This is a genomic window from Desulfocastanea catecholica (assembly GCF_054657295.1).
On sequence record NZ_BAAHYZ010000027.1, the window covers coordinates 1 to 50,903 of the forward strand.

48 protein-coding genes and 1 pseudogene are annotated in these 50,903 nt (G+C 48.9%); 18 read left to right on the plus strand and 31 right to left on the minus strand.

Features of this window, described 5'->3' with window-relative positions; all coding sequences use genetic code 11:
- Positions 1 to 229: 229 nt before the first annotated feature.
- From ACYQ8U_RS18930 to ACYQ8U_RS18955, 6 genes are all read right to left on the minus strand, one after another.
- Positions 230 to 1,663: a two-component system sensor histidine kinase NtrB gene (locus ACYQ8U_RS18930; protein WP_459947128.1), complete on the minus strand. Its 1,434-nt coding sequence runs from the start codon at positions 1,661 to 1,663 to the stop codon at positions 230 to 232.
- Positions 1,664 to 1,665: 2 nt separating this feature from the next.
- Positions 1,666 to 3,759 (minus strand): putative bifunctional diguanylate cyclase/phosphodiesterase, encoded by a 2,094-nt coding sequence (locus tag ACYQ8U_RS18935; RefSeq protein WP_459947129.1) that lies wholly within the window; start codon positions 3,757 to 3,759, stop codon positions 1,666 to 1,668.
- A 76-nt stretch (positions 3,760 to 3,835) separates the two neighbouring features.
- Positions 3,836 to 3,994, minus strand: coding sequence for a DUF3309 family protein (locus ACYQ8U_RS18940; protein ID WP_459947130.1), 159 nt, complete (start codon positions 3,992 to 3,994; stop codon positions 3,836 to 3,838).
- A gap of 18 nt (positions 3,995 to 4,012) precedes the next feature.
- Positions 4,013 to 4,330, minus strand: a complete 318-nt coding sequence (locus ACYQ8U_RS18945; RefSeq protein ID WP_459947131.1) for a BON domain-containing protein — start codon at positions 4,328 to 4,330, stop codon at positions 4,013 to 4,015.
- A gap of 109 nt (positions 4,331 to 4,439) precedes the next feature.
- Positions 4,440 to 4,781 carry a hypothetical protein gene (locus ACYQ8U_RS18950; RefSeq protein WP_459947132.1) on the minus strand — a complete coding sequence of 114 codons (342 nt, stop codon included), beginning with the start codon at positions 4,779 to 4,781 and terminating at the stop codon, positions 4,440 to 4,442.
- A gap of 34 nt (positions 4,782 to 4,815) precedes the next feature.
- Positions 4,816 to 5,184: a YtxH domain-containing protein gene (locus ACYQ8U_RS18955; protein ID WP_459947133.1), complete on the minus strand. Its 369-nt coding sequence runs from the start codon at positions 5,182 to 5,184 to the stop codon at positions 4,816 to 4,818.
- 315 nt (positions 5,185 to 5,499) lie between these two features.
- Here ACYQ8U_RS18955 and ACYQ8U_RS18960 point away from each other — a divergent pair, with 315 nt between their 5' ends.
- The 11 genes from ACYQ8U_RS18960 (at position 5,500) to ACYQ8U_RS19010 (ending at position 17,880) form a co-directional block, all read left to right on the plus strand.
- Positions 5,500 to 7,233, plus strand: a complete 1,734-nt coding sequence (locus ACYQ8U_RS18960; protein ID WP_459947134.1) for a PAS domain-containing sensor histidine kinase — start codon at positions 5,500 to 5,502, stop codon at positions 7,231 to 7,233.
- Entirely contained in the window at positions 7,230 to 8,939 is a 1,710-nt protein-coding gene (locus tag ACYQ8U_RS18965) for a sigma-54 dependent transcriptional regulator (RefSeq protein ID WP_459947135.1), read from the plus strand. Before ACYQ8U_RS18960 ends, ACYQ8U_RS18965 begins: the two co-directional genes overlap by 4 nt.
- Positions 8,940 to 9,244: 305 nt before the next feature.
- Positions 9,245 to 9,658: a response regulator gene (locus tag ACYQ8U_RS18970; RefSeq protein WP_459947136.1), complete on the plus strand. Its 414-nt coding sequence runs from the start codon at positions 9,245 to 9,247 to the stop codon at positions 9,656 to 9,658.
- On the plus strand, positions 9,655 to 12,297 hold the full coding sequence (locus ACYQ8U_RS18975; protein ID WP_459947137.1) for a chemotaxis protein CheB: 2,643 nt from the start codon (positions 9,655 to 9,657) through the stop codon (positions 12,295 to 12,297). The genes ACYQ8U_RS18970 and ACYQ8U_RS18975 overlap by 4 nt, the downstream gene beginning before the upstream one ends.
- Before the next feature lie 270 nt (positions 12,298 to 12,567).
- Positions 12,568 to 14,178 carry a sigma 54-interacting transcriptional regulator gene (locus tag ACYQ8U_RS18980; RefSeq protein ID WP_459947138.1) on the plus strand — a complete coding sequence of 537 codons (1,611 nt, stop codon included), beginning with the start codon at positions 12,568 to 12,570 and terminating at the stop codon, positions 14,176 to 14,178.
- Positions 14,179 to 14,344: 166 nt separating this feature from the next.
- A complete protein-coding gene (locus tag ACYQ8U_RS18985; protein WP_459947175.1) occupies positions 14,345 to 14,635 on the plus strand; it encodes a hypothetical protein in 291 nt (96 codons plus the stop codon).
- Between the two features lie 112 nt (positions 14,636 to 14,747).
- Positions 14,748 to 15,035 (plus strand): YhjD/YihY/BrkB family envelope integrity protein, encoded by a 288-nt coding sequence (locus tag ACYQ8U_RS18990; protein ID WP_459947139.1) that lies wholly within the window; start codon positions 14,748 to 14,750, stop codon positions 15,033 to 15,035.
- Complete coding sequence (locus ACYQ8U_RS18995) at positions 15,032 to 15,751, plus strand: superoxide dismutase (protein WP_459947140.1); 720 nt, start codon at positions 15,032 to 15,034, stop codon at positions 15,749 to 15,751. Before ACYQ8U_RS18990 ends, ACYQ8U_RS18995 begins: the two co-directional genes overlap by 4 nt.
- 334 nt (positions 15,752 to 16,085) lie before the next feature.
- A complete protein-coding gene (locus ACYQ8U_RS19000; RefSeq protein ID WP_459947141.1) occupies positions 16,086 to 16,340 on the plus strand; it encodes a hypothetical protein in 255 nt (84 codons plus the stop codon).
- Positions 16,341 to 16,621: 281 nt separating this feature from the next.
- Positions 16,622 to 17,053, plus strand: coding sequence for a hypothetical protein (locus ACYQ8U_RS19005; RefSeq protein WP_459947142.1), 432 nt, complete (start codon positions 16,622 to 16,624; stop codon positions 17,051 to 17,053).
- Positions 17,054 to 17,259: 206 nt separating this feature from the next.
- Complete coding sequence (locus tag ACYQ8U_RS19010; RefSeq protein ID WP_459947172.1) at positions 17,260 to 17,880, plus strand: superoxide dismutase; 621 nt, start codon at positions 17,260 to 17,262, stop codon at positions 17,878 to 17,880.
- A gap of 231 nt (positions 17,881 to 18,111) precedes the next feature.
- On the opposite strand, the gene ACYQ8U_RS19015 is transcribed toward ACYQ8U_RS19010, so the two are convergent.
- From ACYQ8U_RS19015 to ACYQ8U_RS19045, 7 genes are all read right to left on the minus strand, one after another.
- The gene (locus ACYQ8U_RS19015; RefSeq protein WP_459947143.1) at positions 18,112 to 18,648 is read right to left on the minus strand and encodes a DUF72 domain-containing protein; all 537 of its coding nucleotides are present in this window, start codon (positions 18,646 to 18,648) and stop codon (positions 18,112 to 18,114) included.
- The gene (locus tag ACYQ8U_RS19020) at positions 18,648 to 18,977 is read right to left on the minus strand and encodes a DUF72 domain-containing protein (protein WP_459947144.1); all 330 of its coding nucleotides are present in this window, start codon (positions 18,975 to 18,977) and stop codon (positions 18,648 to 18,650) included. Before ACYQ8U_RS19020 ends, ACYQ8U_RS19015 begins: the two co-directional genes overlap by 1 nt.
- Positions 18,978 to 19,860: 883 nt before the next feature.
- Positions 19,861 to 21,339, minus strand: a complete 1,479-nt coding sequence (locus ACYQ8U_RS19025; RefSeq protein WP_459947145.1) for a DUF1254 domain-containing protein — start codon at positions 21,337 to 21,339, stop codon at positions 19,861 to 19,863.
- Positions 21,340 to 21,349: 10 nt separating this feature from the next.
- Complete coding sequence (locus ACYQ8U_RS19030) at positions 21,350 to 22,720, minus strand: DUF1254 domain-containing protein (RefSeq protein ID WP_459947173.1); 1,371 nt, start codon at positions 22,718 to 22,720, stop codon at positions 21,350 to 21,352.
- Between the two features lie 51 nt (positions 22,721 to 22,771).
- A complete protein-coding gene (locus tag ACYQ8U_RS19035; protein WP_459947146.1) occupies positions 22,772 to 23,047 on the minus strand; it encodes a hypothetical protein in 276 nt (91 codons plus the stop codon).
- A 177-nt stretch (positions 23,048 to 23,224) separates the two neighbouring features.
- Positions 23,225 to 25,231 (minus strand): mechanosensitive ion channel family protein, encoded by a 2,007-nt coding sequence (locus ACYQ8U_RS19040; protein WP_459947147.1) that lies wholly within the window; start codon positions 25,229 to 25,231, stop codon positions 23,225 to 23,227.
- Between the two features lie 185 nt (positions 25,232 to 25,416).
- Complete coding sequence (locus ACYQ8U_RS19045) at positions 25,417 to 27,753, minus strand: mechanosensitive ion channel domain-containing protein (RefSeq protein ID WP_459947148.1); 2,337 nt, start codon at positions 27,751 to 27,753, stop codon at positions 25,417 to 25,419.
- A gap of 319 nt (positions 27,754 to 28,072) precedes the next feature.
- On the opposite strand from ACYQ8U_RS19045, the gene ACYQ8U_RS19050 reads away from it, so the two are divergent.
- A complete protein-coding gene (locus tag ACYQ8U_RS19050) occupies positions 28,073 to 28,243 on the plus strand; it encodes a hypothetical protein (RefSeq protein ID WP_459947149.1) in 171 nt (56 codons plus the stop codon).
- A gap of 292 nt (positions 28,244 to 28,535) precedes the next feature.
- On the opposite strand, the gene ACYQ8U_RS19055 is transcribed toward ACYQ8U_RS19050, so the two are convergent.
- The 17 genes from ACYQ8U_RS19055 to ACYQ8U_RS19135 all read right to left on the minus strand — a co-directional run bounded on the left by ACYQ8U_RS19055 (position 28,536) and on the right by ACYQ8U_RS19135 (position 43,673).
- Positions 28,536 to 29,237, minus strand: coding sequence for an META domain-containing protein (locus tag ACYQ8U_RS19055; RefSeq protein ID WP_459947150.1), 702 nt, complete (start codon positions 29,235 to 29,237; stop codon positions 28,536 to 28,538).
- Positions 29,238 to 29,876: 639 nt separating this feature from the next.
- On the minus strand, positions 29,877 to 31,757 hold the full coding sequence (locus ACYQ8U_RS19060) for an esterase/lipase family protein (protein WP_459947151.1): 1,881 nt from the start codon (positions 31,755 to 31,757) through the stop codon (positions 29,877 to 29,879).
- An 85-nt stretch (positions 31,758 to 31,842) separates the two neighbouring features.
- The gene (locus ACYQ8U_RS19065; protein ID WP_459947152.1) at positions 31,843 to 32,772 is read right to left on the minus strand and encodes an Lnb N-terminal periplasmic domain-containing protein; all 930 of its coding nucleotides are present in this window, start codon (positions 32,770 to 32,772) and stop codon (positions 31,843 to 31,845) included.
- A 66-nt stretch (positions 32,773 to 32,838) separates the two neighbouring features.
- Positions 32,839 to 33,510 carry a DUF3313 domain-containing protein gene (locus tag ACYQ8U_RS19070; protein WP_459947153.1) on the minus strand — a complete coding sequence of 224 codons (672 nt, stop codon included), beginning with the start codon at positions 33,508 to 33,510 and terminating at the stop codon, positions 32,839 to 32,841.
- Between the two features lie 36 nt (positions 33,511 to 33,546).
- Positions 33,547 to 34,131 (minus strand): lipid-binding SYLF domain-containing protein, encoded by a 585-nt coding sequence (locus ACYQ8U_RS19075; protein ID WP_459947154.1) that lies wholly within the window; start codon positions 34,129 to 34,131, stop codon positions 33,547 to 33,549.
- 143 nt (positions 34,132 to 34,274) lie between these two features.
- Positions 34,275 to 35,069, minus strand: a complete 795-nt coding sequence (locus tag ACYQ8U_RS19080; protein ID WP_459947155.1) for a hypothetical protein — start codon at positions 35,067 to 35,069, stop codon at positions 34,275 to 34,277.
- Between the two features lie 64 nt (positions 35,070 to 35,133).
- Positions 35,134 to 35,562: a cysteine rich repeat-containing protein gene (locus tag ACYQ8U_RS19085; RefSeq protein ID WP_459947156.1), complete on the minus strand. Its 429-nt coding sequence runs from the start codon at positions 35,560 to 35,562 to the stop codon at positions 35,134 to 35,136.
- Between the two features lie 40 nt (positions 35,563 to 35,602).
- Complete coding sequence (locus ACYQ8U_RS19090; protein ID WP_459947157.1) at positions 35,603 to 36,490, minus strand: transporter; 888 nt, start codon at positions 36,488 to 36,490, stop codon at positions 35,603 to 35,605.
- A 15-nt stretch (positions 36,491 to 36,505) separates the two neighbouring features.
- Entirely contained in the window at positions 36,506 to 36,877 is a 372-nt protein-coding gene (locus tag ACYQ8U_RS19095; protein ID WP_459947158.1) for a response regulator, read from the minus strand.
- A 353-nt stretch (positions 36,878 to 37,230) separates the two neighbouring features.
- Positions 37,231 to 37,872 carry a response regulator gene (locus tag ACYQ8U_RS19100; RefSeq protein WP_459947159.1) on the minus strand — a complete coding sequence of 214 codons (642 nt, stop codon included), beginning with the start codon at positions 37,870 to 37,872 and terminating at the stop codon, positions 37,231 to 37,233.
- Positions 37,869 to 39,914 (minus strand): PAS domain-containing protein, encoded by a 2,046-nt coding sequence (locus ACYQ8U_RS19105; RefSeq protein ID WP_459947160.1) that lies wholly within the window; start codon positions 39,912 to 39,914, stop codon positions 37,869 to 37,871. The genes ACYQ8U_RS19100 and ACYQ8U_RS19105 overlap by 4 nt, the downstream gene beginning before the upstream one ends.
- 850 nt (positions 39,915 to 40,764) lie before the next feature.
- The gene (locus ACYQ8U_RS19110; protein WP_459947161.1) at positions 40,765 to 41,601 is read right to left on the minus strand and encodes a tyrosine-type recombinase/integrase; all 837 of its coding nucleotides are present in this window, start codon (positions 41,599 to 41,601) and stop codon (positions 40,765 to 40,767) included.
- 343 nt (positions 41,602 to 41,944) lie between these two features.
- Positions 41,945 to 42,592: a histidine phosphatase family protein gene (locus ACYQ8U_RS19115; protein WP_459947162.1), complete on the minus strand. Its 648-nt coding sequence runs from the start codon at positions 42,590 to 42,592 to the stop codon at positions 41,945 to 41,947.
- Positions 42,593 to 42,599: 7 nt separating this feature from the next.
- Positions 42,600 to 42,875 (minus strand): hypothetical protein, encoded by a 276-nt coding sequence (locus ACYQ8U_RS19120; RefSeq protein WP_459947163.1) that lies wholly within the window; start codon positions 42,873 to 42,875, stop codon positions 42,600 to 42,602.
- Positions 42,876 to 43,070, minus strand: coding sequence for a hypothetical protein (locus tag ACYQ8U_RS19125; RefSeq protein ID WP_459947164.1), 195 nt, complete (start codon positions 43,068 to 43,070; stop codon positions 42,876 to 42,878).
- Between the two features lie 15 nt (positions 43,071 to 43,085).
- The gene (locus ACYQ8U_RS19130) at positions 43,086 to 43,262 is read right to left on the minus strand and encodes a hypothetical protein (RefSeq protein WP_459947165.1); all 177 of its coding nucleotides are present in this window, start codon (positions 43,260 to 43,262) and stop codon (positions 43,086 to 43,088) included.
- A 201-nt stretch (positions 43,263 to 43,463) separates the two neighbouring features.
- A complete protein-coding gene (locus tag ACYQ8U_RS19135) occupies positions 43,464 to 43,673 on the minus strand; it encodes a hypothetical protein (protein WP_459947166.1) in 210 nt (69 codons plus the stop codon).
- A 508-nt stretch (positions 43,674 to 44,181) separates the two neighbouring features.
- Here ACYQ8U_RS19135 and ACYQ8U_RS19140 point away from each other — a divergent pair.
- Complete coding sequence (locus ACYQ8U_RS19140) at positions 44,182 to 45,201, plus strand: SGNH/GDSL hydrolase family protein (RefSeq protein ID WP_459947167.1); 1,020 nt, start codon at positions 44,182 to 44,184, stop codon at positions 45,199 to 45,201.
- Positions 45,202 to 45,387: 186 nt separating this feature from the next.
- Positions 45,388 to 46,050: a hypothetical protein gene (locus ACYQ8U_RS19145; protein ID WP_459947168.1), complete on the plus strand. Its 663-nt coding sequence runs from the start codon at positions 45,388 to 45,390 to the stop codon at positions 46,048 to 46,050.
- 526 nt (positions 46,051 to 46,576) lie between these two features.
- Here the strand turns inward: ACYQ8U_RS19145 and ACYQ8U_RS19155 are convergent.
- A pseudogene (locus tag ACYQ8U_RS19155) lies at positions 46,577 to 46,885 on the minus strand (transposase); the annotation flags it as partial.
- A 109-nt stretch (positions 46,886 to 46,994) separates the two neighbouring features.
- Here ACYQ8U_RS19155 and ACYQ8U_RS19160 point away from each other — a divergent pair.
- The 4 genes from ACYQ8U_RS19160 (at position 46,995) to ACYQ8U_RS19175 (ending at position 50,655) form a co-directional block, all read left to right on the plus strand.
- Positions 46,995 to 47,270 carry a hypothetical protein gene (locus ACYQ8U_RS19160; RefSeq protein ID WP_459947176.1) on the plus strand — a complete coding sequence of 92 codons (276 nt, stop codon included), beginning with the start codon at positions 46,995 to 46,997 and terminating at the stop codon, positions 47,268 to 47,270.
- Between the two features lie 146 nt (positions 47,271 to 47,416).
- The gene (locus ACYQ8U_RS19165; protein ID WP_459947169.1) at positions 47,417 to 48,673 is read left to right on the plus strand and encodes a tyrosine-type recombinase/integrase; all 1,257 of its coding nucleotides are present in this window, start codon (positions 47,417 to 47,419) and stop codon (positions 48,671 to 48,673) included.
- Positions 48,657 to 49,640: a tyrosine-type recombinase/integrase gene (locus tag ACYQ8U_RS19170; RefSeq protein ID WP_459947170.1), complete on the plus strand. Its 984-nt coding sequence runs from the start codon at positions 48,657 to 48,659 to the stop codon at positions 49,638 to 49,640. Before ACYQ8U_RS19165 ends, ACYQ8U_RS19170 begins: the two co-directional genes overlap by 17 nt.
- Entirely contained in the window at positions 49,627 to 50,655 is a 1,029-nt protein-coding gene (locus ACYQ8U_RS19175) for a tyrosine-type recombinase/integrase (RefSeq protein ID WP_459947171.1), read from the plus strand. Before ACYQ8U_RS19170 ends, ACYQ8U_RS19175 begins: the two co-directional genes overlap by 14 nt.
- Positions 50,656 to 50,903: the final 248 nt, after the last annotated feature.

Below are 50,903 nucleotides of genomic sequence, written 5' to 3' on the forward strand. Positions count from 1 at the left end.
CCTAGATGCCCTGCTGAATGGTTTTGCCAAAAAGTAATATACATTATATTTCAACATGTTACATCATTATTCGGCATCCGTCGCTATCTAAGCTCTCATTTTCTTCGTTTGTGGGTTATGACGGCATCGCTATGATTTGTCGGCGTTTTTTGGTTTTCTTCCAGGCACTAACTATAATAATTTTTTGATCTTCGGATAGTGCGTTAATTGCCTAGCACGCATTTTTGGCTCATCGTCGACTACCTGAACCTCCGCCTCCTCCGGTAATCTCGCGTTCCTCGAGCACCGTGCCGCCTGCGGGGACGATTTCCCTCCTCTCACAGACCGGCAAAAAGATGCTGAACAAACTGCCCCTGGCTATTTTACTGGTCACCGTGAGGAACCCGCCGTGCGCTCGGACAATTCCCAGAACTATGGAAAGACCTAAGCCGCGACCGACAAACTTGCTGGTGTAAAAGGGATCGAAAAGCTTGTCGATATCCGGCTCGGCAATACCGCACCCGGTATCCCGTACCGTAAGGCAGGCATAAAGGTTGTGCTCAGTTTGACCATCCAGGGGAAAGCGATAAGTTGCTGCCGGGATATCCTCAGGCTTGATGGTTTTCATGCCCAAATGGATGGTGCTCCGGTGCTGTCTGTGACCTTCCCAGGCATTGGTCACCAGGTTTTTCAGGACTAGGTGAAACTGATAGGCATTGGCATTGACGGTCGGTCCGTCGGTGGGAAAATCGACCACCATGTCGACTTCTTTCGGCATAATCGCCCGCAGTCCGGCAAGACCGGTGCGGCAGGTTGCCGCAAAATCCAGCGGTTCTCGTTGCGCGAGAGATTGGCCGAGATAGGTCAGCATCGAACTGCTTACTTCCGCTGCCCGTCGAGCCGCTTGCATGGCCAAGGTGATGTATCTGCTCGAATCCGTCTCTTTGGCAATGGTGTACTCGGCGAGTTCCAGGTTGCCCAGCACCACAGCCAACAGGTTGTTGAAGTTATGGGCAACGGCTCCGGCCATCCGGCCAAGGCTTTCCGCCTTCTCGAGTTGCCGGCATTTGGCTTCCAGCTGTTTTTTCTCTTCAGCCAGCCGCATGCCGTCATTTATGTCGGTGAACATGATCCGGCACCTCGCCTGGTCCTGCTCAGCCTCACCGACCGGAGCAGTCGCCAGGCGCGCCCAGAAAGGTGGCAGCTCCGTTGGCAACAGGCGTAATTTGCATGTTTGCGGCTCAGCCGTCTCGAAGATAGCCGCTCGATGCTGGTAGTAGATGTCCTGATCAACGGAAAGGATGAACCGAAAAAACGGTTGCCCCACCAGCGTTTCCGCTGCCACGTTCAGCATAGTAGCGGCGGTGCGGTTGGCTTCGACGATCACTCCCTTATTATTGACCGTAATATAACCCGCCGGGGCCCAGTCGTAGAGGTCTTTAAAACGGCTTTTCGACGCCTCCAGTTCCTGCTGAAGTCCTCGCAGCTCCTCGTTTTGTATTTCCAATTCAATCTGGTGCACCCGGAGATCATAGACAAGACGGCGAACGGTCTTCGGATCGAGCAGGTCCGACTGCAGTTCTTCCATCATACGGATTTTCTTTTCGGCCTGCCGGCGTTGGGGTGACTCCGAGATCGAATCAGTTCGGGCATTCGGGTTATGGCTGTAATTGGCGTTATTCATTTTTAATAACCATTTGGTTGATCATATTCTATGCCTGTCGTCAGAAGCCTGGTAAATTTCTCGGCTGTCAACGGCTGACTGAAAAGGAACCCTTGCCCCTCTTCACAGTTGAGCGCCTTGAGAAATTCGAGTTGCTCCTTATTCTCAACACCTTCAGCGACCACTCGTTTGCCCAGACTGGCACCCATGGCGATTACTGCGCCGGCGACGACGCCTTTGCCGTTAGTCGAACCAATGTCCTGCACCAATGACCGATCGATTTTCAAAACATCGATTGGAAATTGAATCAGATAACTCAGACTCGAATACCCGGTGCCGAAATCGTCCACGGCCAGCTGCACGCCCAGTTTCTTGAGCCGCTGAAGTATTTCTGAGCTTGACTCGTCATCGTACATCAACACGCTTTCGGTGATTTCCAGATGCAGGCAGCTAGGGGAAAGCCCGGTTTCCTGCAGGACTGCCTGCACTCCTTCGACAAATCCCTTGTACCGCAATTCAAGAACGGAGATGTTGATTGCCACCGATACCGGTTTCAGCCCGGCGACTTGCCAGCGTTTTGTCTGGGCGCATGCTTCCCGCAGCACCCACTGGCCGATCGGTATGATCAAACCGCTCTCTTCGGCAATGGAGATGAATCGGTCGGGCAGCATCTCACCCGAATTCGGATGATTCCAGCGCAGCAGGGCCTCCGAACCGGTTATCTCGCCGCTAGCCAGAGCAACCTTGGGCTGGTAATGCAAAACGAATTCCCGCCGCATTATCGCCCGTCGCAGATACGTTTCTATTTTTTGCCGCTCGACCGCACGGACGTTCATGGCTTTGGTGAAAAATTGATAATTGTTGCGGCCGGTTCCCTTGGCGTGATACATCGCCGTATCAGCATTCTTGATCAGCGTTTCAGCATCCGGGCCATCTTCGGGATAAATGCTGATGCCGATACTGCTAGTTACATTCAGCTCATGACCGGCGATGGAATGCGGGCTGGTCAACGCCGTGAGTACCTTCATGGCGGTAAGGGCGGCGTTTTCCCCATACTTTCCGGTCGACAGCAGGATAACAAATTCGTCGCCCCCCTGTCGGCTCACCGTATCGGATCCGCGCACGCAGGCACACAAGGTTTTGGCAACCGATTGTAAAAGTCTGTCGCCGATTGCATGTCCGAGAGAGTCGTTGATGTTCTTGAAATTGTCCAGGTCCAGGAAGAGCAGTGCCAGATGTGTGCCGTTCCGTTTCGCCATGATGATCGCCTGCTCGATACGGTCATTGAGCAAAATGCGGTTTGGCAGATTAGTCAGGAAATCGTGCTGCGCCAGATGCGACATTTTTACAGCCATGGCCTCCTCGGCCGTGACATCATGAAATACAATGACCGCGCCGGCAATTCTTCCGTCCCAATCATGAATCGGCGCTGCAGAATCTGCAATGGCGGATTCCCGCCCATCACGCCGGATCAGAATTGTCCCCGCAGTCAAAGTCATCGGCCTGTTATGCTGGAGTGCCAGTTCAATCGGATTACGTTCGGGTTGTCGGGTTGCGCCACTGACGATCCGCATCACCTCGGCGATAGGATGGCCGCGCGCCTCCTCTCTTAACCATCCGGTCATGGTTTCTGCGGCTCTGTTCAGGTAGTCGACATTGCCGGCTATATCGGTGCTGATCACCGCATCGCTGATCGAGTTGAGGGTGATGCTGGCCCGGGTTTTTTCGATAAAATAATTTTCTTCGATGGTCTTGTACTGGATCATGTCGCGCATCGACTGCGGTACAAGGTAACTGTCGAAGTGTGCCTTCGACAGGTAGCCTCGGGCACCGCGCTGCAACGCTTCGGTTGTGAGCATTTCGTCCTCCACAGAAAAAAGCATCATGATCGGTGTATGCAGCGCAACGGCATGCAGGGCATCGAATGTGTCCATGCCCTGGCTGTCGGGAAGCGACAGATCCGCCATGACTGCGTCAACACCGCCGGCCTCGAGCCGTTTGATCCCCTCGGCCAGATACCTCACTAACTGGATGGAAAAAAGGCCGGCGGTGTCGAGCGCATTCCCGAGAGTCCTGGCGTCACCGGCATCGCCGGTAATAATCAGAATTCTATACATTGTTCTTCTCTTCGCCCTCGTCATTCGGGAAACCCTCAAGATGGACCACGATGCCAGTAGCTCTTAACTCCGGCAGTTAAAATTTACCCAATAATAACAAAATGACCACGATCACCAATATCGTCCCGAGTACGCCACTTGGGGCATAGCCCCAGGATCGGCTGTGCGACCAGGTCGGGATAACGCCCACAAGCATCAGGACGAGAAGTATGAGTATAATTGTTCCAAGTGACATAATATTTCCCCTGCTCGGTTATTTTATAACCAGACTGTTTTTAACGGAGACAACTCCTTTCACCGATGATGCAAGGTTGCCCGCTTTGGCGACCGCCATTGATGAATTGACAAACCCGCTCAACTGCACAACTCCCTTATACGTCTCAACGCTGATCTGGCCGATCTTCAGGTCAGGATCGTCGTAGATAAGGGCCTTGACATTGGCGGTGATGACACTGTCATCAATGTATTCCCCGGTGCTTTCCTTGGTAGCGGTAGATGCACAGCCGGCAATCATTACCGCAAACAGCAGACATATGCATAAACGTGTCGTCCAACTTCTGTAATCTTTCATGGCCCATCTCCTTTGTTAAATTTTTCTGTTCTTACTGTGGCGATACTATTGCTTATTTTCTATCTCCTCCAGACCAGGTTCACCGGTCTCGAAGAACACTTGTGGTCGGTCAAGTTTTCTTGCCGGAAGCAAAGAGGCCGGCGAGGGCTTTGGCCGTTTCGCCGATGACCACGGCAAATGAGGCGATCTGGTCGGCGGTTGCGATGGCTTTACTCGTTTCACTGAAGCCGGTCCGCAGGTCATGGGTAATCACCGCGACATTTTCCGAGGCTATGGCGATATTGGGAATAGCCCGCCCCAGTGCTTCCTTGCTGTCTTTGAGAATTATGCCAATATCTTTCACTGCCGCATTGATATTTCTCATCGTCAGAACCGCATAGCCGCCGACCGCGACCACTATCAGAAACATGAGCAGCAGTCCTAATTGACTGTAGGTGATATATCCTTCCATGAAACTCCTTTACACTGCGGTATCAGCTCGTGTATCAGCTCTTCTTGGCATCCGCCTTTACAGCCTTAGCCGAGAGATCCAAAAGAGACTCTTCGACCGCCTCACTTTCCTTTTCTACAGCGGCGCCGACGCTCGCTCCATTCTCCTTGAGGACATGGACCAGGCGATGGCCATTGGTAGAGACATTGTCTTTAATTTTTTCCCAGGCCTCACTGCCACGCAGGGTGACATCGTCACGTGTTTCTTTACCGGACCGGGGTGCCAGAAGTATTCCTGCCACCGCTCCGACTGTACAGCCGATGGAAACACCGAGGGCGAGCATTCCGGCTTTACTGCGTCGTGCGGCATTCTCGCGCTCGCTTTTCGCATGGCGCACATGATCGATAAAATCCTTGATAATCATCTCTCTTCCTCCTGATTGTATTTAACATCTTCTTCAGCCTGAAGCCCATCGCTGTCGGCAGAGATTCTCTGTTCCTTGAGCTGTTATAACAGCAAGTCTTGTGCCTGAAATGGTGAGAAGACAATCTTCAGAGTAAATATTGTTTGTTTACAATATCTTACGATACAATATCCGATCCAGGATACCCTCCGCCGCAATAAAAAGAGTGTTGCATGCAACAGAAACGTTACATTTACTTCCGTTGCATGTTACACTCCAAAAAAAGTTGGCGAGTGTCACGGTAAGAAACAGGAAAAAATCTGGAGAGGCATACAGATGACCAATCGAATATCATCGGAGGAGCGCATGGTCGAGCTGCGCCGCCAGGCCGAAGCACGAAACAAAAAAATCGCCGCCGGCATGAGTAGCCGCTCCCCAGCTGAGCAGGATGCTTTAGTCCACGACCTCCGGGTGCATCAGATCGAACTCGAGATGCAGAACGAACAGCTCTTCAATACCCAGGAAATGCTCCATGAATCCCTGGAAAAATATGCCAACCTCTATGATTTTGCGCCAGTCGGCTACATTACCCTGGGTAGAGATGGCCTCATCCGGGAAACAAACCTCACCTTTTCCGAGCAGATTGATCGGCAAAGAGCCTACCTGATCAATACGCCCCTCGGAACTTACGTTGCAGGAGAGGATCGCACCAGATTTCAATCCCACCTCGATACGGTTTTTACCACGCATGAACGCCAGACCTGCGAGCTTCGTCTGGAGAAACAAAAAGGGTCGATTTTATATATTCAACTCGTCAGCATCGCGGTAAAAAATGGCGATGGCACCGAGTTATGCAGGACCTCGGTAACCGATATTTCGGACAGGCGAGATGTGGAAAAAGAACTCGTCAAGATCCATGAGGAACTGGAAATAAGGGTTAACGAGCGCACCGCTGAGATCCTTGCCGGCGAAAGAAAATTCAGAAAACTCTCTCAGGAATTCTATGCACTGCTCCATGCCATTACTGACTCCTTAATCCTGTTTTCTCCCGAGATGGAGGTGATGTGGACAAACAGTGAAAGTGCCATGCGCTTATGTCCGAAAGATTCCAATCCTGCCGGTCAATACTGTTATGCGCTGATTCATGAGCGGGCCACTCTTTCGCTTGACTGTCCGATATCGCAATGTTTCGCCTCGGGGCAAAGGGAAGTTGCCGTGGCAACCCACCAGGGGGCGGTGCTTGACCTGCGGGCTTTCCCGGTGAAAGAAGCCAGAACGGTAACGAGCGTGCTCCTTTTGATCAGCGATATAACTGAAAAAATGGCGCTGCAGGCGGAGGCGATGCAGGCGGGACATATGGCGTCTCTTGGTGAGTTGGCCTCCGGTGTGGCGCATGAGATCAACAACCCCATCACCGGCATTATCAACTATGGCCAGATACTGATAAATGAATGCCTTGCCGGGAGTATGGAAAAAGATATCGGGGAGCGGATTGTCAAGGAAGGGGATCGTGTCGGCCGCATCGTCAAGACGCTGCTCTCCTATGCCCGTGACGGGCGGGATGAGAAAACACCTACCACCATTCCGGCCATTCTGGAGGAATCGATTATTCTCACCCAGGCACAAATCCGCAAGGAGGGCATCGATCTGCAGATAGACCTGGCCAACGACCTGCCGGATATCAATGCCAACCTGCAGCAGATTCAGCAGTGCTTTATCAATATCATCAATAATGCGCGCTATGCCTTAAACGAGAAGTATCCGGGAAGACATGAAGAAAAACGATTGGAGATCAGCGCCCGGCAATGCTCCGTCGATGACCGCCCCTACGTCCGCATCATCTTTTGTGATCACGGGGTCGGCATTGCCGACCATCAGCTGTCCATGCTGACCAAACAGTTTTTTTCCACCAAGCCCTTCGGCAAGGGAACCGGACTTGGCTTGAATATCACCGAAAAAATAGTCAAGGATCATGGCGGACGGTTGTTTTTTGAGAGTACCGCAGGTGAATTCACCCGGGTCATTATTGAGTTTCCGGTCGACCGCAGTATGGCGGGAGGTGCACAATGAGTGCGAGAATCCTGGTTATCGACGATGAAGAGGCGATCCGGTTCACCTTCGAGAGATTTTTGCGGGCAGCCGGCCATCTCGTCACCACGGCGGGGAGCTGCCGCGAGGCTTTGGAACGGATAAGCGAAACAGCCTTTGACGTCATTTTTGCCGACATTATTCTCGAGGACGGCACCGGAATCGAGATCCTGCGCGAAATCAAGGCCAAAGGTTTGATCTGCCCGGTGATCATGGTCACCGGTGATCCCGGGGTCGAGACCGCTGCCGATTCCATTCGTCTGGGTGCCTTCGATTATATCTCCAAGCCGATCAACCAGGAGTCGTTGCTGCATATTGCCAGGACTGCTGTAAAATACAAGGCGGTTCATGAAGAAAAAGAAAAATACCGCACCAATCTCGAGGCCATCTTCCGCAGTGTCAAGGATGCCATAATCACCGTCGACAAGGATCTGACCCTGCTTGAGTTCAATGAGGCGGCCATGACCATGTGCGGGTTTACCGAGGAAGACCAGGACAAGCCTTTTGCCTCCCTGCCGCACATGGGCGATGGTAAATTCACGGAGATTCTTACCGATGCCCTGGCCGGCGGCCGACCCATCGAGGTCGACCGGATCGAATGGTTTTTCAAAAACCGCCTCCGCCGGGTGATCAGCGTCAGGACCTATCCCCTGCTCAGCCTGCAGAGCTCACCCTCGGGCGTCGTCATGGTGTTGCACGACGATACCCATGTCGCCGATCTCGAAATGGAGCTGCTGGAACATCGACAGTTTCATCGTATTATCGGCAGAAGCAAACCGATGCAGAAGGTGTACAACCTGATAAAATCCCTGGCCAATGTGCAGACGACGGTGCTCATTACCGGCGAAAGCGGGACCGGCAAAGAACTGGTGGCCGAAGCGCTGCATCTGTCCGGGGATCGCAGTCATAAGCCGCTGGTCAAGGTCAACTGCTCGGCCTTGCCGGAGAGTCTCTTGGAGAGCGAACTCTTTGGTCATGTCAAAGGGGCGTTTACCGGAGCAATCAGGGACAATATCGGGCGATTTCACCGCGCCGACGGCGGCACCATTTTCTTCGATGAGATCGGCGATGTCTCGCCCAAGGTACAGTTGAAGCTTCTGCGCGTTTTGGAAGAACGGGAGTTCGAGCGGGTCGGAAGCTCTGCGCCAACCAAGGTGGATGTGCGGCTGATAGCGGCAACGAACAGAAATCTGAGGGAAAAAGTGAGCAACGGCGAACTGCGGGAAGATCTCTACTACCGGCTGAAGGTGATCGAGATCATGCTCCCTCCGCTGCGGGATCGGCGCGAGGATATCCCGCTGCTGGTCGAACATTTCCGCAACGGCTTCAACATCAAGTTCAAAAAAGACATCGATGGTATCTCCTCGGAGGTGTTGCAGGCCTTTCTCAAATATCCCTGGCGGGGCAACATCAGGGAACTCGAGCACACCATGGAGCACGCCTTCGTGCTGTGCAATTCGAACATTATCACTTTCGATAATCTGCCCGACGACTTCATGGCTGCGCCGGAGGCCGTGCGCAATTCCGCCACTGTCGATGCGAAAGCTGATACGCAAGGGATTCTCGAAGCTCTGGAAAAAACCTCCTGGAATAAAGCCAAGGCCGCCCGGTTACTGGGGATTGACCGCGTCACCCTGTATCGAAAAATCAAACGGTACAATATAACTGAAGATTCTTCGCAAAATTAAAGTGTGACATGTTGCAGCAAACAGTAGAACTCTGCTGTTGCATGCAACATTATAAAACCATGGGCTTTTCCCTCTTCCAGTGCGGGCGCAGCAGGCAAGCTTTTGTTTTTGTGTATGAAAAGACAAAAGAGTCATTATCTTGACAACAGGCATACATATTGCTTGTTAAAACATCAGTAATGTGCCGGTAAATGAACCTCCCCCGACAATTCCCTTTGAGGGGATAAGGAAGAAAAAATTTCTATGTACCCATTCAGTCGCCCCCCCTCATGCAAGAGAGAAACCTGTTGCCAGGAGCCTAAAAAATGAAGGCGAATATACTTATCCTCGATGATGAAGAATCGATCAGATTCAGCTTTCATCGGTTTCTCACCGCCGAAGGACACCATGTGACCACGGCGGCAAGTTATAGTGAAGCTCTGGAAAAAATGGATGAGGGGAAATTTGACCTGATACTTGCCGATATCATTCTCGGCGATGGCTTCGGTATAAATATCCTGCGGGAGGTTGTGCACAGGATTCTCAAAACCCGGGTGATCATCATGACTGCCTACCCCAGCACGGAAACAGTGCAACTCAGTTCTCGCCTGCATGCCGCCGATTACCTCATCAAACCCCTGCGTCAGAAAGGGCTGCTCGATGCGGTACAAAGGACTCTGGACCTGATGGAAAGCAGTATGGATGGAAATTTCGACCCCCGTCAGCGGAGACCCTCATGACAGCAAAGAAGAAAAAACCAGCGCCGACAGCGGCAAAACCAGCTGAAGTCGAGACACTTGAAGGCCCTTTGCCGGTGGAAAGCACCGCCACCTCATTCCCCATTGTCGGCATCGGTGCTTCAGCCGGAGGCCTTGCCGCCTTCGAGGCTTTTTTCTCCGGGATGCCTGCCGAAGGTGATCCCGGCATGGCCTTCGTCCTCGTGCAACACCTCGCTCCGGACCATAAAAGCATCCTTTCCGATCTGGTTAAACGCTACACCCGCATGCAGGTATTCGAAGTCACCGACGGCATGGTCGTGCAGCCGAACTGCACCTACATCATTCCGCCCAACTACGACATGGCCTTTCTGAAAGGTTCCCTGCAGCTGTTGGAACACGTCGTGTCCCGCGGGTCGCGGATGACCATCGATTTCTTTTTCCGTTCCCTGGCCCAGGACCAGCACGAGCGGGCCATCTGTATTGTTCTTTCCGGAACCGGCAGCGACGGCTCCCTCGGCGTACGCGCGGTTAAAGGCGAAGGCGGCATGGTCATGGCCCAGAATCCCGAATCCACTGAATTTTCAGGAATGCCGAGCAGCGCCATCGCCACCGGCCTGGTTGATTATATCCTGCCGCCGGCCGAGATGCCGGCCCGGCTCATCGCCTATGCGGCCCATGCCTTCGGCAACAAAATCCGCCGGACAAGTCCGCCGAGCGCCAGTGCCGAGGACATCCTCAACAAGGTCTGCATCCTGCTGCGGGATGCAACCGGCCACGATTTCTCCCAGTATAAACACAACACGCTCAGCCGTCGGATCCGACGGCGCATGGCCGTGCACCAGATTGGCCGGGCGGAGGATTATCTCCGCCATTTGCGGCAGTCCCCGACCGAAGCCCAGGCCCTGTTTTGTGATCTGCTGATCGGGGTCACCAATTTTTTCCGCGATCCGGAGGCCTTCGCCGTCCTCGAATCCCAGGTTATCCCGCAGCTCTTCGTCGGCAAACCTGCCGGGGCACCGGTCCGGGTGTGGGTCTGCGGCTGTGCTTCAGGCGAGGAGGCCTATTCCCTCGCGATCTTGCTCCAGGAGCATCTGGAAACCTTGAAACAAACCTTCAAGGTCCAGGTCTTCGCCACCGATATCGATCCGCGGGCCATCGAACAGGCCCGGTCAGGGGTTTATCCGGCCAGCATCGCCGCAGACATCACCCCGGAAAGGTTGTCACGGTTTTTTTCGCTGGACACGGAGAACGGCGTCTATCGCATCCAGAAAATTATTCGCGACCTGCTGGTCTTTTCCGAACAGGACGTGATCAAAGATCCGCCTTTCTCCAAGATTGACCTGATCAGCTGCCGCAACCTGCTTATCTACCTCAACCGAGACCTGCAGAAAAAGCTAATCCCGCTTTTCCATTACGCCCTGAATCCAAACGGCAGGCTCTTTCTCGGCACCTCCGAGTCGATAGGTGAGTTCGGCTCACTGTTCGCCGCACTTGACCGCAAGCAGAAAATTTATCGGCGGCAGACCGATATACCCGGCTCGGTTTCCCCAAACCTGGGCCATTTTGTCCCGCCACTGGCAACACCAATCGTTCGTGACCGCCTGGCTCGGGTGGAACCGGGAGTCGTTTCCCGCACCAATCTGCGGGAAATTACCGAACATAGCCTGGTCGCCCATTACGCTCAGGTCGGAGTGCTTGTCAACAACCGCGGCGAGATCCTGCATATCTACGGCCGAACCGGCAGATATCTTGAACCGGCCAGCGGCGACGCCGGCATGAACATCCTCACCATGGCCCGTGAAGGGCTCCGTCCTACCCTGACCGCCGCTTTTTACCGGGTCATTACCCAGCTGCAGCCGGTGAGCCATCCGGGGCTGCAGGTGAAGACCAACGGCGATTTCAGCACCGTCAATCTTTATCTGCGTCCGGCAACGGACCAGGATGGATCAATCCTGCCGGGGTTAATTCTCGTGGTCATCGAGGAGTGTCCGGTCCAGCTTGCCCCCCCGGCCGCCACTGACAAGGACCCAGGTGGTCCGAACACCGGGGAGAGAGCACGTATCACCGCCCTCGAACAGGAACTCAGGACCAAGGAAGAATACCTGCAGAGCACCCTGGAAGAAATGGAAACCGCCAATGAAGAGCTCAAATCGACCAATGAGGAAATGCAGTCGGTGAACGAGGAACTGCAATCGACCAACGAAGAACTGGAAACCTCGAAGGAAGAACTGCAATCGGTCAACGAAGAGCTGGCGACAGTCAACGCCGAACTGCAAAACAAGGTGGCCGACCTGTCGCGGGTCAACAACGACATGAACAACCTCCTTGCCGGCACTGGGGTGGCTACTCTTTTTGTCGATCACCAGCTGCACATTGTCCGCTTCACCCCAGGCACCACCGAGCTTATCAACCTGATCCACAGCGATATCGGCCGACCCGTCGGCCACATCGTCTCCAATCTGGTTGGCGATGATCATCTGGTGAAGGATATCCAGGCGGTGCTGCGCGATCTAGTCCCCCGGCACGCCGAAGTACAGACCCATGATGGAACGTGGTTCCAGATGCACATCCGGCCCTACCGAACCCTGGAGAACGTCATTGAAGGAGCGGTGATCACCTTCATCGACATCACCGACATCTGCGGTGAAAAGGCCCACTGATTTCTCCGTGTGATAATGGCCGGCTTTTTGCGTTTCCTGTAGTTGTTACTCATCAAAAAAGTAGCCCCGAATCGTCTACACGATTCGGGGCTACTTTTTTCATCTCCCCACTGAACGATTTTCAGGCCGTGCTTTTTCATACGAAGTGCAGATCGAACAGACTCCTGCAAGACAAATTGCCACCAATGGAACGGTTATTGCTATAATGAAAGTGTCCCCGCTTCAAAGAATGAAGCCAAATCGATAAAAGCCGGAGATACCCACTATCATATGAAAAATAGAGCCAAAAAAATTGCACAAGACACATCGAAAGACCAGCCCGTTGCCGGAATTTTCTTCAATGTCATGGGGTCGATTCGGCAACCTTTGCTTGTGCTCGACAGCAATCTGAAGGTCTTGAAAGCCAATCATTCCTTTTACCAGACGTTTGATCTCAGACCGGAAGAGACCGAAGGGCAATTGATAGACGATCTCGACAACCAAAAATGGGATATTCCCAGACTCAGTTCATTGCTTCACGGAGTTGTTACCGGAAATTCCGAGATCAATAACTTTGAAGTCGAACATGATTTTGCATCAATTGGACGGAAGATCATGCACTTTAGTGCCAGACGAATTACCAGGGATCCAGGCCAGGTCGATCTGCTCCTGCTTTCCATTAAGGATGTGACTGAACGGGAAGAGCAAAAAAGTGTTCTCGAAGCGCTGGTTCATAAACGTACGGCGGAACTGGACTCACGTACGGTCGAACTGGACTTGGCCAGGGCGGAAGCTGAAGAAAGGAAAACAACCGCTGAAGCGGCCGTTGCTGAGATTTCAGAGTTAAAAGAGCAGCTTCTATCGGAAAAGGCCTATCTGCAGGAAGAGATTAAACTGGAGAACAACCACGAGAAAATTATCGGTCAAAGCGATGCGCTCAAAGATGTGCTGTACAAAGTGGAGCAAATTGCCAGCAGCAATACCACCGTCCTGGTCCTCGGTGAGACGGGTACAGGCAAAGAGCTGATTGCCCGGGCTGTTCATAATCTGAGTTTACGGAAAAACCGGGCCTTGATAAAAGTTAACTGCGCGACCTTGCCGGCAAACCTTATCGAGAGTGAATTGTTTGGTCATGAGAAGGGCTCTTTCACCGGTTCGCAGTCACGGCACCTTGGCCGGTTTGAAATCGCCAATGGCGCTACTCTTTTTCTCGATGAAATCGGAGAATTGCCACTGGAACTCCAGGCGAAGCTGTTGAGAGTCCTTCAGGATGGCGAGTTTGAACGTCTGGGGAGTTCGCACACCATCAAAGTCGATGTACGGATTATTGCCGCCACTAACCGAAATTTGGAAGAAGAAGTCCGTAAAGGCACCTTCCGTGAGGACCTCTGGTATCGCTTGAATATCTTTCCGATTACCATGCCGCCACTTCGGGATCGCCTGGATGACGTACCGCTTCTGGTGGCTTTTTATATCAACAGAATAGCCAAACGGATGGGCAAACACATTGATTTCATTCCCGAGAACATAATGGATACCTTAAAAGGATACTACTGGCCCGGAAATATCCGAGAGCTGGCAAACGTTCTTGAACGGGCGGTGATCAATTCGTCGGGACCTAAGCTGCGTCTCGTTGATGATCTCAGGAAACCGGCGAAGGCGGTATCAACGAGGTTCAAAACCATGGAAGAGGTGGAAAGAGACCATATCCTCGAGGTGCTTGCCTTGACAAAATGGAAGGTGAGCGGCAAAGGCAGTGCATCGGAAATTCTTGACCTTGATCGCAGCACTTTGCGGGCTCGCATGTCCAAGCTCCATATCGAAAACCCTGATTCACGCTCGACCAGTGCTCGCAACAGTACAGTTACCACAATTACCACAAAAAATGGTCTGGTAACCTAGGGAGGCATGGCCAAGGGGACAAAAAAAAGGTGTATCCGTTGATAGTGTTGCATGCAACACAAGGGTGACACAACAGTTCCGTTGCGTGCAACACTTCAGGACTCGATGATATTTTCAGCGAGGTTATATTTTACAAAATATCCATTTCCAGAGAGGGGAATACCATATGACTACAGGAAAAACCGCCGATCGCAGGATCGTCTCGAACTCAAATCCCGCCGCAGCAACCATATCCGATGACCTCCGCCTTGATGAGAGTACCGGGCCAGTATGTTCTGGTCGTCCGAGGTTTCCACTTGCGGTTTGGACACCCCCTCTCGCCCCGGTGGTCATGGGCGCCGGCGGGATATGGGCGAGATCCTTGATCGAAATGATGTTTGCCGCCGGCCAACCGACAACCTCAGTTTGCCTTGCATTGGAGGGCGTGGATTGTCCCGCGCTTCACCGAGATGCCTGAGAGCGCAATAGCAAGCGGCTGTATCGATTTTATTCTTTCACTTGAGGGTATCGCACGAGAAATTGTCCGAATTGCGCAGGCTGTGGCAAAGGCTGCGTGAAGGAGGTACCGCATGATTACCGGTGACCAATCACACACCACGCGGATTGCCGAAGCCTGGGCGGCCGCCCTGTATGCCACGGTACTTTTGCGAATCGGCGAAAGTCTGTTCGTTATCTATCTACACGACTTCGCCACATTGAACGTGGTCTACGGAGCGTTTGGCGGAGTCATGGCCTTGCTGCTGTGGATCTATGTTTCCGGAAGCGTTTTCATTTATGGTGCCTGCCTGTGTGCAGGCCAGGCCGAAATATGTTCCAAATCTTTCATCCACCCACCAACCATAAGGAGGTCTACATGAACAGAAACACTACAAGCAGTTCCTCTCCCGTGCTCGAGCGTCGCAGTTTTCTCATGGCGTCGGCCGGCACCATTGCCTGGCTCGCGATGGGCGGTCTTTCCAGTACTGCCCAGGCCGCAGCGGTGCCCCATGTTTTGCCCGCTCTCCCTTATGCCGAGAACGCATTGGAACCGATCATCACCGCCCGGACGATAGGGTTTCATTACGGTAAGCATCACAAAGCCTATGTAGACAACCTCAATAAGGTTGTCATGGGGACGGAATTTGCCGACCTGCCGTTGGAAAAGATTATCACCGGTACCGCAGGAAAGCCAGAAAACGCTGCGATTTTCAACAATGCCGCGCAAATCTGGAATCACACATTTTACTGGCAGAGCCTCAGGCCAAATGGCGGTGGAGAACCGCCCGCCGCCCTGAAGCAGAAATTGGAGGGATCTTTCGGCAGCGTTGACGCCTGTAGGAAAGAACTCGCTGCCGCCGCCGTTTCCCAGTTTGGCAGTGGTTGGGCTTGGCTGGTTCTCGATGGCGATAAACTCAAGGTAATAAAGACCGCCAATGCCGATGTCCCTTTGACCACAGGCATGAAGCCACTGCTTACCATTGACGTGTGGGAGCATGCTTATTACCTGGATTATCAGAATCGCCGGGCCGATTATGTGAACGCCGTGCTCGACAAGCTGATAAATTGGGAATTCGCCTTGCAGAACCTCGGCTAAGCCGTAGTCAACGAAAAGCCTGGCCGATGAAATCTTGGGGAAAGGTATAAGGAGCTGTAACGAAATTGAGAAAATGAACCGGTTGTTTCGTTACGGTTCCTCTTCTGTTCCCTCTCGCTCATCGGCTCACCTCCCGACGCACCAACCACCGGAACCTGCATGTGCGCGGTTATGAAGATGGATCCAGGCAAAGACAACCGCGTTATGCAGAAGTGAAATCACCATGATGGGTGCATCAGAACGTCTACGCCGGCGAAATTGAACAATACCGCATCATGTATATATTATGACAAACGGGCAACCTGCCCATCCTTTGCAACAGGAGGAAATGGCTATGTACGATGAAAAAAAATTGTGTGAAAAGATAACTGCTCTCTATCCGGAAATTGGTCAGTGTGGGATTGACGTCAATGTTTCCTTTAACGATTTGGAAAAAACCTGGGTTGTCGGTTTAAAAAAGGACACCCATAATCTGCAACACTTTCTCAATATGATGGATGCAGACCGATGTATGGAGGGCAAGCAATGTGTCGCTCTCGGGCTTGAAATAGCCCAGTTAAAGAAGAATATTGAGGGAAAACAGTTCTAGCTGCGAGGATACTCTTCTTCGTGTCTTTCCAGAAATGAGAAAATTTGTTTTGTGCTGAGAAAAACATGATCGAAGATCCTGGTAGTATTCTTTTACCATTTTCACTGGCGCGGTTCGCATGTGCCAGAGCGGTCACCGCCAAAAAAGCTGCTATTTGTTCCGCCTCAGACACGGGAAGTAAGCAAGGTGGCGAGTAGAAAACCGCCCGCTCCTCGAAAAATCACCAGCCCGTTGAGAACGGCTGCAGCGAAGATAAACAGCAAACAGATAAGGTGAACAACATGAAAAAACAAACGAACACCAACCTCCTCGTCCGATCCACCCTCGCGTTGGCATGGGCCTTGGCGCTGATTGTCTGGTCTCCTCTCCAATCGCAAGCGGCCGAGCCGGTGACGGGAACAAATATGACAGAGACGAAAATGATGGAACGCTGTCAGGAGATGAAGGACCAGAAACAGAAAATGATGGCAGAAATGAAGACACAGGACGCCGAACTCACCGCGCAGGTCGCTGAAATGAACAGCGCGCCGGCGGATAAAAAGGTCGACCTGATCGCCGCCGTCGTCACCCGCTTGGTGGAGCAACGGACTGGCATGCATGCGCGAATGGAAAAAATGCAGGAGCAGATGATGCCGCACATGATGCAGCATATGCAGATGGGCAAGGAGTCCATGGCGAATTGTCCGATGATGAAGGGTATGGACCACAACTAAAGGATGTTAAACAGCCTCGCTTAAAAACAACGGAGGAAATCCTGCCATGAGCACGATCACTCTGAAAGACGGCACAGAAAGCATGCTGTCGCCGGGGCCCCAGGGTAATGGTCGGCCATCCGGCAGCCCCTTGCAGTGAAAGGGCCCTGAACGAGGCGCTGACCAAAATCAGCATCTTTTTTAAACAACACAATGGAGGAATAATGATGAGCAATGACCAGACTGCAGCTGTATCTCCCCACGCCCTGCCTGCCCTACCCTACGCCGATGACGCACTGTCCCCGGTAATCTCGGCAAATACCATTGGCTTTCACTATGGCAAGCATCACAAGACATATGTCGACAACCTGAACAAGCTGATTGCAGGAACGGAGTTTGCGGACCTGCCGCTGCTGAAGGTCATTACCAAGACGGCCGGTGCGGCCGATAAGACGGCGATATTCAACAATGCCGCCCAAACCTGGAACCACACATTTTACTGGCAGAGTCTCAAGCCAAATGGCGGTGGGGAACCGCCCGCCGGCCTGAAACAGAAGATCGAGGCTTCCTTCGGCACCGTCGATGCATGCAGGAAGGAGTTGGCGACCGCGGCGATGGCCCAGTTCGGCAGCGGCTGGACCTGGCTCGTGCTCGATGGTGACAAGCTCAAGGTGGTCAAGACCGGGAATGCGGATGTGCCGCTGACCACCGGCAAGAAACCGTTATTGACCATCGATGTGTGGGAACACGCCTACTACCTGGATTACCAGAACCGCCGCCTGGACTATGTCAATGCGGTACTGGATAAACTGATCAACTGGAATTTTGCGGCGGAGAATCTGGGCTGATGGCGTCCTGAAATCGCTTTACACCAAAACCAGCTCAATCAGGCGTCTCACTCGACGCGTTCCGCAGTGCAGCCCCCGTCGAGTGAGACCTGCCGATTCTTTTAGACTATCAACCGTATAAACCGTAATGGAAACGAAATTGGCCTCAAACGGCATCAAAGCTGCGGCAGTGGTATGACCATACATAGTCCTGAAACGTGATTCCAAATTTGAGGAGGGCCAGGTCTTTGCTCAGATTAGCTGCAGAAGTGCTCTGATCTTCTCTATGGTTCGAGGTGCAGAACCCTCGTAATGATTATTGACGTTGATGAAGATCTGATGTCGTCGTTGGCGCAGATCGTTCACCATGTTTCTCAGTTGTAAAAGTTCCTTATCCCTTGGCTCGACGATCTTATTCCAAATATTTCTTGTTCGTTTCTCCATTCCCTGTCGATCCGGACCTTGAAGCCTGAGCACCACCGGGTCACCCAGGTAATCCTTGTACTTCTCATACAGATCAACGATCGGCGGCATATAGTATCCCTGCAGAAAAACAGGACCCAGGCGATACTTGGCCAGAAAATCAAAATATTCGTTTTTCAGAAAATTTGTATTCCGGATCTCGATACAATACTGATATCCCGATGGCAGACTCTGAAGAAAACCTGCAAACATTTCCATGAAATGACCTAGACCGGCCATTTTGTTCTTGTTTAAATACTCAAACTCGAACATGAGCGGGCCTATATGGTCACCAAGAGGTTGCAAAATCTGCAGAAATTTCCCCATCAGATCGGTGGAAAGAAAGTGTGGATTGGCAACGAGGGGATCACCTTGCTTTTTTTGTAGTGGTGAGTCAGGGTGTTGCTGTTCGGGACTTTAATGGTGAATATAAATCCCGGCGGTACGGATTGCGCGTATTCCCTTACTACTTCCACCTTCGGGAGAACCACGCTTCCTTTGAACAGGGACCAGAACCACTGATCAATCTCAACAGTGGAAAATTGTTTACTGTACTCCTGGAGATAATTAATTTCCTTCCCTTCAGGGTACACCAGTCCCCGCCAGGAATCGTATTTCCAACTGCACGTGCCTATATGGAGTTGTTTTTCGTCCATGACCATAAAGTAAGAAAGGCGAGTAAGATTTCAAATCAAATACCTAGCTTTGCTTCAATTTTCCGGAAAAAACTCCTATCTGGTTTCCCCTCGCTCTGTTATGATCTATTGGAAATATGTTGACGTCGGCAACAACGACAACACGGGCATTTTTAGGCAATAAGAGTCAAGCTAAGACATGCCCCATTCCGAAGTATAATTTTCTATTTCTTTACATCTGAAAAGGAGAAATTTATGGGAGACAAAGGCGGAAAGAAAGATAAGGAAAAAAGCCAGAAACAAACCAACCAAAAGCAGAGTCAAAAAGACAAGAAAAAAGTCGATAAACAGCCTATTAAGAAGTCTTGATGACCAAAAAATGAGCGTCATAGAGGTTAACTGAAATCCCAGATATAGGACCAGTGTACAAAACTTTCTACTCGATACAGAGTTTAGTATACTGTCTTCGGAATTTCTCTCCGGTTATGATGTGTTTGAAATCAATAACTGAAACCGCTCCATTTGAGACCATTTTTCTGGAAATATTCTTGATTTTTCAGAAGTGCCGGAATGCTCCATTTCGATGGTGATATTTGATCATGATCAAGGTCAAAATTCAGGAAACACATCTCGTTGCTGTTCTGTTGCATTTATGAGAGGTGTTCTTTGGATATCTCTTCTTTGTGTTTGCTCCATTTCAGATCAATTCTGAGGGTTTAGCCGGCTCTACCCTCACAGGAAGAAGGTACTGATTCAGGAATTTATGAAATTACAAATATTTGAGTTGGCAATTATAACGCCGCTAATCAGCGGGCGCAGCTTTTTGCGCTCCGCTGATTAGCGGCGTTGGGCGGTCATATGTTGTACCAATATTGGTTTGCAATCGCGGCGGCCAGACCGGCATTCACTTCGCCTGCACGATTCCCGGTGGATTCCAGCTTCCTGCGCCGGCTGGAAGGATGGAAGGTGCTTCCATCTTCGGCCAATAGAGACGCATCACAAGGTAAATCGTGTCATCTGGTGCCGGCAGCCAGTTAGCTTCCTTATCCTTACCTGGCGAGTCCTTCTGTATGTAGAGCATAATTGATCCGTCCGCATTCTTCTTCAAGTCAGGCAACATGGGCGAGTTGATGAGATAGCGATTGATCGGATTCTTGGTCAGGAGCTGCGTCTTGCCATCGTATAATGTCACTGACCAGAAAGAGTTCACGGGCGGCAGTTTTCCGGCCGGGAAGGTAATTGTGTAGTTGTGCTTGCTGGTATCGAGTGTCTTGCCGGCCGCATCGGTGCGAGTCATGGGATACATGGCTTCGGCGCTATCATTGCCGTAAATACCACCCATGGCCGCAGCGGCTCGCTTGAGCCAATCGCCGTTGTAGAAAGCGCTGTCACCGAACAGGGCACCTACCTTCCAGCCGTTGATGTTTTTCATTCCGGAGTCGAGATACTTCGTTACTTTGTCGTCGCCTTCCTTCATCGCCACCAAAACGACGGCCTTGTGTTCCAGTGACAGCTCCTTGAAGTCAAAGGTTTTGCCCGGGCCTATGCCGATACTGGCAAGCCTGCCACGAAGCTCCTTGGTCTCAGGGGTGATGGGAACGAACTCGAGGGCGGCGTCCAGGTAGGCGTAAAAGTTCGCCTTGATTCCCGACGTTGTAGCCGGGAGGAAGTCGATCTTCGGTGCTGCGGCGGGCGCGGGCTGATTGAGGAAGGCAGAGAGCGGCTCGACTTTATAACCGGCCTGAATTTTAACCACGTTCGGCATGTCATCGGCGTTGAAGAGCTGAGTGCGAAAAAGAGTCAGCGCGAAAGGCGTCGTTGATTTAAATACCCCCCTGATACCCGCGGGCTTCTCGCCTTTCCAGTCAGGGCCGACCACGAGATAGTGACCGGCATCCGGACCCGTCGCACGGCTGCCGATATAGCCATAGTTGTAGGTATTGCCGTCGATCAGTTGCACAGAGTAGTAGCGCTCTTTTGGCACTGCCGGAACCGAGATCACCATCGGCTCCGCCCGCAGGTCGAGCCAGACCATCGAATATGGCGTGTCGGCATTGGGTGTGACGACGGCCGTGTCTTTGTAAGTGAGCGTAGCGGCATCGTTAAACATTGTGTTGAACGGCGCCTTGAACTGCCCTGAGTTTTTGTCAACCGAGAACTCCTGCATCACCGCGTAGTTCATTACGATCGGCAGGCCATAGATGAACGCCTCCTCAGCAATAGCCTTGGTTTCGGCGATGCCAGGCGCCGCGATGCCCGCCTTTTTATCGGCTTGTCCTGCAGCAGTAATAGGGTCGCCTTTCGTAGCGCAGCCTGTAAACAGCGCAACAGTGAAGGCGCAACATAAAGCACAGAACAAAAATATGGGTTTTGATTTGTTCATTTGTCTCTCCTTATTTCACCATCTCCAGTTTCGGAGCCGTCCAGGAGCCGTCCAGGGCTGCTTCTGCCGGCCAATAGATGCGCAGGTAAGATGAGAATGGTCCCTTGGGTGCAGGGAGCCAATTCGATTCCATGTCCTTGCCGGGTGACTCGTGCTGGATGTAGAGCGTGAGGCCGCCATCGGCATCCATTTTCATGTCCGGCAACATCGGCGAATTGATGAGGTAGCGGTCGATGGGATTGGCCACCAGCAAGCTCTCCGGCAGCTGATACATGGTGAGCGACCAGAACGCATGCGCGGGTGGCAGTTTTCCCTTGGGGAAATGCAGAGTATAGCGGTTAGCGCCGTTGAGCTTTTGGCCGCTAGCGTCAGCCCAATAAATAGGGTACATCGCCTCCTGTTTTGAATTTCCCCAGATGCCCATGGTTGCGAGCCAGCGATAGAGGGAATTGTTTTTCATGAATGCGCGCGTGCCGAAGACATCGCCGGCGGTAATTTTACCTTCCGCCAATAACTTCGCGCCGCCCGCAAATTCTTTCCAGGCGTCGCCGATGCCTTCCTCGAAGGCTTTCTTCATTTCAGGGGAAAGCTTCGTGGGATCAAAGGTCTTTCCGGCGCCGATGCCAATCTTGGCGAACCTCTCCATGAGTTTCTTCTCGGACGGAACGGTCGGGCTGAATTGCAGGACGAAATTCAGGATATTGAACACCTCGAGAGAGCTTTTCTGCTCTTCCTGGCTGAGCGGCTTGATGTAGTCGATAGCCGGCGCGGGGGTGGGCGCGGGCTGGCCGAGGAACTGGCTCAAGGGCTGCACCTTGTACTGCGACTGGATTTTCTTCACATTGTCGAGGTCGGCTGGATTGAAAAGCTGGGTGCGGTAGATAAGGGTGTTTATCTCGGTCTCGGACCGGATGACCTCCTTGATTCCCTGCGGTTTCTTGCCCTTCCAGTTCGGGCCAGCCAGCATGATGCTACCCGCGTCGTTACCGGTGGTTCGGCTGCCGGCATAGGCAAAGTTGAATGTATAGGCGTCAATGAACTGTATCGAATAATAGCGATCCTTGGGAATTTCCGGGACCGTCAGAACGAGCGGTTCGGTCCGGAGATCCGCGCCGATAAAGGAATAGGGCGTGTCGGAATTGGGCGTCTGAATGGCCTTGTCCTCCGGGGTGTAGACGCGCGGGATGCTGTGGATCTCATTCCACGGCCCCTTGTATTCGGGGTCTTTCTTGTCGACGAAGTAGCCGTATTGGATGCGGTAGCCGTCCACCATGGGATAGCCGTAGATATAGGCCTCCTTGGCGATAGCGCGTGCTTCATCCGGGGTGACGTCTGCTGACTGCACAGTAAAAGGCATCATGAATGCGGCGAGCACTGTCATGTAAGTAATAATGTCATTTATTTTCATAGAATCTCCGTTTAATTTTATCGGTTATTTGTTTCTGGAATCGCGGGAGGAGGTTATACCTTCAAGGTCATCAACCGCTACCCCGACAGCAAATGATTTGCCATTTCCCAGCATCCCCTGTGCTAATTTTTGTTGTGGCAAGGAGATGTAAAGAGGTTTATCACCTTCGTCCTCAACGACCATTACCTCCCCCGTTCTTAACTGCACCACCCCAGACGGCTCGTAGAGTTTTGCAAATGAAGAAATTTCAACAGAAGAAACAGTATCAACAATTGTTATTAAACTAAGGGTTATTAACATACAATGGGAATGCAAGAGACGTCTAGATACCATATTTTTCCAGGCCGATAACCGACTCAACCTCCAGTTCTAAGGTTATCACTCCAATGGTGTGGCTTTGCTATCAGGCCGATTTCCGTGGAATGAAAGAATTAAAACCACATCCTTAATATGACTTACGTATCATCACTTTTAGCCCTATGAAACATCTTCACGTTTTTGTGCTGGCAGCTCACGATCGCTTTTATCTTCATCGACCGGCTCGGCGGATAGCCCTTCGGACGTCTCCCACACCTGCGACTCTATGTTGCCGGCCTCGACCGAGCCCTGCGGCGGATAATCGAGAGTATCTTTGAGCTGCTCGATTCTGTCGGGATCAAGCCTTGGAAACGGCAACTTGCCGGCCCTGCGCCAGGATGCAACTTCTTTCGCAGCCGTCTTGCCACGCACAACGTCGATCCCATTGTCACGGCCCATGTAGAGGGTCTGTGAAGGAAAGGCAAAGCCGCTGCCCGAATTTTTAATGATGTCGCTCATTCGCAGCAAGACGTCTTCGCGTATGGCGTAGTATTCGTTGAAATCTCGGGTCAGTGCATATATCCGAACAACAATATCGAGGGAAGATTGACCAAAGTCTACAAAGCGCACGCGCACCGTTTCTGAGTCGATCTTAGGATGGGCATGGAGCATTTCGCGAAACTTCACCAGTACATAGCGCAATTGATCATTTTCGGTCTCGTACCGTAAACCGATGGTCGTGGTGATCAGCATCCGATCACATTTCGCCCAGTTGATCAGCTGCATATCTGCGAGGGCAGAATTGGGAATCGAAATCAAAGTCCGATCGAGCGCCCGGATTTTGGACGTCCGCACACCGATGCTTTCGACGGTGCCGGTTTTATCGCCGAACGAGCAGAAATCGCCGATCCGCACGGGCTGGTCAAGATAGAGCATGATGCCGCCGATCAGGTTTTCGAGAGTCGGTCGAATCGCCAGCGCGACTGCCAAACCGCCAATACCAAGTCCAGCCACAACGCTATAGAGAGGCAGCCCCAGATTCTGTGCTGCATTACCGATAATCACCACACTGACCAAGGTTCCGATGGTACGGGCACCTATGCGCCAGAGATGAGCGTCGAAGCTCTCTTCCTGAATATCCTTTACCTGAACGATACGCTCGAAAAAGGCGAGTATGACCAGCCAAAAAAGCCAGACTGCGGCGATATTGATCAAAATAGTTGCCATATCAGCAACCAAGATCGAGAATGTGCCAAAAACAGCGATTTGTTGGGTAATGAAATTCTTTAAACTTAAGAGCACCACAATGCCCACTACTGGCGTCAGGGCACGACGCAGGAGGAAGCCGACCCGATTTTCGGTTTTGCGGCGGCTGATCGCAAGGTGAAAGCCGAACAACAAAATTGCTGCGAGAGCACTAACGAAAGTCACTGTAATGACTTTCCATTTTGGTGTATCCAGCCAGAAGTTGCGCAGACTCTGCGGAATGATTCTGAGCACCTCCGCCGGGATCATCGGTCCGGTAATCTGGCGAATAGCGCGATGCCAGCTAATGATAGGCAAAGACGTTTTCAGAGGTAGATCTTTAACAGCTTGGTAGAAGCGCGGTGCCACCAAAACCGTGTTCTCGCCAAACAAAAACTCTCCCTCACGCACTCCCTTACTCGCTTGGACGATCCAGATCGGGGTGTTGGGAATGCGCCATTTCGCGGGTGACACAGCATCGTCGAAGGCCTCTCTGTCAGGAACACTTGCAAGATTAGGCAATTCGATACGACCAAGGATGTCAAGCAAAAATGCAGTTGTGTCGATTCCGATCGTACGGCGAGACGCCAGCGGCAAAGAGGACAGGTCGAGCAGCGAATCGAACTGGACTCTAATTACCTGCACTTTTTCGGCAAGCTCACGGGATTTATTCGCCCTATAGGCATGCAAGGTCTGTTCTAACTCGGCTCTGAGACGAAGAAAAGATGCGAGCGTTTCACGCGGGTTGCCCGTTAGGATGGGCTTAATTGTAGGCTTATCGCCGGCAGCCTGCTGCGTCTCTGCGAACATGTCATCCCCGTCCGCTTTGCTTTCTTTCGTTTCCTGAGCGTGAATAAAAGTCGCGGCACAGCACATAAAGACAAGGGCAAACCACAACCAATAGCAATTTGAATAATGAAGTTTCGAGTATGATTTATCCATAGAGACCGCCTTTTTTGAATAATTAAATAAAATTCTTAAGATTAAGAACATACTTACATATAGAATCATCCTCGACTTAGGCTTGCCATTAAATACCTCTTTACATTTAGACAGTAGGATAAGGCGGTTATTAAATCTACTGTTACAATCCACTCCGATGGATCTTCCCGCGTCTACGTGCCGCCTCAGGACTCCTTGCTTTTTCCACCTTCATCCATAGCCGCTAAACCGGCTGCCGCACCGGCCTCGACATACTTCTTTTGGTCTGCTTTCGACATTTGAGTGTCTTGAGGTAACTCAACTATGATTTTGCGGTGGGCATAGTGAATGCCTTTGGCCATCAGAGCTTCGGTTATTCTTCGATATGCTTCACGCCGAATGAGAAAATGGGCTCCGGGTTTCGCTGTAAATTTCACCCGAATAGTCATGACCGAATTGGTAATTTCGCGAACACCCTGAGACTTGATAGGGTGGATGAAATCGTTTTTATACTCTTCTTCCTCCAACAGCTCCTGCCCGACTTTCTTGATGACCTTCCTCACTTGATCAACATTCGTGTCATAGGGAAATTCAAGATTGAATTTAACCACAAGCCCGCCACGCATGAAATTGGTGATAGGACCCAGGTCGCTGTAGGGTACAATCTGCAGCATACCACGGTGATGGCGCAGCATGACGTTGCGAAGGGTGATTTTTTCTATTGCACCGGATAAGCCACCTGCTTCGACATATTCACCAACCCGGAAAGCATCATCCAGAAGATAAAAGAAGCCGGACAAGACATCGCTGACAAGCTTCTGGGCACCGAAACCCACGGCAAGTCCGACTACTCCGGCACCGGCGAGAAGAGGACCGATATTCACTCCGATTGCCGAGAGGATTATCATGGAGACCATTACGACAAGAACCGTTCCTATAAATTTTCGCGCCATGGGGAGCAATGTGTAGCTGCGACCCCTTTGGGCTGCCCCCCCCCAATCGCAGTCTTCAGACTCGTTTTTATCCGATGTTTCGGGAGACATCTCTTTAATTTTTCTTTCAATGTATGCGGAGGCAATACGCCAGAAAAACAAAGCGAGTGCCACGGTAACTAATGACTCGAAGACAGCACGGGTAATGGCGGTGGCATAGGGAAGCTTGTAACCCCAAAGGGTAAGAACCCAAATCGTCATGGCAAAAAGGATGGCAATTCTGACAACCATGGAGACACGGGATATCAACAGCTGCTCTTTTTCAGAGTGGCTGAGTAAGATCGAATCCAGCTGACCTGATTCCACCTGTTTTTTTTCGACTGTATTCTGTGTGTGCAGCACACTGACTACTGTTCGCACAAACCATTGACCTATACGATCAAACACAAGGAAAAGAGGCACTGCCAACATGCTCAGCAGCAAGGCACTATTTTCTTGTCCTGTTTCGGAAACCTGCAGATAGAGAAAGTTCACCCAGACGGCAAAAAGGTAGAGCAAAGCGGGAATATACCAGATTGGGGCTAATTGACGTGCCAACCAGTTTCTTTGTCCGTCAGAACTTTGACTGGAAAGCATGTGACTTGCGACGACAAAGCGATTGCGCATAATAAAATACGCTACTAAGAGAAGAAACAATGAACCCAGCATAATAGTCAAAAGAACGAAGGAATTATCAGCTAGTCCCAACTCTTTGCATAAAGCGAGGACACAATATGCAATTCCCGCGTAGGAAAACAGTATTTGAGTGATCCATTTGAGATTGAGGGCAGCAGTGTCTTCTATGTTCAGTAATCGCAGGGAAGACCGTCGCGGCGCGAAGACAATGCTAGAGACTATCGAGACAAGACGGCAAAAGGAGATAACAAAGAGAATCGCCATAAACAGCAGGCAGAATGGCGGCGAAGAACTGGGAGGAGACAAGAGAAAGGTGAGAAGCGAAAAAGCACCAAATATTATAAGGGTTATCAGTGACGGCAAGACATACAAAAAACCGGCCCAAAACCGCACCCATCCCCCGAGTTCCGGTACAGCCTGATCCCGCAGTTGCCTGTGCCAAGTGATTGTTGCAGCTTTGTAGACACTTGCAGCAGCAAAACCGACAAGAAAGGCAAAAAGTATCATAATCAAGTTGCCCCAAGTGGAGAAGCCACTGCCATGTTCGCTGAATATGCGAATAGTGTTGGCCAGGTCCGAGGGTAACTGAGAAAAATCACCAATATTGCTTTGGAGTCTGGATTCCATATCTTTGTCATTGCGCATATCTACAAGATGGAGCCAATTGACAACAAAGGAGAAGAGTCCTGGCTGGGAAGAGCGATCAGTTACCTCGATATTCGCCTCTTTTTGCAGGCCGCTCATGAGCAAACTGCGAACTTGCTCATCATTTAATTTTGCCACATGGAGAGCAATTTCCTCCGGGCTTGCATTTTCAAGGGAAATTTCCGCTTGCGCCGGTGCTGCCTCTTCAGATTGAGAAGCGAGAGGTAGAAGAAATAAAACTATTATAAACAAGAAAAGAACAACACAACGGCAGACAAATTTCCATCTCATGGCGGCACCTGATTCCGATGAAATAATTACCTTTAAGCTAACGAATAAAGATATTGTGTGAAGAACAAATCACAATCTGTCCCCCTGTTTTGCAGGAGGACAAGAATTGTTCAGCAATTCCCGCTCAAATTTTAACTAACTAAAAATACACAAACTATTAATTTAACGTTTCGCAGACTCTTATTATGGCCAAAACACTCAACTACTTGAAAATATGGCATAAAAAAAATTTTTGGCGATGTCGATTTTACTTGACAAAAGCCCTCAGGAGGAATCGAGTTTTCCTATGTAAAAACATATACTTACATAGGAGGACGCCATGGATTCACGTAAGTTTTATTCCGCCCACGCCGTCAAAAAGTCGGCAACCAAATCAAGAAGAGCCGTGCGAAAACATCTGAATATCGATACCCTGCTTGCCCTCGTGCGAGAGGAATTTAACAAGATCCCTGACATCCGTGCGGATAATGCAAAGATTGCCTCCCGGTAATAGATTTCACTGCGAATGAAGTCCTCGACAAGACCTTCTTGTTCTTCTTCGTTCGGCAGCCTCTGCCATGTCTTCGCGAACAGGCTGTTCATTCGATCTATATTGTCCTGGGTCACGACAATCTTCTCCGTCGACATTGCTGCTTGTCAGGCCGGCAGAGATGCATCATTTCCCATCCCGCCATAGACAAAAAACAATGCCGCGCCGATAAGGAGGAAATGAAGCAGCGGCTCCTTGAAAAAGCTTATGATTCTTTTCGAGTGGTTCATATAAGAAAGGGCCTGTAATGATTTTACTTTGCTTTGAAAAATCCCTGAAAAAAGTTTCCGTTATAGAGATAGAGCTGATCTTCAACTATAAGAAACTCATCCGAAGAACCCAAAATCCGGAAAAGATTATCCTCGACAGCCATGGCCGGGCAGAACATTCTAGTCGAAATGAGAGGACCGATTTTCACGGTTTCTCCAGACACCATATAAGGCCCGCTAAACGTGTTGCAACCCGCGAACCCTTCAATTCGGCCATCGTGCCGCATGGTGAAATAGACCTCCTGTTCCGGTTTTGCTTCTGCTGGCATTCCTGGGACATATGAGGCAACCCATCGAGTAGCCATCAAATTTTTCCCGGTAGCAGGACGACGATATTCTATTTTTACATCCTGACGGGCCAATACCATTTTATCGGCTGATATGATTTGAATAGTGTGAATATCTGCCACAGGTTGGGGATACCGTTCGGTGTGGGTGAACAGGGTAAGTTTATCCTTGTTCAAGGACCAGGAATTTCCTTGCATGCTGAAAATATTTATAAGTCGTAAGCTGCCGTCCGGGTGGAGAAAAAACCCCTCAACACCAGTCCCCCCGGGAATCGGTCTCACCCAGGCTCCAGTGATATCGTCCACTCCAGTCCATTGTGCCGACATTTTTTCACTGCAACTTGTCGGCAGGGTGAGCATGAAAAGAGCCACTATGCAGTACCTAAAAAGATTGAGCATATATCTGATTTTGAGTAGTTATTGGAAAAAATATTGGTTGAACCGTTACATTTATCGACCGTTTATTCCCTTACAATACGTTTCTCAACAAAGTCAGCATTGTACTGATTTCTGCGAAGCAGCGTCAGGACCTCTCCGTTACAGAAAAATTCTGCATCGGTTTATCATGCCTTTACGCGTAAAATAAAACTTGCCAGGCCGTTCCATAACCATTTGTGAATAACTACTAATCTATAGTTTTTGTCCTTCATTGGTGATAATCTCAAAATCAAGATCTGCCTTCATGCTCAAGGTTTTTTAATCCTCCGAGATAGGACGACATAGCTCGCAAAATTTTATCGGCATCAGGTTCTCTGCCTGCGAAGCAAATTCCCGAGGCAGCTGTAAGGCAAAATGACAGCGAGACACCGCCGCGAATGCATATTGCCGCATTTAACCGCATGTATCCTTTATTTTTTCATTTTTCCCACTTTTTTGATGTGGATATTTTTTTACCAATGGGTTGCTCAAAACCCTTTTTATTACGAGAAAAACCCAAATATTCGTCAGACAGCAGCACAGTCGTAAGTCACCCAAAGCACTTCAGCCGAAACGAGAATTTGGGTATTCGTTGCCATCTCGGTTATTCCTATCACCATGTCATAATTGCACCTTTGCTAGTGATGCGCCATTTTGCTGGAGATGTTTAAGGAGAATACGACGGACTTCCTCTATAGTCAGGGGATGACTTTGACAGGAGTGAGGACTTCGTACAATGAACTCCGACTCCACATACTCCACATGGGCGCTGGTATATTTAACCACGCCGTCGTCACCCTCGGGTGGAGTATCATTACCGTCAATGGAAATGATGGAATGACCGGTGATTCCTTCCGCCAGTGGGATATCCGCCATGATTTTGAGGATAGGGCTGTTGGGTGACATAACATCAAGGCTCGTCATGTTGATAAATGGCTGGGCCATTGCCTCGGCCACACCTGCATCGGTAAGAGCCGTCATCACATTTGCCGTCGATTGGAGTACGGTCTGCGGGAATTTGACTAACTTAAGGACGAGTGTGCGGACCAAATTTTTTGACAAATAGCTGCCCCGATGGGGTGTGGAAATAAAAACCACCCGGCTAACAAAGGGCAGTGCTTCAAATACGGCCTCTTGCTCGAGATGACTCTTATCTTGTTTGGAAATATCGAGCTCCACCAGTGTCTTTCCTGTAGCCGCCCGCACAAATGCATCTCCGGAGTCCGTGGCAATCATCTTGGTAAGAAGCCCTCCCTGGCTGTGGCCAATAACCACCATCTGCCGCAAGAGACTGTTTGTCCCTTGCGGGTCCACTTGATTGACGTGTTGTGTCAGGGCATTAGCCAGTTCACGTCCGGAAAGACCGATACGCTTGCCGGTGTCATAGAAAAAATTCCAGAACTGGTATTTTTGGGCGATGACCGGGTCACTGCGGAGGGAATTGATCATTTCGGCCCAGGCTACAGGACTGCTAAAGGTGCCATGGACAAAAACGACCGGTATCTTGCCGGCCTCAAAAGGCTGCATTGGATAGATGCCGGTCTTAATATAGCCGGTACCATGGAGAAACTCATTGACTCCGAGCCCCTGAATGTTGGGTTGGTCAAGAGCGTACGCTAGTTGCGTAGTGAGATCCCGTTCCACTGGAACCTTTTTATTGTCGACGATAGTTTCGGTATGGTCATAGGTTGAGTAGAGCTCCAATATGCCGGTGCAGGTGTCCTTCGCCACATCCTCCAGCTTGCAGTTGACCCGCAGAAAGAGGGTGCCGGGAAAAGTCAGGTGCATAGGAGCGCCTTCTTTCTTTTTTTCAACAGCAATAATAGGGGCTCCCATGCCGGCATCTCGGTTTCTCTGGCTGAAGCCCTTGACCTTGAACTGGTCTGCAGAAACAAATTTTTCAAAGTTACTGATATCATGCGGAAATTTAGCGGTATCAAGCGTAAAGCCAAATTTACCAACAGGCAGATGTACCTTGGTGGAGGTTATCTTGAGGTTACCGTCCGCATTGGCCAGGGCCTGCGCCAAGGCACTGTTATACAAATCACAGGCGGTTCTAAAACGTCGGTCGAAGGGATCGTAAGGAGCGCTGTCATCGAATAGATAAAGATAGGCATAGAGGGTCGAGGCAAAGAAATAGGAATACGACCGCTGTTTCTGGCTCTCTCTGGATCGCATTCCAGCGAGATAATTGAGTTCAGCCAAGGCGAAAAGAATATCCCGCCGACCACCTTGCTCTGCTTTGCCGTGCAACAAAATGAGGACTTCCTCTGGATCGTCTTTAAAAGCATCAACAAGGTTATAACGGATAAGAACATCATGGGAAGATTTGCTGAAATTATCCTCGTTTATTGCACTGATGGTAATCTGCTCATAGACCTGGCGAGGGTCGGTTTTCTGTACCCCCATGGTCGTTGCACAGCCGCTGATGCCGAAAGAAACAATGACGAAAAGAAGAAAGATTCCTCCACGATACAATCGAAAAAGCTCTTTTTTTCCCAAGCAGCAGTTTGCACAGATTAGCCATAAAAGGGGGTAGAATTGTAATGGAAAGAAAGGCTTTTTCTTCATAATGTACTCCAGATGATTATTCTGCCGGCTTTATCCCCGGCAATTTTTTGCGGATACGCAGTGAAAAATTGGAATCCTGATCGGCCGCTTTAGCCCGAGGGTTGATAATGCTGACTCTTTTCAGTTCGGCAAAAGGCAAAGAGGTGTTAAGCGTCCCCTTTTCATAGGCCAGTTCATCGGCGTAACCGTTAGCGAGAAGCCGCCAATCCCAGAAGACTTTATGAAAATATGGCCGGGTATGTCCTCGTAACTGGGTCGTACAATTGGTTAACAAGGCGTTGTACCATTCCGCTTTTTCTTTCAGTTGGTTTATGGAATGCAGGTAATCGAGAAAGACCTGACGGAATAGTTCATTATTGCCCTGAACACGATAGAGATAGACGGTTTCTCCCTGCCGGTAATTAGTTCGTAACCGAATGACATCCCGCTCATCCGCCACCACATACGTCAATTCATATTGGCGGAAAAAACCCTGTATGGTGGAGTACCCTTCGCCTTGTTCTTTGCGGGCTTCAATGGAGACGGCAACATAATCACGGTTGTCAAAACCAAAACTGACCATGGTATGCACCAAGCTTTTCAAACCCCAGTCAACCAAAAAAAGATCGATGCTGGTGAGCGTATCGAGGTCAAAACTCTTGTTATAATATTGCACAGTGAAATCGGATTCGGAAAGGTAGTCACAGTTACGGATATTGTGGATGGTGATACTGTTGCCCTCAATGGTAGCGTGGGGCAACAGTGCCAGATCCGGCTGCCAGTCGCGGTCATTACTTGGCTTTTTCAGGAAAAACGCAGCGAGTACTAAAACAAAGAGTACGGCAAAGAGGCTTACCGCCTTTTTCCAGGTACCGGCCAGGACGAAGATTGTCAGCGACCCGAGTACAAAACCCACCGCAGCTACAGAAGGTAAAAAACCGGGCAGCCCGGAATAATACAATGACATCCCCCCCCATCCAACCAAGGGAAGAGCGCATATCAGAGCAAGAATAGAGCGGAATTTATGCATATTTTATTTACTCTTGCCATGCGCCTGGTCCAGGGTCACCCTCAATCTCTTTGCCCAGAATTTGAAGGCATCTTCGGCGGAACCCAGCTTGGTAAAACCACTCATCTTCGAACCGTGGAAGGTATCGATGGCAGCACCCAGCCGCTCGTTCGTCATTGAATCAAGGAACTCCACTTCCATGCTCGCCCCACCTACTCCAGTGGCCTCACCGGTGGTCGCTTGTTTAACTAGGCTGATGGCCAGACCGACCGGCACAACCGTCGTTATTCCGGTCATTGCAGGATTGCTTGTCTCGATATCCGTGATTGCCAAACGAACCCGCAGAACACCATTTCCCGGCTCGGTGACCAGTGGATACTCGGTGCCCAGCGCCTCGACGACGGCAAGATGAAAGGAATCAGACAATTTCTTCAGTTCGCTGGCCTGAAGACCTTTGTCGGCGGCATCTTTTGTCAAAAAGAATTTCACTTCATGCATCATCACCTTGTTATACGTGCTTAAATCCAATCCCGGCTTTACATAGACCTGATCCATCCCCTCCTTCGGTCCAGGCTGAAACTGAGGGTAGGTATTGAGGAAGCCGGAATGTTCGAGTGTTGGCGAGGCACAGCCGGATAAGGCAAGTCCTGTCAACAGTATCAATAAATATTGCAACGATGATTGTTTCTTTAACATTTTGCACCTCATGTAAAATTGTTTTTGGTTAACATCTTAGTTATCTGGTGTTATCTTCGTAATCTTGCTGCCCTGAATGCCGATGCCGGCCATCAACCCCTTCTGTTTAAAGATAAAAGCATAGATGCCTGATTTAACGGTGCTGGTGGTGAGTGATGTTGCAGCTCCTTTATCAACGACAACTAAGCTGGGCCCAACTCCAAGTTCCCAACCTTTGCTCTTTTTGAGATAGGCTAAACTTTCATCGTCGATGAAGAAAAGTGCATACCCGAAGGTTTGTACCCCCGCCTGCAAACCATATGATGCCGCCATGGTTTTGTAATAGCCGGTGGTTTTGCCGTTTTCCCGTAACGCACCCTCGCCGTATTGACCACCAATGCCCAAACCACCTTTAATTATATTGGGAAATACCAAAATTCCTTTGGCTACCTCCGCCAGTTTTTTGGCGGCTGGAGCGGTTTGGTATAAAGACTGCAAGGCACCGTCCACATCATGGTTAATCTCTACGACAGTCGCCGCCTGCGATAGCCTGGGACTGGTCAGAACGAAAATGGCCAGCAACAAAACAATGGGGATCTGTATTGTTCTTTTCATGGTAAATCCTAGTTTTTGTCTCTTCATTTCAAATCTCCTTTCCACACATTGCCTGACCTCTTTGTCAAGTTGCCTCCATCTGCCGGTCATGCCGGATTGATAACTCCCCTTTCGGGTCGACAGTGCCCTTTAACGATGTACTCTCAAGGGGTACTTTGTTCTGTATTGCACTAAAAACGAAAACCAACACCAACTACAGGACCGCTTAATTCGAGATCCTGGAGCGCCTTATCCTCATCCTGCTCATATTTCAGGTAGCGGTAGCCAAGCCGGATGTTACCCCAGCTGAACCGGTAACCAATCCCGGTAAACAATTGCCAGGTCAGATCGGAGTCGCCGGTACCTATGTCGCCATGATAAGGAATGTACCAATGCTCACCGAGGTTGATTGCGCCTCGAAGTCCTATTATACCGTCCCACAGTTCAGCTGATTGAGAGCTTGCCACCGTCCTCGCCGGCAGAGTGATACCGGTATCGATATCCGCGCTCAGGTAACGGGCACCGCCAAAAACGGCAAGAGTGCCACGGTCAACCTGAACTATGTCATAGCCGACACCTGCACTGATAATCCACGTGGTGAGATCAAGACTGGCGGAGGCGGTGATCGGCACTCCCGGCCCCACAATTGCCGTGGTGCTCTTGTCGGCACCAGCGTCCATATAAATGCCATCTGCAATTATCGACCACCTGTTTCGTCGGGCTTCCATACCGCCCATGAGAACAAACTCGAGGTTGTCGATAATATCTGAAGCATCGACCGATATATCACCGCCGCCTCCAGGCCCACCGGGCACTTCAACAGTACCGTCCAGATCCGTATACCAACCATAAAGTGTTACCTCAAACTGCCATTCGTCTGTTTGCTCGGCTGCTGCGTTTTGAACATAGAAAAACAGCATAGATACAGTTAGACAGCCGGTGCAGCTAATGCAGAGCTTTTTCTTTAACACATCAATCCACTGCATGGTTACCCTCGATAGTTATTTGAATAATCTCAATAATTCCACGAAAGGATGAACTCCATTGTTTCTATTTCCAGCCAACGTCCTGCAGGGCCTGATTGCAGCGGCTGCTTACCTTTGCTTCATTGCGCTTGAGGCAGTCGAGCAGGCGACCTTCACCCGGCTTGATTTCAGTGCAGTTCGCCTTTAGATCTTCAGCACATTCTTCAACAGCATATGAAGCATTGGCAAGGGTTCGGTTGAGCTGGTAGATCGAATCATAAAGAGCGAATTGGCAATCTACTGAAACTTTGTCTTCAAATGCATACAGACAGGCAAGGAGACGGCCTTCTCCCGGTTTGACATCCTTGCAAATAGTATTGAGCTCGTTCTTACATCCCTCGGCAAAGGTTTCAACTGCTCCTTCAATTCCTTTCTCGACTGGATCACTAGTGGCAAATACCGGGGATGCCAGACCGAGAACTACGATTGACACTGTGATAATGAACTTTTTCATGACATTTTCTCCTTTTTCATGTTGCATGGTTTGTATAGTTTCATTTTGGGAACAGAAAGGTGAGCTGAACTCGTGCACCCCAATTCTCCGGCCCATTTTCCGGTGCATTCGCCCAGTAGCGTACCCCGGCTGAAACCTGAACAGGCAGACGGCCGATTTTGAGCAACTGGGCCACGGTAAGGTTGATGGGCACCGACCACTCATCGTTTTGCCAGTCATAGGTCGACTCGGTATTCAGGCCAAATGTCGTTTGAGTTGGGGTGATGTACGACAGGAACGGCTGCAGGAAGGTGGCGTTGACATTTTGCCGGTCATCGTCACCGGCCACCGACCAAATGTGGTTGGCCAGAGCGCCGTAGGTCCAGGGACCCTGCTGTTTCAGCGCCACTGCAGTCGGACCCAGGCCAAATTTCTCCCCGCCGAGCGCATCATCCGTGGCGGTCGGCAAAAGCCATACCGGCCCCACTCCCCAAATCCAGCCTCGATCTGTTGCAGCCTTGGGAGAGAAAAACTGGCTGGCAACGATGTCCCCCAGACCTGACTCTCCCTGCCCGGAGACCGGGATATCATTCTGATTGATCAGCGGCAGGATAGTCCGGGTGATGAGGTTCCAGTTTTCGCCGATGGAGACAGGAATGACGGGTTGAATATTAACCCGCCACTGCGATCCGTCTTCGGCCGGGCCGATGTTTTCGTCATAATTGGCCTGAATCGGAATGCTGATCAAATTGGCGATGGGATTGGCCAGTTTCTTCGCCAGGTCAGTCTGCCCATTGATATCGCTTTCCGCCCATAAGCGTATTGGTAGGATTGTTAAAAGAGTCGCAATAAAAACTGCTGTCAAAAAACTTGTCGGCTTTATGTATTTATCTCTGCCCATGGGGCCGGTTAAGATGCACAGCGCCTGAAGTCTTTTACTTTTGTTCATGACTATTCCTTTTTGCTATTGCAGAATTGACGGTGAAACATACATGGTTCCTTTCTCTATAGTCTTTATCGCCTGAGCAAGGTCATGGACTGCGGTTCTTTTGAGCACAAATCCCACAGCTCCTGCAGCAAAACATTCCTGCATTGCAACAAGCTCATCATGCACACTCAGGATGATCACTTTGATGTCGGGAAAAACCTTGTGTAACAGACGGGCAATATTGATCTCCTCTGCAACCGGAAAGGAAAAATCAGCAACGATGAGATCAAATTTTATTTTCTCGGCCATCTCAAGCAGCGTAGCCTCGTCGGCAACCATAAATACCTTTTCAAAGATACTCTCCAAAAGAGATCGCACACCCACGAGCATATTTAGATGAGAATCCACCAGAAGCACCTTGCCGTGTAGCAACATAAAGTTATCCTTTTTCCAGGGCTCAACTTATGAAGGATCGCGGAGCTGTTTGCCTGCGTCCGGCAGTATGGCAAAACACTATCACGTCGACGGTCAAAACAAAGTCGGCCGCAAAAATGCATTGTGTTTTGAGATAATAGGTGAATCAGAGGGGGAAATGAACTCGTAGATTTACGAGGTATTACATTGAAGGACTTAGGGGGGGCCGTAACGAAATAAACAGTCAAGTTAAATTCATTTCGTTACGGATCTTTATGGCATTCCTAGTATTCGTCAGGTCAGTTTATTTTTTGACAACGCCTCTTAGATGGGCTGCAAGCCGGAATTCAACCGCCGACAACTCCATGCTTAACCGCATACCGAATCAGATCGGCAATATTTTGTGCACCGATATCCTTCATCATCTGATATTTATGGTATTCAACGGTTCTGCTGGAAATATTGAGGATGGCGGCTACTTCCTTCACACTGTGCCCTTCTGCCAGCAGCTGCAATACCTCGCGTTGACGTCTTGTGAGAAAGGAAGGCACCTCATGGCGTTCTCTGGAGGCATTCTTTCCCCCCGAGGTGAATTCATCTTTTAGGAGGGAAGTTATATAAATTTTCCCCCTCAGCGCACAGCGAATTGCTGCGCTCAGTTCAGCCGGCGCGGAGTGCTTCAGGACATATCCCTGTGCACCGGCTTCCATGGCGCTGACGGCATATGACACATCGGGATGCATGGTCAGAAAGATAATCTTGACTGCCATGTTCGTCTTGCGGATCTGCCGAACCGCATCAATCCCGTTTAACAACGGCATCGAGATATCGGCAATGATTACATCGGGATGAAGGGCTTCAACAGCTTCAAGCAACGCCCGACCATCCTCGACAATCTTGATGAGTTCAAACTCGGGCTCGATAAGACTTTTCAGGCCTTCAGCAACTATTCGATGATCATCAGCGAGTAAAACTCTTGGCCGTCTCAACTATCACCTCCATTTATTGGTACCGTGACCTGTATTGTTGTTCCCTGCCCGGAAAGGGTTTCAATGGCAAATTCTCCCCCTACCAAATGCACCCGCTCGCGCATGCTCGAAAGACCAAGCCCCGGTTTTCCTCTGACCTCTTCGGGGTCAAATCCTTTGCCATCGTCTCTTATCGTCAATGTCAAAGCATTATCTTTACCCTGCAGTGTAATCTCACATTTTCCCGCTCCTGAGTGTTCTACAATGTTCTTCAACCCCTCCTGCACTATCCGGTAAATGCAGAGCGGGATATCATTGAAAAACCGCTCAGGGACATCCACTGGTTTGAAGATGATGACAATATCGGACCGCTGCATAAGTCCTGCGCATTGCGACTCTATCGCGCGTACCAGTCCGAGATCATCGAGAATGGTAGGATGAAGCTGACGGGCAATGCGATGTATATCTTTAGAAACATCGATCAGGTGCTCTTTTATGTCCGTAATACTCTGGCACGAATCGGGTGGAGGCAACTCCATGTTCTTCATCTGCATTTCCAGCTTGCCGACCTCGATGGCAATCACCGCCAGCCTTTGGGTCAAATCATCGTGCAGTTCGCGCGACAATCTGCGCAGTTCCTCCTCTTTGCCCGAGATCAGTCTGCCGGCAAAGTTCTGTAGGTCTTTCTGATAGCTCCTGAGAGTTGTCGAATTTTCTCGCAGCGTTTGCTCCATGATCTTGCGTTCTGTGATATCCTGCATCACCCCGATTGCACGGGTAGCCCTGCCGGTATTATCCCGCTCCAGAACGCGTGACAGATGATGGATCCAGGTCAGGCCTCGCTCCGGATGAACATAACGGTAGTCAAGCGCATAATGATTCACCCCTTCTTCCAGTACCCCGCGTATTACTGTTTGCAGATAAGGCAGGTCTTCATGATGTATATGAGTAAGCCAGAACTGTCGAGCGTCCGATTCATTCTCCAGTGAAATGCCGAGAAAGTAACGCATCCGATCGTCAAGAAATGTGATCTGATGGTTTTCTGCCATTTCATAGAAGCCGAGCAAGGCAATATCGACGGCGGAAGCCAAACGCTCTCTGCTTTTAATATGCCGCGATTCAAGATTTTTGCGTTTGGTTATGTCTATGGAAACACCAAGCAATCGATCAGGCTTGCCGTCGGCACCGTAATAGGGCCTTCCGCTGGAGTGGATCCAGGCCATGGAACCGTCATCTCTCAGGATTCGATATTCAGTGTTCAGGGGTTCACTTTTGTCAAAAGACAGGGATATAGCTTGTTGCACTTGCTCAAGATCGTCAGGGTAAATCGACTTCTCAAAACGTTCCAGACTTACGTTTTCTCCGGGAACATAACCAAAGATGGTGCGAGCCACGTCCGTGGCCCAAAACTGACTGTTGCCAACGTCTAATGCCCAGAGTCCCGCCCCGGCGGAATCGGCTGCCAGTGCGAGACGCGCTTCGCTTTCAAGCAGTTTCCTGTCCCACTCTTTGCGTGCAAGGACATTGCTGAAAATCTGAGCCACCAGCTTCAGACGGGTGACGATCTCTTTCGGCCAGTCACGTTCTTCCCACAGGGTATCGAAGCTCAATACCCCGAGTAAAGGCCCACCACCGGCCGTTAGCGGCATAACCACTGACGACTTGACTCCGTAATAGCGTTGGACCTCCTGGTCAATTGCAGCCTCCGGAGGCATTTGTTCTGTGGATAGAATGAGTGTCTCTCCGCCTTGTAATTTATTGATAATCCATGGGAATGAATTTAGCGCTTCGATTCTTTTGGGACGAGCGGGTCCCCCAGGCGCGATATAAGCGTGAGTGAGGGTGATGAAGCGCCGCGCCCCATCTTCCCATTGCCAAAGAGTGGACAGATCCAGGCTGAGAAATTCGCAGATTCGGCGCTGGTCATCTTCAATCATACTGTCTACCTGATCAATGGGCAGGTTGATATATCGGGTAGAAAGGTCGGCCAGCAGTGTTTCGAACTGTAGTCGCTCCTCGAATCTATCAGATAATTCCTTTTGGGGTCTTTTAAGCGTTTCCATGTATACAGTTACCTCATTGCTACTTCTGTAATCGACCGGCTTGAAACGTTGTGCGAATTTTTCAGCCTTGTTTACCTGATTTCAAATCCGCGCCCTTAATTGGAGCAATATCAAATGAAAATCCATATGGATAGCAAGCAAGTTTAGATATTGCAAAGCGATTCCCGGGCAGCCCGGAAAGCCAGCAATAGTGTAATTTCTTGAAGAAGTCTTCGCAACAAATTGAAAAAACAGCAATTATGATAAAATATAGCTTTACATATCAACAGGATAGAGATCGCCTCTTTGTAAGCTATATCAAATTCTTACTAGGAAGCGACAATGTCAAAATACATTATAGCAATTGCAAACAAACGTAAATGAGAAATCAGTCCGACCAAGGTTAAGAGAAAATACAGAGAGTTAATATCTAAGATTGCCAGACCGAACATAAACCTATTTGACATGTGGTTCAACTTGAGCATTTCTACTGTTAACCGGAACAAGCAATAGCCTTAGCGCCTAACAACACCAGAAGGTCATTTTGAGCTTTCGAAAAGCACGATTTTCCTAACACATAAAAAACATTCTCAAGCCCCAGATTGTTCCAGAATCTCTTCGGAAGATTGTAGAATTATTTGCCCCAGAAGATGCTGCCGACTCAAATCTCAAAATTCAAGATAGCTGTATTATCCCAACTTTCATCAGTCCCAAGAGAATCCAGACGATTACCATCAAAAAACAAGCCACTGATCATCAATACCATCCAGCTCGTCAAAATAAATTTTGATTAGCAAAATCAAATAACCCGGGACCAACCTCGGCCGAGCACTTTCCCTCCGGACAATCCGCAAAAAATCTCAACCGACGCTTATCCATGCAGACTTTCTATCCACCTGATTGCCTCATGATCGGAAACTTTGCCGAGATACCTTTGTGTCGTGGAAAAATCGGCATGTCTGAGGAGAACTTTACTAACGATTTCAATAGGAACTCCTGATCTGGATGCGTAGGTAGCCGCATGACGACGAAGGTCATGGGGACGCAGTTTAATACCAACCATATTGCCTACCTTTAGAACTATTTTTCTGGCACCAGCATAGGTGATCGGGAAAATTAATTGGTTCAAAGGAATAGAAGTGTCCCTGACATAGCCCAGCAGGCGAATGCTTAATTTTTGAGGCATAAAGACAATTTCCTGATCCCGACCACTTTTGGGTGTATGCAGCAGGAGCTTTTGCCCATCGATATCAGTCGGCCTGAGTCCAAGAACTTCGCTTACTCTCATTCCAGCTCGGGCCATCAATTCAAGCATCAATCGGTTTCTGGTATTCAGTGTCCTGAAGATTGCCTCATCAATGATATCTTTGTCAAATATCGTCCAATGGGATGTTTTTGGTTTCTGAAAGAGGTTTTTAACAGCAGGAGACAAACATGGATTTTTCATCTCCGGATGTAGCGTGTTGATGATAAGGTTAAAAAAAGCTGAAAGGGTTGTGTATCTACTCCTCTTGGTATTTTGTTTTCTGCCTGCAGTTATATTGGCAAGAAATGCTATGATTTCCTCTGTCGTTATGGCATCGATGTGCCTGCCTTGGTAACTGTGTTCGAATTTTCCCAGAAGAAACTCATAATGTGCCAGAGTATTAGGCCTGGAATTAATTTTGTGGTAATTAATACAATAGGTGACGGCATCGGCTACTTTCATGTTTTCCTCCTCTCAGGTTAATTTTTGTCTCTGAGAGAAAGATCTGCATTTTAAATGAAAATATTATTGGAAAGCGCAATACCAGGCGACTGGAATCGATCAATTTCGACACAGCGAGCAGTCAACATAGCTATATTGTAGCTTTATTGGAGTTTGGCCCCGGCTGTAGTCACCATATCTCAAGAGACATGGAAAGATTGATTGAAAATATGTGGCATGCCTCCGGTGAACGGTCCACCCTTATTAATTTAATAAATCTTGTGGATTGCAGTGTAACGTTGTTAGCGATATGTCTATTAAATCCCACGTATATAGCGAATATGGATGGTTGCTAATTTCAGTATCAATTTTGAAGAAATTCCTGGAGGTGGCTGCGGTCATTGACTTTTTCAACCTGAAATTCTGTCCCATCCTTATAAAGGATATTCAGTGCGGCTGTATCCTGTCGTAGTTCCCGAAATCGGTCTAAGGGGATTTTAGATGCGAAACATAATAAGGAAATGATGACGAAATTGTGTGAACAGATCAGCAGAGTACAATCTGTGGTATAGAGTTCTGAAATTCGATTCAAAGTATCAACTGCCCGATGTTGCACTTCTTGGAGACTTTCTCCATCCGGCATAGACAAGGTAGCAGGATTTTTCTCCCAGGTCTGCCTAAAATCCTGATGATGCAATGCCCACTGTTTAGCTTCCATCCCTTCAAAGTCTCCCAGATCCATCTCAATCAATCCCGTTTCTTTGATCAAAGGCGCTGAAGGGTGAAATTTGCCAATATGGGATGCCGTTTCAATAGCACGTGCCAGCGGACTTGAATGAATGGCCACGATAGTCTCATCTTTTAATGCCAAAGCCAAGGAACACGCCTGCTCGTTACCCTTCGGGTTAAGTGGTATATCACTCCGCCCCTGAAAACGGTGTAGTCGATTCCATTCGGTTTCTCCATGCCGGATCAATATAATCCGATTGCCTGTTGGTTTTAAGATTTTCATTGCAGCTTTAATCTTCCTTTTTCTCCAATTCCAAATTGTGGCTTATGTTTATACAGGCAATGACACTCTGAGCTGCAGGACAAAGATGAATATAATTATTGAAACATTCCAGTGCCGAGTCCCGCTGTTGATCTGGGAGTTTGAGCAGATAGTTGACACTGATGCGGGTAATTTTCAGGATGCCGTTTACCTCTTCAATATCGCCAGCTACCTTTGCTATAAATCGATCCTTGAAGGTTCTGATCTTTTTTCCAGCCATCACCGTGGCCAGGGTACCCATCATTCATCCTCCAACGGCACCTACGATATGATCAAGAGTGGCGGCATGCTCCTCTTCGGGTGTAACATGGTAAAATTTCGATATTCCACCGTGGACACCATAATATACAGGTTCAGCGAACCCTTCTATTTCAGCCTTCCTTGTTGGCCCTTTTTCCCGAGTAATGGTAATACGCGACTGATGAACAATCTTTCCCATAACAACCTCCTTATATTATTGATGCTCTTCAAAAAGATAAAACGGAGATGTAATGTAATTTTCTGGCGTTACCTCAACCATAAAACTGGCCAGAAACGTGACATCTTTGTCTCGATTGGTCGGTTGATTGAAAGGAGAGCCAAGATTTCTGGCTAAAATCAGATACAGGGTGTTTGGATTTAGTTTAATCATCGATATCTTTACCAGCAAGTTATTGGCTCGAGTCAAACAATGCCGCCTTCGGTCCTGTGATCGTTCATTCAATCAACGCTCATTCCTACCACTCCACACATCAAATACTAGCAATAAGGGTGATTTTAATCTAATGCGACCAATGAATATTCGACTATCTGAAACCACCCCAAAACGGTATTTAGAAGGGCTCTTGAATGCTCAACTCCATGACTCTCGTATCTCCAGAGTCACCACAAAAAGTACATCCGGAAAAATTTCAGTGAATGCCCTCTCCATGCAAGCCTTAACTGTCACAGCAACGTCGCCGGCAATATCTTCCCTCGCCTCCACAATGATTTCATCATGAAGAATGTGCACAATCTTCGCATCTTGACCAGCTAAACGCCCATCCAGTTCAACCAATGCCATCTTGAACCCCATCTGCGCCAGTTCCCTGTATTGGATGATTACATATAGAATTCTCCTTATCCTCATCGGACAACTTTCGTGATCTTCCCAGTTTGGTTGAGATAGTACTCTTCCAATCGCACTACTCTGGTATTATTCAACAATAGTCACGACAGGTGCAACCGCTTGTACTTCCGTGAATAACCAATTGTGTTAACAAATAGAAGGTGGTAAAAACACAACCAGTAGTAATTACACAGCGTACTGTTGCCACACAGTAGCTGTTTTACAATAATACCACTGTCGGGTCATATAGTAATTGGTGCATGAAAATGGTCCAGATCTATTAAAAGATATCTTGATCGAAGAAGGATTCCAACGCTGTCTCTATCTCTGAAGCCGCTATACAACCTAACAAACCTGAAAAACCTAGGAAGGAGGATTAAAAAATCTTTTGAACCATCCACGATCAAGTCTTTTCATCATTTTGCCATCTTTATTGGGCAATAAAATCATGAAGGAGGTTTACATGGGATCAATAAAATATTTGCAATTCATTACTCTCACTGCAGCATTCTCCGTCTCATTCTTGTTTTTTTCAACCACATCAATAGCTCAGCCAAAGCAGTTTGATAGAATTGTTGTATTCGGCACCAGTTTGAGCGACTCGGGTAATGCCTTTATTTTGCTTTCAGATCCTACTGCATTTGGTTTTGGAGGTTGTGATATGGGCACCCCAGCAAATGTTCCCCCATATGATGCTCTGGATGAATTGCTCATACCGGATGGAAGTTACGCTAGAGGTGGTCATCATGTCACCAATGGTGCTACGTGGGTAGAGCAGTTGGCACGGGGTAAAGGGTTGTCTGGCAATACACGCCCTGCACTGAAAAATCCAGGAAAAGAGGCGAGCAACTATGCAGTTGGTGGCGCCCGGGCTACCGATTATCTTTGCCGTTACAATTTAAACGACCAGATGACTGCATATTTAACTGATTTCCCTGATGAGATATCAGCTAATACCTTAATTGTATTTGAAATAGGCAGTAATGATGTTCGGGATGCTTTAGCGAGTTTATCCTATGATCCTACAGGAAGTGAACAAATAATTACTACTGCTCTATATAATATTGGATTAGCTGTAGAAGCACTTCACGTAAAGGGAGCCAGAAAATTTTTATTGATGAACGTTCCCGCTATTGGAGAAACACCAGCGGTAAAAACACTAGACTTTTTGATTCCTGGAACTGCATATTATGCTAATATTTTTGCACAAAATTTTAATATCGGGTTAGATTCGTTAAAATCTGCCTTAAATGGGTTACCCGGAATTGATGTTCGAATTCTTGATATTTATTCGTTGCTATACGAAATTATAGGAAATCCAGTCTCGTATGGAATCGTAAACATTGATGATGCTTGTGTGACACCGAATGTACCACCGTTTACATGCAAAAAACCTGATACATATCTATTCTGGGATGGAATACATCCGACCAAGGCTGTGCATGAGATAGTGGCTCAAAGAGCGGCAGAGGTACTTAACTAATATATTTATCTAAATATCATTACGTTATTCGGTGGCAATTTCGTCAATTTTGTAACGCCACCGAATAACGACTGGAGCTTTATTGATCCAGAAAACCTCCGAAATAGTCCGCAAAAACTTAGACTACTAAATCTTTTCGTCCAGATTCTTTGCCCCACTTCTTCCATGAAAAAGTATACTGTACCCATGGGCAAACACGACAAACATAATGATCATAATGAAAATGACGATTTCGAGAGTAATAGCACCTTAGACGAAGTAAGTCGCATCTTCAAAGACCACCCCGGGGATTACATTTCCAAACTTGAGGAAATGGGATTCGCTTACCATGACGATGAAATCGATGAAGAGGAACAGGAAGAAGCAGTAGCTAAACCGGAAAATAAAAACCAGAAAGACCTGGTCTCCTTCTTGAAAGGTGACATTCCTCTGTCTGATGAAATAGTTGAAAAATTCCTTGAAGAAAGAAGGTGCCCAGACCCCAACTGCCCGCTATTTCGGAAATATTTTAGACAAGCAAACAAGCACCTCCTATCATTGATATCGCATGGACTCCAGCGTGATCCTGTACTTGTTGAACTTCTCAATGACCTTACATATTTTCACGAATACCAGAACATTTTGAGCACTGTCATTAATCACTACACAATTGCATGCGATGTACAAGAAAACCTTGAGACATTTTCTGAATTAGCAATGGATTTCTACTATGCGACCTTAGCGGATGGTTACGATGCGTTGTATGCCTTGAAAGAAAGATATCCTATTGGTAGCGGAAAGAGGACGATTGTCGATTTCTTGAAGGAAATTGAAGATGCTGGTGTTGAAGAAGATGATGTCGAATTCTAATTGTTTGAGATTTCCACAAATTTATTTACTGTCCTTCATATTCAGGATCAATAATTTCTATCTCACTTCAACAACTCGTTTATCCTGGCAATAGTCCTCGGTGCCGACCCCTCAAAATGATTATTCACATATAGAAAGGTCTCAATATTTCTGGTTTTGAGATCAGTCAACATTGTTGCCAAGGATTGCAAGTCTCCATCTTTAGGCGCTACGATCTCACTCCAATCATTGCCGGTTTGCTCTTCCATTTCCTTACGATTACCGCCATGCAACCGGATGACTGTGAGTGACTGGATCCAGTCGCTCCCGGCCCGAGATTAAAAATGACCCAAAATGGACTTTCGTACCACAGGTGATGTCAAAATTAAATATCCCAACAATACAATGTAGCCCACCGACCATTGGTCGACCAACTTGTTGTAAAAAGATAGTATTTTGGCCGTATTTTCGACACACTTCTCCCTTCGCCCTCATCGGTATTTTTTAGAACAAGGGACTGATCTTTGATATAAAGCCGCTTCTGCAGTTACAGCCGAAGCGGAACGGGGTTATACTCCAAGAGGGAACGATGTAAATCCTCCATGCTTTCGATGTAAAACTCGTTAAATTTGCTGCGCACTTTTTCCCAGAGAGATCTTTTGGTTTTAAATCTTTTCCAGGCTGCCTAGAACAAAGGACAACATAGCTGCTGGATCTGATCGATCAAAAACGCCAGCATCATCAGCAGGACAAAGATTTCACTCAAGTGTTTCTTACCAAGGCCAAAATTGTGCTCGAAGTGATAGCCTTGGTTTTTCAGGGTATTGAAGGTTTCATTTTCTATCTTATGCGGAGTTCCGCATAAAATCGACTATGCGGACATTCAGAATATGCGAACTGGAAACGCTCGACATCGTAAAAGGCGTTTACCTGTAGTGGGTCTGCAGGGCATCGGAATAGCTGACATGTCCGCATATTCTGAGCATGATTCAAAGAGCTTCGAGGAAGGCCAGGAGTTCGTCGCCTGGCTTGAACCGGAAGTCTCCACCGCTTGGCGGCTGCAGAGTCTCAAGGGCTTTTTCCTTCATTGTCAGATCGGCGGTTACGTAGATGTGCGTCGTCTCGATATTCTCGTGGCCGAGCCACATCGCGATTCCGGTGATGTCCACGCCGGCCTGCAACAGGTGCATGGCGGTGGTGTGGCGAAAATGGAGAGCTCCCCATTTTCGCCATTATGGTGAGAGATCTAAAATGGTGAGTAATTGAAAACGATGTAGTGAATTCATCCACTTGGTTGGTAAAAGCAACAAAACTCTCACCATTTTCTATATATAATCCTCCTTGTAAAGAAACTAATAACATTAATTTCTACAAAGGGAGGATGATTATGGAAGGAAACCAAGACATCCATGGTGCCATATTGGCTATCATGGAATCTATGAGACTGCAGGGTACGTCACCGGGCAGGCTCAAAAATTTCCAAAACGCATACAATGTATTCGAACGTTATTTGTCGGATAACAGTATTGCCGGAATAGATGAAAACATCTGCCTGGAATACGTTTACGCCAAAACTGGGCAGCGTTTTGCGCGTTTTGAGTGTGTTACAGCAAACGCCAGGGTCGACTATCGTATGCGGCCATTGCTTCTATTGCTCCGTTATCTGCAAGATGGACAATTTCATTCTGATGTTCGGAAGACGAAACCGCCCTTTGTCTGCCCCGCATGTTTCAAATCAGAATATGAAGCCTTCTGTGAAGAGCTGGTTTATCGCGAATATAGAGAAGCAACGATAGAATCAAATACCCGAAAAGTGCAGCTTTTAATAATGTTCATGGTAACGCATGGTGTTACATCGTCATCAGATATTACCATCCAGCACATTGAAAATTATTTAAAAACTATAGAAAACAAAGCTGTCAAGTATGTTGGCATTTTCTTGTACGTCTTCAGAAAATTTTTCTCGTTTCTATATGAACGAGGATATATCGTAGACGATTTGGCCCCCAAACTCCCCAAAGTACGCAATCCCCGCAATGCTTCAATCCCACATGTTTGGTCAAAAGACGATATCAAAAGGCTGCTCTGTGCAATAGACCGTGCCGACCCTAAAGGCAAACGAGACTACGCAATACTTCTGATTGCTATCCGGCTGGGTCTCAGGATTGGGGACATCAGGAGCCTTAAGAACTCGTCGATAGACTGGAATCGGAAAACAATAAACCTGAAAATGGCTAAAACCGGTCAGCCAATTGAGTTGCCATTATTCAAGGATATCGGCTGGGCCGTCATCGATTATCTGCAAAATGGTCGTCCCGCCACAAACAGCGAATGCCTATTTGTGAGGCACAGAGCACCTTTCAACGCATTTGGAGATCGCAACGCCTTCTACAAAGAGCTACATCGATATATTCTGAAAGCCGGACTGAACGTGCCTGGAGGTCTGCGGTATGGGATGCACTCGTTGAGAAGCACATTGGCGGGCAACATGCTTGAAATTAAATCACCGCTGCCCATCATTTCGGAAGTGCTGGGACATCAGTCTGTCAACACTACAAGCATATACCTCAAAATAGATATTGAAGGGCTGCGTAAATGCGCCCTCGATCCAGAGGAGGTATTTGCAAATGAAAACAGTCTATGAATGGAAAAGCGGGATTGCAAAAGCCGCTCAGAACTACATTTCACTCAAGCAGCAGACCGGATTGAAATTTGAAAGCCAGGAACGTTACCTGCGTCACTTCGACACATTTTATTATAGCAACGGCTTTGAAGGAACCTCTCTGACAAAAGAAATTGTATACGATTTTATCTATGACCCAAATGAACGCCCAGTGTCACACCACAACAAAGAAATGCTGATGCGGGACTTCGCAATATATCTAGAGGATAGAGGCTACCATGCATATGTGGCGGAAGTCAAAACAAAGCTCCCACGCTGTAAATTTATTCCCCACATCTTCACGGATGATGAAACTCGCCGGATGTTCAGAGCCATAGACAAATATCCGCAGTCGCAGAAGTCATACAGGAATGCGGTTGATCCAGTGCTGTTCAGATTTTTGTACGGTACTGGCCTACGGATTTCCGAGGCACTGAACCTCGTTCTCAATGATGTAAACGTAGGATCCGGAATCGCCACAATCCGCGCTGCAAAAAACATGAAGGATCGATTGATTCCCATGGCTGACAGTCTGACAAAACGTATTTTCAATTTTTTGAATGGTTTCCATCGGTACAGTGATAGCAAAATGTGGCTTTTCCCAAGTTGCCACAATGGGATAATGGGGCAAATGGACAAGAGCACGGCATATAATCATTTCAGAGATTATTTGCTTATGGCCGACATTCCTCATACAGCTGTAGGCCCTAGAATCCACAGTCTCCGTCACGGGTTTGCTGTCAAATGCCTTAAAAATTGGGTTTTGGGTGGAAACGACCTAACCGCCTTGTTGCCATACTTGTCGGCGTACATGGGGCATTCGGATTTCCGCGCCACTCAATATTATCTGCGATTGACATCCGATCTGTATCCTGAGATCGTGCGGCGGGTTGAAGCAGAATTTGGATATGTTATACCAGAAGGGGGGATCATTTATGACGAAAGCTGATTTCCCATATTACCTCACAAAGTTCCTCGTTAAATATCTGCACGGAGAAAAGAATTTCAGCCGCCACACTATTCAGTCATACTCCGTAACTTTTAAACTGCTGCTTTCCTTCTTGGAACAGACCAAAAAGATCTCTCCTGAGCGCCTGTCCATGGAAGATTTGACCCATGACACGATCGTTGATTTTTTGAACTGGATCGAATCCACACGGAACTGTACTGTATCGACTAGAAACCAGCGGTTGGTGGCAATACATTCATTTATCAGGTTTGTGCAAAAGCAGTTTCCCGAAAATGTGTTTGAGTTTCAGAAGATACTCAACATTCCAGATAAAAAGTGTGTGAAAACAGTTGTACAGTTCCTGTCTGGTGAAGAAATGAAAATACTGTTGTCGATGCCTGACCCCTCAATCAGCAAGGGACTTCGGGATATGGTATTGATGTCCCTATTGTACGACAGTGCTGCAAGAGTTCAGGAGATCATTGATTTGAAAATTAAGGATTTACGCCTGGATAAGCTTGCGGTGATCACATTGCATGGTAAAGGTCAAAAGACTCGCTGTGTTCCAATTACGAAGAAATCAAAAAATCTTTTGGAATCGCATTTACGATACAGTTCGAGTAACAACGGAGTCAGCAGAGGCGAGCAGTATGTGTTTTTGAACCAGAGAAAACAGCAGCTTACACGCTGGGGCATCTCTTACATCATTAATAGGTATGTCAGCTTGGCAAACTTGTGTGATGGATTCAACGTGCGTTTTTCCATCACACCACATGTGTTCCGGCACAGCAAAAGCGTTCATTTACTTCAATCCGGTGTTAACCTTATCTACATCAGGGATTTCCTTGGGCATAGCGACTGCAGCACCACACAAATTTACGCCAAAGCAGACACAGAGACGAGGAGAAAAGCATTAGAGGCGGCATATGTTGATATCCTGCCGACAACTGAGCTCCCGGATTGGTCCAATGACAAAAACCTTATGGATTTCCTTATTTCGCTTGGCCGTCAATGATAAAATGGTGAGAGAATCGATGAGTAATCTGCTGGTTTTGCTAGTTTGCTGTCTTCTCTCACCATTTTAGATCTCTCACCATAATGGCGAAGCGTGTGGGGCGAGACGTGTTTGGCCCGGAGCGAAGGGCGGAACTCGGATGCTATACGAACCGCTATACGAAGACGTTTCTCGACACCGGAGCGGGGGGGGGGGGGGGGGGGGGGGGGGGGGGGGGGGGGGGGGGGGGGGGGGGGGGGGGGGGGGGG

Coding starts and splice junctions, on each gene's coding strand:
- ACYQ8U_RS18930 (WP_459947128.1), bottom strand. CDS start 1,663: ATGAATAACGCCAATTACAGCCATAACCCGAATGCCCGAACTGATTCG.
- ACYQ8U_RS18935 (WP_459947129.1), bottom strand. CDS start 3,759: ATGTATAGAATTCTGATTATTACCGGCGATGCCGGTGACGCCAGGACT.
- ACYQ8U_RS18940 (WP_459947130.1), bottom strand. CDS start 3,994: ATGTCACTTGGAACAATTATACTCATACTTCTCGTCCTGATGCTTGTG.
- ACYQ8U_RS18945 (WP_459947131.1), bottom strand. CDS start 4,330: ATGAAAGATTACAGAAGTTGGACGACACGTTTATGCATATGTCTGCTG.
- ACYQ8U_RS18950 (WP_459947132.1), bottom strand. CDS start 4,781: ATGGAAGGATATATCACCTACAGTCAATTAGGACTGCTGCTCATGTTT.
- ACYQ8U_RS18955 (WP_459947133.1), bottom strand. CDS start 5,184: ATGATTATCAAGGATTTTATCGATCATGTGCGCCATGCGAAAAGCGAG.
- ACYQ8U_RS18960 (WP_459947134.1), top strand. CDS start 5,500: ATGACCAATCGAATATCATCGGAGGAGCGCATGGTCGAGCTGCGCCGC.
- ACYQ8U_RS18965 (WP_459947135.1), top strand. CDS start 7,230: ATGAGTGCGAGAATCCTGGTTATCGACGATGAAGAGGCGATCCGGTTC.
- ACYQ8U_RS18970 (WP_459947136.1), top strand. CDS start 9,245: ATGAAGGCGAATATACTTATCCTCGATGATGAAGAATCGATCAGATTC.
- ACYQ8U_RS18975 (WP_459947137.1), top strand. CDS start 9,655: ATGACAGCAAAGAAGAAAAAACCAGCGCCGACAGCGGCAAAACCAGCT.
- ACYQ8U_RS18980 (WP_459947138.1), top strand. CDS start 12,568: ATGAAAAATAGAGCCAAAAAAATTGCACAAGACACATCGAAAGACCAG.
- ACYQ8U_RS18985 (WP_459947175.1), top strand. CDS start 14,345: ATGACTACAGGAAAAACCGCCGATCGCAGGATCGTCTCGAACTCAAAT.
- ACYQ8U_RS18990 (WP_459947139.1), top strand. CDS start 14,748: ATGATTACCGGTGACCAATCACACACCACGCGGATTGCCGAAGCCTGG.
- ACYQ8U_RS18995 (WP_459947140.1), top strand. CDS start 15,032: ATGAACAGAAACACTACAAGCAGTTCCTCTCCCGTGCTCGAGCGTCGC.
- ACYQ8U_RS19000 (WP_459947141.1), top strand. CDS start 16,086: ATGTACGATGAAAAAAAATTGTGTGAAAAGATAACTGCTCTCTATCCG.
- ACYQ8U_RS19005 (WP_459947142.1), top strand. CDS start 16,622: ATGAAAAAACAAACGAACACCAACCTCCTCGTCCGATCCACCCTCGCG.
- ACYQ8U_RS19010 (WP_459947172.1), top strand. CDS start 17,260: ATGAGCAATGACCAGACTGCAGCTGTATCTCCCCACGCCCTGCCTGCC.
- ACYQ8U_RS19015 (WP_459947143.1), bottom strand. CDS start 18,648: ATGGGGAAATTTCTGCAGATTTTGCAACCTCTTGGTGACCATATAGGC.
- ACYQ8U_RS19020 (WP_459947144.1), bottom strand. CDS start 18,977: ATGGACGAAAAACAACTCCATATAGGCACGTGCAGTTGGAAATACGAT.
- ACYQ8U_RS19025 (WP_459947145.1), bottom strand. CDS start 21,339: ATGAACAAATCAAAACCCATATTTTTGTTCTGTGCTTTATGTTGCGCC.
- ACYQ8U_RS19030 (WP_459947173.1), bottom strand. CDS start 22,720: ATGACAGTGCTCGCCGCATTCATGATGCCTTTTACTGTGCAGTCAGCA.
- ACYQ8U_RS19035 (WP_459947146.1), bottom strand. CDS start 23,047: ATGTTAATAACCCTTAGTTTAATAACAATTGTTGATACTGTTTCTTCT.
- ACYQ8U_RS19040 (WP_459947147.1), bottom strand. CDS start 25,231: ATGGATAAATCATACTCGAAACTTCATTATTCAAATTGCTATTGGTTG.
- ACYQ8U_RS19045 (WP_459947148.1), bottom strand. CDS start 27,753: ATGAGATGGAAATTTGTCTGCCGTTGTGTTGTTCTTTTCTTGTTTATA.
- ACYQ8U_RS19050 (WP_459947149.1), top strand. CDS start 28,073: ATGGATTCACGTAAGTTTTATTCCGCCCACGCCGTCAAAAAGTCGGCA.
- ACYQ8U_RS19055 (WP_459947150.1), bottom strand. CDS start 29,237: ATGCTCAATCTTTTTAGGTACTGCATAGTGGCTCTTTTCATGCTCACC.
- ACYQ8U_RS19065 (WP_459947152.1), bottom strand. CDS start 32,772: ATGTCATTGTATTATTCCGGGCTGCCCGGTTTTTTACCTTCTGTAGCT.
- ACYQ8U_RS19070 (WP_459947153.1), bottom strand. CDS start 33,510: ATGTTAAAGAAACAATCATCGTTGCAATATTTATTGATACTGTTGACA.
- ACYQ8U_RS19075 (WP_459947154.1), bottom strand. CDS start 34,131: ATGAAGAGACAAAAACTAGGATTTACCATGAAAAGAACAATACAGATC.
- ACYQ8U_RS19080 (WP_459947155.1), bottom strand. CDS start 35,069: ATGCAGTGGATTGATGTGTTAAAGAAAAAGCTCTGCATTAGCTGCACC.
- ACYQ8U_RS19085 (WP_459947156.1), bottom strand. CDS start 35,562: ATGAAAAAGTTCATTATCACAGTGTCAATCGTAGTTCTCGGTCTGGCA.
- ACYQ8U_RS19090 (WP_459947157.1), bottom strand. CDS start 36,490: ATGAACAAAAGTAAAAGACTTCAGGCGCTGTGCATCTTAACCGGCCCC.
- ACYQ8U_RS19105 (WP_459947160.1), bottom strand. CDS start 39,914: ATGGAAACGCTTAAAAGACCCCAAAAGGAATTATCTGATAGATTCGAG.
- ACYQ8U_RS19110 (WP_459947161.1), bottom strand. CDS start 41,601: ATGAAAGTAGCCGATGCCGTCACCTATTGTATTAATTACCACAAAATT.
- ACYQ8U_RS19115 (WP_459947162.1), bottom strand. CDS start 42,592: ATGAAAATCTTAAAACCAACAGGCAATCGGATTATATTGATCCGGCAT.
- ACYQ8U_RS19120 (WP_459947163.1), bottom strand. CDS start 42,875: ATGATGGGTACCCTGGCCACGGTGATGGCTGGAAAAAAGATCAGAACC.
- ACYQ8U_RS19125 (WP_459947164.1), bottom strand. CDS start 43,070: ATGGGAAAGATTGTTCATCAGTCGCGTATTACCATTACTCGGGAAAAA.
- ACYQ8U_RS19130 (WP_459947165.1), bottom strand. CDS start 43,262: ATGATTAAACTAAATCCAAACACCCTGTATCTGATTTTAGCCAGAAAT.
- ACYQ8U_RS19135 (WP_459947166.1), bottom strand. CDS start 43,673: ATGGCATTGGTTGAACTGGATGGGCGTTTAGCTGGTCAAGATGCGAAG.
- ACYQ8U_RS19140 (WP_459947167.1), top strand. CDS start 44,182: ATGGGATCAATAAAATATTTGCAATTCATTACTCTCACTGCAGCATTC.
- ACYQ8U_RS19145 (WP_459947168.1), top strand. CDS start 45,388: ATGGGCAAACACGACAAACATAATGATCATAATGAAAATGACGATTTC.
- ACYQ8U_RS19160 (WP_459947176.1), top strand. CDS start 46,995: ATGTCCGCATATTCTGAGCATGATTCAAAGAGCTTCGAGGAAGGCCAG.
- ACYQ8U_RS19165 (WP_459947169.1), top strand. CDS start 47,417: ATGGAAGGAAACCAAGACATCCATGGTGCCATATTGGCTATCATGGAA.
- ACYQ8U_RS19170 (WP_459947170.1), top strand. CDS start 48,657: ATGAAAACAGTCTATGAATGGAAAAGCGGGATTGCAAAAGCCGCTCAG.
- ACYQ8U_RS19175 (WP_459947171.1), top strand. CDS start 49,627: ATGACGAAAGCTGATTTCCCATATTACCTCACAAAGTTCCTCGTTAAA.